A 50,291-nucleotide genomic window follows, 5' to 3' on the forward strand; every position below is an offset into this window, starting at 1 on the left:
AATACCAAGGAGTTATGACCAGTCAGGGTAGAGATTTCCTTTCCGGTCTGCAAATCCCACACTTTCAGGGTCTTGTCTAATGAACCAGAAACGGCTGTTTTTCCATCTGGGGCGATCGCTACTGCATTTACCGAGCGGTTATGACCAGTCAGGGTAGAGATTTCCTTTCCGGTCTGCAAATCCCACACTTTCAGGGTCTTGTCTAATGAACCAGAAACGGCTGTTTTTCCATCTGGGGCGATCGCTACTGCATTTACCAAGGAGTTATGACCAGTCAGGGTACGCAGTAGGTTTCCGCCTGGAGTGGTTAAGCTGGCTGTAATGGGGCGAAATCGAGGAATTTCACTTTTACTTTGTGCTGCATCTGACAATATTTTCTCAATTTCTGGCTGGGGAAAACTCTGCAACCTTCCCCATAATTGTCCTACTAATTGGGTTAGGTCTTTATTCAAAACATGGGCTGATAACTGTAGCGCATCTTGAATTAATTTCAGGATTTTGAGTTGTTCAGGGTCTAGTTTATTTTCTTCTTCTAAATTCTCCCATACCTCTGGATTACAAATCAAACTATAATCTCTAATTAGGGCTTCTACTCCAAATTGAGGATATTGAAGTTTTAAGGAAATAAAATCAAAGTCTGTGAGAGTTTGATAATACTTTTCCGAGTTTCCTGCTTTTAATTGTTGTTCAGGAAATTGACCTAGAAAAAATTTTTGAAATTCTGCTGATTTGCAGGCTATTTTACTGGCAATTTCCCCCATTTTATTCCATCTCCTTCAGCATATAATTAGCCATACTCTGATTAACTTCTTTAAACAGTTTTCGACCTTTACCTAGTTTATCTTGTCCTTTGAGAAATTCCAGAAAACTACGATGATAAATACTATAGTAAGTTTTTCGTTCTTCTTCATTTACTTTCGGTGTTACATACTCAATCCAATCATTTAACACCGATTTCACATCATATTCATCCTCATCCTCATCAAGAATTTCTGTAATCATATTTAGAGATATTGGCTCACCTCTTTCTACCAATATGTACAGTATTTTTACCTTCTTTTCATTAGATTCATTATCCATCCCTATCCGATTCCAATGAGTCGTATAATAGTCTTGAAGACCTTGTGGTAATCCCTTTAAAGTTAAATCATTGTATTTACCTTCAGAGATTCCGGGTAACAGATAGCGCAAATATATAAAATTATTTTCACTCTTGACAGCTATTTCCTGAGTAAAATTATCCTCAGAAATATTACGCTCATTAATCCAAATTCTTAGTTGATGATCGTTCTGCAAAAATAAGTAAATATACTCTTTGACATCTTCTCGATTCAAAACTGTATAATCACTTTTTGTCAAATCTAATTCATCTACAGGAGTATCTGGAGACAAAGTTAAACGTTTTGTTTGTTGATTATAAGGTCTTCTAGTCAGTAAAAAATAAACTCCATCGGGAAGATTTTGTGGTAAATCTAAAAGATTGCTATTTCCTTCTTGTTCTACTTCATCTAGTGCATCAACAACAATGACAAGTTTTTGTCCTTTTAGTTCTTCACTGGCTTTTTGCAATAAAGTCCTTAAATCGGCATTTTCAGCATTTTGGAGGGAATAACGCTTAATTAATTGTTGACGAATACTTGCTAAAAACTTTTCTGGTTTGTTGCGTCCTTCAGCGAAAACATTAAAATAACAAGGAACCTTAGTAGCTAAAACATATTTAGCAGCGATCGCACTTTTACCCATCCCTGCATCGCCAACCACAATAAAATAACCTTTGGGTTGAGTGGTGAAGAATTTTTGAATCGCCTTGAACACAAAATCACGACCGCAAAATAAGCGCGTTTTTTCAAAAATTAAGGCTTTAAATTCTTTGGGATAAACATCTAAATTCCAATCTGGGTAAGGCTGATATCGTGATGCTTTCGTTTGTTTAGCAACTACAATAAACACTTCCCCAAATTCTTCTAATTCACCCAAGAAATTGATTTTGGCATTAATTATCTGGGTTTTTAGTTCGCTATTTTGATTAAGAAATCTTTTTGTATTTTCTACAAACTTAGAAGGAGTATTATTACTATAAGCATCCCAAAAATAATCTTTAATTACTTTCTCTTTAAACAGGTTTAAAATTGCTTCAGGTTTAAATACACCATACCTTACCAGAGCGTAAACATAAACAGTATCAACATCATCAGGAATTTGGGTAGGATTGAGTTTTAATTCCTGTAAAACTTTGATGACAGCTTCGTTTTTTTGAGCTTGTTTAATGATTATTTGACTAGCTTGAGGAGCATATTTACTAATAACAGAAGTAATGGCGGCAAATTCTATCATCGTTGATTACCGAAGATTTATTTTTTTATGGGTAGCGTCAGAGCAAATTATACAGTAAATACTGTTGATTAGTAGTATAGATGTAATACTGCTTTATTCAAGCAACTGGGATTAGTGTTATTAGATGCGATCGCCTCCCAATACGGTTCGGTTAAGGCAAGAGACGCGATAAATCGCCGTCTCTACAAAGGACTGATTATTGTAAAGACGGCGATTTATCGCGTCTTTGCGATTAGCGGCGTGTCATCAAAAAACCTTATCCGAACCGTATTGGATCGCCTCCTTCCCCTCTACCCATACACGATTATCATTATTAAGGATATTTTAAGTATTTTAACTGATTGACAAAAGGGACTTTATCTTAACCTATCACCGATGGGCTACACCTACGCATTTGTTATTTCGGCGATGCCTACGGCTAGCTACGCCTACGCATTTGCTATTTCGGCGAACCCATTTGCTATTTCGGGGTACTCATTTGCTATTTCGGGGTACTCATTTGCTATTTCGGGGTACTCATTTGTTATTTCGGCGAACCCATTTGCTATTTCGGCGATCGCATTTGTTATTTCGGCGATCGCATTTGCTATTTCGGCGAACCCATTTGCTATTTCAGCGAACACATTTGCTATTTCAGCGAACGCATTTGCTATTTCGGCGAACCCATTTGCTATTTCAGCGAACGCATTTGCTATTTCGGCGAACTCATTTGTTATTTTGGCGTGTCAACAAGTCTGAAATAGCTGATTAACCAGGGTTTTACCCCACCCTAACCCTCCCCTTGTAAAGGGGAGGGAACTAGATTGATTTCCGGTTTCCCCCCTTTACAAGGGGGGATTAAGGGGGGTAATTACTCCTAACTTCTCAAATTGACGCCGAATTTTTCCACCAAGGCTTCGCGGACTTTATTGTGTACTGGTTCGACTTCAGCCTCAGTCAAAGTGCGATCGCTAGCCCGATAAACTAGACGGAATGCTAAACTCCTCTGTCCTTCGGGGACATTTTCGCCGCGATATTCATCAAATAATTCCACTGATTCGAGCAAATCTTTACTCGCTTTGGTAATTACTTTTTCAATTTCGGAAACTGAGATTTTCACGGGTGCGAAAAAGGCGATGTCGCGATCGCTAGCTGGATAGGTAGAATAGGGCTGGAATGTAGGAACGAGAACTTCATCTTCTCCCAGAGAATCTAAAAGCACATCTAGATCCAACTGGAAAACATAAACGGAATCTGGTAAACCTTTTTCTCTTCGCAGTTGGGGATGGAGTTGTCCAAAAATACCCAGCCTGTTACCTCGAATCCACAGGGAAGCGGTACGTCCTGGATGTAAGCGATCGTCGCGGCGATCGGGTTGAAATTCTACCTGCAAGGCAAGTTGGCGAAATACACTTTCTAAAATGCCTTTGGCTTCAAACCAGGTGATCGGTTGTTCGCGTCCACCTTTTGACCATTTGCCAACGGAAATATCCCCTCCCACAATCCCCGCAAGGGCTTCTGTTTCTTGCAAACCGTCTTCTTCTCGCCAGAAAATTTGCCCGATTTCAAAGCCGTTAAGGGCACCATTACCCTGCTCTAAATTGTATTGAAAGGCATCAATTAACCCAGATATCAAATCGGTTCGCAGCGCTGAATATTCGACAAATAACGGGTTTGACAATACTATATTTCTGTCTTCTCCTGGTTTGACTAAAGAATAGTGGATTAATTCTGTCAATCCTTCAGCCCGCAGGAAAGCTCGTAACTTGCGAATCAATTCTTCATCTAAAGGCAGATAGCCAGCTTCCGCTTTTTCTGGTAAGGTATCACAGAATTTATTGTAGCCATAGAGACGGGCGATTTCTTCAATTAAATCAATTTCTCGCTCTAAGTCGCGGTAACGATAAGGTGGCACAGAAACTGACCATGTGGGTTGATGGGTGCTATCTTCTCCTGAAGGAGTCAATTGACATCCCAATGCAGTTAGGATGCGCTCAACATCTTGTTCTTGGAGTTCACCTGTGTCTTCTTCCAAATCGATTGGCCCAAGTATCTGATTAACTCGGTCTAAACGCAGTGCGATGGAACGACTCCAAGTAGACGGATCGGGGCGGGTGTCGGCAATTTGCTGCTGGACAAGAATTCCACTAGCCAATTCGCTAATTAAGGATAAGGCGCGGCGATTAGCTATTTCCAACTCAGCGCGGTTAACTCCCCGTTCGTATCTACCAGAAGCCTCACTTCTTAAGCCTGCACTCCGGGAAGAACGGCGAATTGCCACGGAATCAAATAAAGCTGCTTCTAAAACTAGGCTTTGAGTCCCTTGATGGACTTCTGTTTCTTCACCACCCATGACTCCCGCCAGTGCAACGGGTCTGTCGTTAGCGGTAATTAACAAATTTTGGGATGCGAGAGTGCGAGTTTGTCCATCCAGGGTTTTGAGGAATTCTCCATTATTGGCGAAGCGAACACCGATGGTTAAATTTTCGCTACTTGCAACAGATTGTAGGCGATCGCGGTCAAAGGCGTGCAGTGGTTGTCCCCATTCCAACAAAACGTAGTTAGTAATATCCACAACATTACTTATGGGACGTACCCCAGCAGCCCGTAAACGCTGTTGCAACCATTCGGGAGATGGAGCAATTTTTACCTGTTCGATTACCGTACCAATGTATGCAGGACAAGCTTGGGTATCGGCAATTTTTAAAGCTAAATTTCCGGCACTTTTGGTAATCGAGACTTCACTAGGTTCAGGAATGCTCAACTTTCCACCAGTCAAAGCTGCTACTTCCCGTGCTACGCCTACCATACTCAGAGCATCAGCGCGATTAGCAGTTGCAGTAAGGTCTAAAATTACATCATCTAGACCCAACAACGGACGCACATCACTACCCAATGGTAAATTTTCCTGGGTAAAAATATGAATTCCGTCTACATCGGTGGGCAAACCGAGTTCCTTTAAAGAACAAATCATGCCCTGAGATGCGACACCACGCAGTTTTGCAGGTTTAATTTTTAAATCGATGTTGGGTAAGTAAGTACCTGTAGTTGCTACTGGCACATAGATATCTGCTTTCACATTAGCAGCGCCACAGACAATATTTAAAGTTTCACCTGCACCGATATCGACTTGGCAAACACTCAATTTATCGGCGTTGGGATGGGGTTGACGCTCAAGCACTTTCCCAACAACCACGCCATTTGCCCAAGTGCGGCGGTCTTCAATTTCTTCTACCTCAAACCCCGCCATTGTCAGGGTTTCGGCTAATTCTTCTGGACTAAGTTTTATCTCTACTAGTTCGCGCAGCCAATTTAGAGAAATACGCATGGAGTGTGCTTGTTTTAGGAATCGTCTTTTGTTCTCATTTTAGGGTGCCTAAGCTAATCGGCATTTAAGTTGCTGCCATCAGGGCGGGCTTTTCGGCCCACCCCACAAGATATTGAGAAAATTTTGATCTGCTTTCTTAGATGTGTTTTAGCTTACTAGCGATCGATGGCTACTCATCCCGCAAGGCGTACCCTTTCACTTGAACAATCGTACTACGTTAGACTGGCAGAACAATCTTTCTTCCTAATCTTTTCTTGCTGTCTTGGCTTCTGTCAATGTGGGAGATATGTTTGAGCCAACTAGATACACTAGCCCGCCACGGCGTAAATAGAGCAATCATTTAAAATTCCTAAAAAGCCCATTCCATAATACTTTTGAATGCGTGAATGCGTGATTGCGTGACTGACGCCTTGCGGTATTAGCCCGCTTATTCCCCACGAGTTTTTAAATCCTGGAAAGAAGTTAACACGATTAGCGATCGCAGAACTTGAATCTTTTAGGAGTTACGCAAAATATCTTTCAAACTCCTATTTCTCCGTGTCCTCTGCGCCTCTGTGGTTCGTTATTCCGTAACTCTTGCCTAAGTCCTATCTTTAAAACTCGATCAAACCTGATAACTAATATTTTGTCACTCAACAAACTACAAAAATCAGGCTTGACTCTTTTTGTAGTCTAGTTGGATTGAATTGTAGTACTCAAAAGAGGTAAATTTGCCCTGTTTGAGCCGAAAAATCACTGCTAAAACTGCCTCTAAAGCATTCACCATCAAGATTTTGGGCAATTTTCTTGAAATCTGCCTGAACAATATCAAAAGAATGGCCAATTGAATCTAAATTTTGTTCATTTGAAATGTAAATCTGATTTTGTATAGTTTTGGTAAGTGTGGTACTTGCTCTTTTTATTAGTATTTCTTTATTGAAAATGAAAGCCAAAAAATGCTTTCATTCATGTCGTTGATCTTCCTCTTGAGGGAGGAATTTCAGTTTGAATAATAGGACTTTAATTCTAATGGCAACTTCTGACAATAGCCATAAAACTGCTGGGTCACAAGGTACTAGCAACAATTCAACTGGTAATGGCAATTTTTCTTTCAGTGATGGCAAATGGCAGTTCACCGATGGCAGCAGTTTAGATGGTGGCGGTGGCTTCGCTGGTGCTGCTAGTAGTAGTAATACCTTCGCTTCCTTCAGTGGTGGTAGCGCATCTGGTGCTAACAACCCCTTTGCTGGCGGTAGCGCATCTGGTGCTAACAATGCCCTCCCCGGTAACTTACCATTTGGCAGCACTCCCCCCTCCAAGGAGAGTGGTAACAACCTACCTAAAACTGGCAACGGTCTACCTGTACCTTATAAGAGTGATAACTGGATATCTGATCTTAAAAACTTAGATGGTGCAAATGCCACCGGCAACAGTGGTCAAGGTAACGGTAACTGGTTATATGGTAGTAACAACAAAACCGACGGTAATGGTAACTGGAATTTTGGTGGTAGCAACACAACCAACGGTAACGGTAACTGGAACTACGGTGATGGCGGAAAAATCGAAGGTAATGGTAACTGGGGCTTTGGTAACGAGAACACAACCTCCGGTAATGGTAACTGGAACTTAGGCAATAACAACGACATCCTTGGTAATGCCAATACACAGACTAGTCATAACAATGACATACTTGGTAGTGGCAACATTGCCAATGTAAGTAACAGCAATCTCCTTGGAAATCGGATTGAAGCCAGTGGTGATGGCAAAACACTCATTGGTAATGAAGGCTGGAATTTCTCTGTTAGTGGCGAACTGATATCGCTAGGTAGCACTACGCCCAGCCAAACTATCGGCACAGATGTCAGCAGTTTACTCAGTAGTCCTGACCTTGTAACATCCGCCATATCAAATCCAGGCTACAACAACCCGAATTATAATTTCTCAGCCATAGCCATATCCTAAAATTTTGTAGCAGACAGAAGCGAGTTTTTGCATCGGTAAGCCTGTCTATTGTGGCAATCAGCCTTTTTGCCTTGAGTTGATTACATTTTGAATACAATACTTCTCTAGGACTTACGCATTGACAAGAAATACTAAATATCAATCAAGGTTAAAAACCATATCTTTCGTAAGGGCACAGCATTGCTGTGCCCCTACAGCATCGTCTATTTACGTAGTTTACCGCCGTAGGCATCGCAGGATAATTAACAAAAGCCTGAAAACTTCCTCAAGATCGTTAATTGGGATCACGATGCATTTGTACAGTGCGTAAGTCCTATTCTCGTCCTGTTCCAATCATACTCACGGGCGGTATAGCAAGGAATCAGGGAAAACAGGCGTTAACTTCGGTATTTATACGGTGATTATGTTCTGATCTCTGCGTCTATCTTAGCAATATCTAAGTTATATAAAAATGCAATAATGACAATCCTATCAAACGAAAAACCAATTGTTCTTGTTTGTGCTGCTGATGATAACTACTCTATGCCGATAGCATCGGCTACCCGCTCAGTTATTGCCAATTTCCAAAGTGAACACAAGTTGGTTCTATATATTATTGATGGGGGAATTAGTAAACTCAACAAACAGAGAATTATCAAAAACTTAAAATCTGAGGAAGTCAGTATCAATTGGCTTAAGCCCAGAAAACAGGGCTTCCAAAATCTACAAATTTCATCCACCATTACAATAGCTGCTTACTATCGGCTTTTAATTCCTCAACTTTTACCAAAGCAATTTAATAAGGCAATTTACATTGATAGCGATGTGATTGTACAAGGAAATATAGAAAGATTATGGAATATTGATATTGGAGAATATTATCTATTGGCAGCACAGGATATGGGAGCGCCTTATGTATCTTCGTCAAGAGGACTGATAAATTATCAAGAGCTTGGCATTCCTCCAGAATCTAAATACTTTAATTCTGGGGTTCTAGTAATGAATCTCAAAAAATGGCGGGAAGATAATATTTTTGAAAAACTAATTGAGTATTTGGCAATAAATAAACAGTATGTGCGGTGGCATGACCAAGATGCTTTGAATGCTATTCTTGCAGGAAAATGGGGAGAACTTGAACCCGGATGGAACCAAATGCCATATTTGTTTCAATATTCATCTTGGCAAGATAGTCCGTTTACAGAAGATGTATTCAATCAGCTAATTAATAATCCTGACATTATTCATTTTTCAACTAAGGATAAGCCTTGGCACAATAATTGTAACCATCCTGACAAAGATTTATTTTTTCAATACCTTGATAATTCAATTTGGTCTAATTGGAATCTTGAACAAGCTGAAAAAAAAGAAAGGCAAAGGCGGATGGCTTTTTTACACAATATTTATTATATGGTGAAGCAGCGAATTAAATCACTCATCAAAGATAATAAAAAACTAAATTTGTCTTTCAATCGAAAAAAGTAAGTAAACCCAAAGGCAGCAAGGCTATAGCGAGGACGCTGCTAAAAAATTTGTCTATGACAGCGAAGCCGACACTGAAGTATCAACAATGACTTTCATCCACTTTGGCGCTGTTGCTTGTAGTGATAATCATCGTCATATTCAATCGTGCCAAATATCTCCAGAATTTTCAGTTGCTTTTTCGACGTTGCACATATTCTGGTTATGCCTCTTCAACAACGGCATCCTTGGTTGGATGACCAGCAAGTTCAAGAGTTTCCTTAATTAAGTTTTCGTCAATTTCTAGATTAGTAGCCATGTGTAGATTCTTCTAATTACGAATTACGTTACTAGCTAAAAGCTGTTAGATTTTGTGGTTAGTTTAAGTCAAATGCATGAAGACTATTTTCAGTAATTCCGCGCGAGTAAACGGTTTAGTGAGATATCCAGATGCCCCCACCAGTTTCGCTTTTACTTTGTCTACAATTCCTTTACTCGCCGTCACAAAAATGATCGGAGTATTCTTAAAAATTAAATTATTTCGTATAATCCGACACAACTCATAACCATCGATTCCTACCATGTTTAAATCCAGCAAAATTAAGTCCGGTTTGTGCCTTATAATTGACAAAGCAGCTTTTATTGGATCGTTGATAGTGACTACAGAAAAATTTTCATTTTCTAAGAAATAGCTAATTTCTTTGAGAATTGTCGGGCTATCATCTACAGAAACGATTTTATGGACTTTTTCTGCCGTTATAGTAGCAGCCGTTACTCTTTGGAAAGTAGGATTTATGTTATTTGATAGTGTTGGTTCCTGAAAGTTTTCTCTTGGAGGAATAGAAATCTGTAGTAATCGCTGAACAGGAGCTATATTCTCTTGAGGAATACTTGGGTAATTGATGGTGATACTTAGCTTTTCTTTTGTGCGAACTAACTTTGCAATCAATTTTGAGAAAAGCGATCGCTGCTCAAATATCTTTGGTAATTTATCAAATGGTGGATCTGGTTCATGCAACATAATCGCACCCTTAACGATGTAAGGGTATAAATTGCCAGCCAGTTCGATTTCATCTTGATTCATAATTACAGCCAGATGAGACAGGCTAAAACCCTTCATCCAATTAGTTAAATGTGGCTGGAGGTTTGGTAAATCTTTTTCCTCAACTTTGCTGTTAATCAACAGATAGGGGCGTTGATATGGAGATGAAATTTGGGGAACAAAAGCCTGCCACTCCTGTAATCGCGCTTGGCAATGTTCTAAAATTTTGTCTACATCTAGCCGACAATTTTTTGGCGTTCTATTCAGTGCTTCTGTTAATTCATAAGTACCTTCTTTGATGAGCAAAAATGATTCAATCACCTCTTTAACTAATTCTTCAACCAGCACTGCTGCTTGTCTAGAAGGTAGATGTTGTTGACTAACAAGCCAGGATATAGCCTGATACTCAGGAGGGTAGCTTATGGAATTGCTGTCATGTTCGATTAACTGACTATGTGAATCAGGTTCAAACATCAGACGTAATTGAACACGAACCTCACTGGTAAGTAGTGGAATTTTGTGGCTGAGGCGGCGCAAATGACGTTCTAATCGATCAAAAGGTTCCACTGAATGGGTAGCGTAGGTTATTTTGCCCTGTTCTAAGTAAATAGACCAAGAAACTGAGTTACTCAATGCTTGTAAACAAGTACTGTCGGAGCTATTGGATAACTGTCTTAATAAACTTAGAGGACGTAGTTTGGTAAATGCACCTGAATTATTCATATTTTTCAAGTTTTTTGCGGAATCAACAACCGAACATTTGTAAATTAAAAATATCAGCTAGGAAATATTATCTTCTTTGTAATATTTCTCTATACACAAATTATTTTTTTTAAAATATGTATATATATTAAAAATTATAATTTTTAATATTTTTTTGTTGCATTTAGCACATTGTACTTAATTTATTTCAAAAAACAAGTAGGTGGGTATGAATAAAGGTAAACACTGATCATGGCTAGACTATCAATAGATGTTGGTTGCTTCTAAGCTCTACTGACTACCGACAACTCTTGGCTGAAGACCTTAATAATGACGTTTATTTATACCCACTCTCTTAAAGAGGCAAATTTGATTCCAAGTTCCCGCACTTACACTGGTATACTTCTAGAACCAATGATCTTAATTATGGTTAATCACTTTTCTCTAAAGGAACGATTCTCCTACATAAAATCTTTAAAAAGTTATCTTGGAAAGTTTACGTATTTATTGTACTGTAGGTTTAATGGATATAAATTTTTGGTAGATACATTACAACAGGTAATGGCCGATTTTGATAAACTAAGCTATGCTCAAGTTCATCTTAATAATATAGATAACTTTATGAAAATAATTTGTTTAATAAAGATTAGAACATCTACCAGTAGATACTATATTCTGTAGTGGCTTCGGCAACTGAAATTATATACTCTGAGTAAAGGGAAATAAAGCTTTGAACTTTAACATAACACAAAAAGTTATGCATGATACATTAAGACTTGATGAAGTAGTAGAATTTGCTGAGAACCCAGAACCACGTTGTCCTTGTGTACTGTTGCTAGACACATCTGGCTCGATGCAAGGAGACCCGATTGAGGCTTTAAATCAGGGTTTACTAAGTTTAAAGGATGAATTAGTCAAAAATTCCTTAGCTGCAAGACGGGTGGAAGTGGCGATCGTAACTTTTGATAGTAATATCAATGTAATACAAGACTTTGTGACTGCCGATCAATTCAATCCGCCTATTTTGACAGCACAGGGCTTGACTACGATGGGTGCAGGAATTCATAAAGCTTTAGACATAATTCAAGAGCGGAAATCTCAGTATCGTGCCAATGGGATTGCTTACTATCGTCCTTGGGTATTTATGATTACCGATGGAGAACCGCAAGGCGAGTTAGATCATGTGGTAGAGCAAGCATCGCAGCGCCTACAAGGAGACGAAGCAAGTAAGCGTGTAGCATTTTTTACAGTAGGTGTAGAAAATGCGAATATGACGCGTTTAAATCAAATAACTGTGCGTACCCCCTTAAAACTCAAAGGATTGAATTTTATCGAGATGTTTGTCTGGCTATCAACTAGTATGGCAGCTGTTTCTCATTCGCAGGTGGACGAGCAGGTAGCACTACCACCGATTGGTTGGGGGACTGTTTAATTAAAAATCGCAGCTTGATGTTTACACAGCTAGCTGCTGGAAAAAAATCTATGAACATATCAAACCAGATTGCTCAATGGCGGATTGTGGCTGCGTCTGTATGTGGTACAAGTCACTTAAAAAACAACCAGTTATGTCAGGATGCTCATCATTGGCAGATATTGTCAGATAATGTTTTAGTGGCGGCCGCAGCAGATGGCGCGGGTTCTGCTAGCCTTGGAAAAGTGGGAGCGATGGTTGCTGTGGAAACAGCAATAGAAAACATTTCCACCAAAGGATTGACCCAAAAAATCTTGAATGATGATGCATTGGTGCGATCGCTCTTAAATGATGCCATACTAGCTGCTAAAAAAGCTGTGGAGGCTGAGGCGGTTACTAGTGACAAACAGCCTCAAGATTTAGCAACTACCTTAATTATGATGATTGCCACACCAGAAGTTGTTGCTGTGGCACAGATAGGTGATGGTTTGGCAGTGGCAAAAGATAGCATGGGCAACCTCTTGGCACTGACTATACCTGATAGCGGCGAATACATCAACGAAACCACTTTTTTGACTTCGCCTAACGCTTTAGATACCTTACAGATGAGATTATGGCGCACAGATATAGTAAATGTTGGTATCATCACCGACGGATTACAAATGTTGGCTTTGAATATGGTTGTTGGCGAACCTCACAAACCCTTCTTTTTTCCCCTGTTTGAATTTGTAGCCAATACCAAGGATAAGACAGAAGCGAAAGAGCAGTTGGTAAAATTTTTACGCTCAGAGCGGATTACACAACGCACTGATGATGATTTGACACTGATTATAGCTGCATTCAAAGACTGATGAGCAATACATCTACAGGTTTGACATCTTACAATAACTCCCGTTAGCGGTAATTTCATTATGCAGGTACTACGTTGTTCCCCTAGAAAAGAAATCCTCAGCCTCAATGTCAGTTTGGGGCGTGGCGGTGAAGCTTGTGTTTATGCAGTGCCATCCGATAGCAACTTGGTGGCGAAGATTTACCACAAGCCAACAACTGCCCATGCTGATAAACTCCAGGCGATGCTTGCCAACCCGCCAGAAAACCCGACAGCTAGTTTGGGGCATATCTCTATCGCTTGGCCAGAGGATTTATTACGGGCAGCAGATGGCAAAAATAGCGTCCTTGGCTTTTTGATGCCACATATTCAGGGGATGCGTCCAATCATCGACTTTTACAACCCCAGAACCCGTCGTCAACACTGCCCCTTATTCAACTATCAGTACCTGCTCCGCACGGCTCGCAACCTGGCGGCGGCTTTTGCAGCTTTGCACGCGAGTGGATATTGCATTGGTGATGTAAACGAGTCAAATATCCTCGTCAGTGACACCGCACTGGTGACTTTGATAGACACAGACTCTTTCCAAGTACCCGACCGAAACAACAATGTTGTTTATCGTTGCCCAGTAGGTAAACCAGAGTTTACCCCACCAGAACTCCAGAATAAAACTTTTGCCCAGCACGATCGCGAAATCTCTCACGATTTATTTGGGTTAGCGGTGTTGGTATTTCAACTCTTAATGGAAGGCACCCACCCATTTTCGGGGATTTTTCAAGGTGCGATTGAGCCACCACCCTACGAAGCCCGCATTGCATCGGGTCATTTCACTTACAGCGAAAAGCGGCACGTACCCTACCTACCTACACCGATTGCACCCCCTTGGGAAATTCTCCATCCCGGCTTACAAGAACTATTTGTGCGTTGTTTTGAAGAGGGTCACAACAACCCACTGCTGCGCCCCACTGCCCAGGCTTGGCTCTCAGCAATAGCTGAAGCCGAAGATTCCCTGATTACCTGCACGACAAATCCCCAACATCGCTACAATAACCACATGCGTGGCTGTCCGTGGTGTGAACGTACCGTGCGATTAGGCGGACGCGACCCCTTCCCATCACATCGGGCTATAGAAGCTAAAGAACATCTACAACCGCGAATCAAAGCGAAAAAGCACTACACCCAGACACCGCGTTTTCCACAGCGAGCCATGCCATCGCACCTAGTTAATTATTGGCAGCCAGCAACTACCCCAAGCGGTTCACCTTATAAACCTTCCAAGAAGTCAAAATTGTACCCGATTATTTGTTGCTTGCTGGGTTTTGGTTTATTGGGATATGCGGATGTAATGATTAAATTTACGCAGCCGTTTATTTCCCAAAATGCTTACACCCAACAAACATTGAAGCCTCGCCAGATAAATAACAACCTCAGCTTCGTTGATTACTATCAGCAAGGTGACGCTGCTTACAAACAGCGAGATTATGACAAAGCAATTGTCAACTTTAGCGAAGCAATTCAACAAGAACCTAGACTGACCATAGCTATTGTAAATCGTGGTAATGCCCGTTATAACCTGAAAGACTACGAAGGAGCAGTTGCAGATTATAGCCAAGCTCTGCAAATCAAGCCCAATCAAACCAAAGCTCTTGTAAATCGGGGCAATGCCCGCTTTATGCTCGCGGAATATAGCAACGATCCTGATCAACAATATAACCTAGCGATCGCTGACTATAATCGGGCTATCGGTCTGGATAGTAATGAAATTGAAGCTTATATCAGACGGGGTATTGTCCGCACCCAAATGGCTAAATATAGCGGTGAATCTCAACAAGGTTACAAAAGAGCGATCGGAGATTTTACTCAGGCAATAAAACTTAATGTATCCAAAGCCGAAGCTTACTTTCAGAGGGGTGTTGTTTATTATCAAATTGCTCAATATAGCAGCAATTATGAGCAAGAATATAAGCTAGCGATCGCTGACTTTAACCAAGCATTAACTATTAGCCCCAAACTAGCAAAAGCATATCTAAAACGAGGTATGGTTCGCTATGAACTGGCACAATATGGCGGTAGTGAATCTACCAAAAACCAGACGAAAGCTATCGAAGATATACAGGCATCTGCCAAAATCTTTCTTGACCAAGATGATATGGATAATTATCAGCAAGCACTCAGTAACATGTGTGTAGTGATCGAAAACAAATGTGACCCTTTATTCCAAAACCCAACTAATCTGGAAAAAACTAACTAAGAGGATGTTTCTAAAGTCTAATTTATTATTACTCCCCAACGCTAGTAGGGAAAGGGCTGTTCTTGTTAGGTCTGTATTAAACTCAACACAGAAGCCAATTATATTCGCCCAATACTTTGAAAACATCCTCTAAAAACAAGTAAGTTTTGTTACTTGCATATTATTGGCTTTGATTGAAAAAATCAAGCCTAACTAGGGTTCGCACCAGCTAACCCTAGTTATTTTATGGGTAACATTTTTATTTAATTGAGTAATTTATTTTCAGGTTTAGAGATATTCATAGAGCTTTTATATAGAAAAGATTTTAATTTATATTTCCTTCATAATTTTGCCCAAAATTACAGTTAGATTGTTGACGGAGAAAAAGAAAATAGAAACAAATTTTTCTCTATCTAAGTGCATCCTCTTCATGTCGATAAAGCCAAAGAATTTTGGATTTCGGATTTACGATAGCGTCGGGTTAGCGAGTCCTCGAATCTCACGAACCTATGAGTAGATTTGTGCCGCCTACTTTCAAAGAGGGGTATGTACTAAAAAACTCTGTTAATCCCTTCTCCCAAGGGGAGACGCTGCGCGAACGGGTTCGGCAGTTGCTCATGGGGGAAACCCCCAAGACCGCACTGCCTCACCAAAATCTAAAATCTAAAATTGGCACGGTCAAATAATAATATCCCTACAAATCTCCGAGGTAATTGCATGAAAGCGGTGATTTTGGCTGGAGGACTTGGTACACGCCTCAGTGAAGAAACTAGTATCAGACCTAAGCCGATGGTTGAGATTGGTGGTAAGCCAATTCTCTGGCACATAATGAAAACTTACTCTGCCCACGGCATTAATGACTTCATCATTTGTTGTGGTTACAAAGGTTACATAATTAAAGAGTATTTTGCTAACTACTTCTTACATATGTCAGATGTTACCTTTGACATGCGATTTAACCAGATGAACGTGCATTCTGGTTATGCTGAACCCTGGCGTGTCACCTTAGTAAATACGGGTGATAATACAATGACAGGCGGGCGCTTAAAGCGAATCAGCGAACATCTTGGTAATGAAACTTTTTGCTTCACCTATGGTGATGGTGTAAGTGATATTAATATCACCGAGCTAGTTAACTTTCATAAACAACAAAATACATTAGGAACACTCACAGCCGTTCAACCAGCCGGACGTTTTGGAGCCATTTCCTTAGGATATGAGCAAACTAAAATTACCAGCTTTCGAGAAAAACCTGAAGGTGATGGAGCTTGGATTAATGGCGGTTATTTTGTGTTAGAACCAGAAGTAATCAATTTGATTGCTGATGACTCTACGGTGTGGGAGCAAGAGCCATTAGAAAAGCTAGCTGATATGGAACAGCTATCTGCTTTTAAACATCATAGTTTTTGGCAACCAATGGATACTTTACGTGATAAAAACTACCTAGAGGGGCTATGGAATAATAGTCAGGCTCCTTGGAAAGTTTGGTAGGGGGAGAGACGCGATTAATCGCGTCTGTACAGGAGTTATGAATTTTAACTCCCCACTCCCCAGTTCATAGATTTACTGTAATTTAAAGTAGAATAATACTAATGTATGATTTTGCAATTATCGGTGGGGGAATAGTTGGACTCTCTACAGCGTTAGCTTTAGGAAAACGCTATCCCAATGCGCGTATTTTAGTACTCGAAAAAGAGAGCCAATGGGCATTTCACCAAACAGGCAATAATAGCGGGGTGATTCATTCTGGTATTTACTACAAACCAGGGAGTTTCAAAGCTAAATTTTGTCGTGATGGTTCTCGCTCTATGGTAGAGTTTTGTCAAGAGCATGGAATTGAGCATGAAGTTTGTGGTAAAGTAATTGTTGCAACTGAAGAACAAGAGCTACCACGCTTAGAAAATCTCTACAAACGCGGCTTAGATAATGGTATAGAAGTCCAGAGAATCAGCCCCGAAGAAGTCAAGGAAATTGAACCTCACGTAAAATGTGTAGGTGGACTTCGGGTATTATCAACTGGTATTGTCAATTACAAGCAAGTTTGTTTGAAATACGCCCAGCTAATTCAACAGCAGGGTGGAGAGTTACACCTGAATACAAAAGTTCTGAAAATCTCCCCAAGTGGTAAAAATCAGGTACTGGAAACAAACAACGGTAGCTTTGAAACAGGCTTTGTAATTAATTGTACTGGGTTGCATAGCGATCGCACCGCCAAATTAGGTGGAGTTGAACCCCAAGCAAAAATTGTCCCATTCCGGGGAGAATATTACGAACTCACAAAAGAAAAACGCTATCTAGTCAAGACACTAATTTACCCAGTTCCCAATCCAGATTTTCCCTTCCTGGGTGTTCACTTTACCCGGATGATTGATGGTAGCGTCCATGCAGGGCCAAACGCGGTTCTGTCGCTCAAACGCGAAGGTTACAAAAAAACCGACTTTGACTTGCGCGATTTTCTTGAAGTCATCACCTATCCCGGTTTCTGGAAATTAGCAGCCAAACACGCTGATGAAGGCATCCAAGAAATCATTCGTTCCTTTAGTAAAGCAGCCTTTACCAGAAGTTTGCAAAAACTAATTCCCGAAGTCCAAGCAGAAGACTTAGTTCCCACCCATGCAGGAGTCCGCGCTCAAGCCTTAATGAACGATGGCAAGCTTGTAGACGACTTTTTGATTGTTTCCGGTCAAAACTCCATTCATGTTTGCAATGCTCCTTCTCCTGCTGCCACATCCTCTCTAGAAATTGGCAAAGCCCTAGTCACTCAAATTCCCCAACTCTCGCATCTAGATAGTGTAGTAACTGCATAGATAACATAGTTATTACTTCCGGGCTGCTGAATAAAAGGATGAATCTTGTATAGTGGGCATCTTTTCCAGCCTGGAAATACAAGGGACGGGTAAGATACCCATCCCACAAGAATAAAAGTGTAGTGCATCAATTAAGAACCGCTATAGAGTGCTGTTACCCAATGGGTAATATACACCCCCAACCCCTCCCCGCTTTTCGGGAGGGGAGACAAAGCACAGCTTTGGCTCTTTGGGGTTCTCCGGGTTTAATAAGTAATCAAGCGGACATAATATAAGTCGGCAAACTATGTAATGACTGTTAGCCGAGTTATATATAGCGCTTCTGGGTTGAGTCCAATGACCTAACCCCCAACCCCTTACGCCAGGTGCTTCAAGTCGGCGGAGCCGCCCAACGCACTGGCTCCCCTATAAGGGAAGGGGAGCAAGATTCAAAGCCTCTCTCCTAAGAGGAGAGAGGAATGGAAGTGAGGTCAAGTTATTGCATACAAACGAAAAAGCGCTTCCCTCTCGGATGCAACACATAGTAGGGCGAACATCTGTGCGCCCCTAATTTAACTCATCAATACAAAGGCATTAACCACAATGAAAATATTAGTAACTGGCACAGAAGGCTATCTTGGTTCATTATTACCTTCTCTATTAATTGAACGGGGACATGAAGTTATTGGTCTAGATACCGGTTTCTATAAAGTTGGTTGGCTGTACAACGCTAATGGGGTAACACCCAAAACCCTCAACAAAGATATCCGCAACATCACCCCTGATGATTTGGAAGGTATCGAAGCAATAGTTCACATGGCGGAACTCTCCAACGACCCCGCCGGACAATTGGCACCGAATATTACCTACGAAATTAATCATGTAGGTTCAGTTCGTCTGGCTAGTCTGGCTAAGGCTATGGGTGTGCGTCGCTTCGTATATATGTCTTCGTGCAGTGTCTACGGTGTTGCTACCGCAGGTGATGTTACAGAACAATCCCCAATTAATCCCCAAACAGCCTACGCAGAATGCAAAACTCTGGTAGAACAAGATGTCAGACCACTCGCTGACGATGACTTCTCTCCCACCTTTATGCGGAATGCCACTGCCTTTGGTGCTTCTCCCAGGATGCGCTTTGATATTGTTTTAAACAACTTAGCAGGGTTGGCATGGACTAGTAAACAAATCAAAATGACCAGTGACGGCACACCTTGGCGGCCATTAGTCCACGCACTGGATATTTGCAAAGCAATAGTTTGCACCTTAGAAGCACCACGGGACATTGTACATAACCAAATCTTCAACGTGGGAGATACAGCAAACAACTATCGTGTCAAAGAAATCGCTGAAATTATTGCTGATGTTTTCCCAGATTGTAAATTGTCCTTTGGTGACAACGGCTCAGATAACCGCAGCTATCGCGTATCTTTTGAGAAAATCAACACAATCTTACCCGGATTTAAATGCGATTGGGATGCCCGACTTGGTGCCCAGCAGCTATTTGATTTATTCAGCCAAATAGATATGGCTGAAGATACTTTCTTATTCAGGGGATTTACCCGATTAAAGCAGCTAGAGTATCTCATTCGTACCGAGCAAATTGACAAAGATTTCTTCTGGAATAAAAAGTAGCTATTGGGTATTAGTGTGTAAATAAATAAGTAGCTGGAGATAATTCGTAGTTTTTAAAGCAAAAATTACGAACTTATCAAATCAAAATTTGCACACTAATAGCAGTATGAAAACATCAAAGTTTCCGAAAACAATAATATTGTATTCGGACTTATTCCATCCATCAAATGATTTGTAATCAGTGAGTTGAATTTTATGCCGATAGCAAAATGTCGTTTCAGTGGTCAACCTCTGCGCCAAACCTTTATTGATCTAGGAATGTCACCTTTAGCGAATGCTTATCTGGCACCAGAACAGCTAAATAATGCCGAAAAATTTTATCCTCTCCATGCTTATGTCTCAGAAGACACTCTCTTAGTTCAATTAGAACAGTTTGAAACTCCAGATCACATTTTCAGCGACTATGCTTACTTTTCTTCCTACTCCGTAAGTTGGCTAAAACATGCTAAGGCTTACACCGATATGATCGTAGAAAAGTTTGGCTTTAATCATCATAATCAAGTTATTGAAATTGCCAGCAATGACGGCTACCTACTGCAATATTTTTTAGAAAAGGGAATCCCAGTTTTAGGAATAGAACCAGCCGCAAATATAGCCAAGGTTGCCCAAGGCAGAGGCATTCCTAGTATCAACAAGTTTTTTGGAGTTGAAACTGCCAAAGAACTAGTGATACAAGGAAAACTAGCAGACCTTTTGATAGGCAATAATGTTTTAGCTCATGTACCGGATTTAAACGATTTCATCGCTGGGATGAAACTCATCCTCAAACCCAATGGCATTTTGACGATGGAGTTTCCTCACATTTTACAACTCATTCAAGGAAATCAGTTTGATACGATTTATCATGAGCATTTTTCTTACTTCTCATTCCTGACTATCGAAAAAATTTTTGCAGCGCATAACTTACAACTTTTTGATGTAGAGGAATTACCAACTCATGGCGGTTCCCTAAGAATTTATGCCAAACATGATCACGCTGATAATCTTAGTATTAGCGACCGACTTAGGCATCTAAAAGCAAAAGAAATCGCTGCTGGGCTGCATAATATAGAGACTTACATTACATTTGCCGAGAAAGTCAAAGAAACAAAGCACAAGCTATTAAATTTTCTATTGACGGCTAAAGCAGAAGGTAAATCAATCGCCGGTTATGGCGCACCGGCTAAAGGCAATACATTGCTCAATTACTGTGGGATTGGTAAAGATTTTATCGATTACACAGTAGATTGTAGTCCCTACAAGCAAGGCTTATTTTTACCTGGAACTCATATTCCCATCTTTGAACCAGATAAAATCCGCGAAACTAAACCAGATTATCTCCTAATTTTACCTTGGAATCTCAAGGAGGAAATTATGGAACAAATGGCATTAATTGGCGAGTGGGGTGGACAGTTTGTAGTGCCAATACCTGAAGTAAAAATTTATCCATCTCCTGTTCCGGATAGGCTTTTAATAGCGTCGTAATTACTAAATAGAAGTAAAAAAAACGCCTTTTATTACTAGTTATTTAAGTCTTTGAATAATAGACAATATTTAAATAGTAATTAAAAGGCGTACTCTTATAAAGTTTTTGTCACCAAACACAAAAAATTAGACTAGAAAGCAGATCGTTAATTACTAAGCTGCTGTTTGTACTGATTCTTCTTGACTACAGATTTAAACTTAATATGAATAAATTACTTACCATCGCCATTCCTACATTCAATCGTGCCCAGCTTCTAGATAAACAACTTACTTGGTTAGCTAAAGCTATTAAAGGCTTTGAGTCTGACTGCGAAATCTTTATTTCTGATAATTGTTCTACAGATAATACCCAAGAAGTAATTAAAAAGTGGCAGATAATTCTCAGTAATGTAAAATTTACATCAAACAAGAATAGCGAAAATATCGGTGTAATGGCTAATATTGCTTGTTGTTTAAAAGCTCCAACTAGTAAATATGTTTGGACAATTGGTGATGATGATCCAATTCAAAACAGAACCCTAGATTATGTGTTAACAACACTCAAAAAACATTCAGATTTAGCGCTAATGTTTTTAAACTTCTCCGGTCGCCAAAAACGAACAGGTCAACTTGTTGTAGAACGTTGGTTAAATAGTGATAACGACGAGCTAAGAGTTGATGGTAAAGCTGTATTCCAAGGTTATCTGAAGGAAAATTTTGGTGGTGTACTTTTTATATCAGCAGCAATTTATCGGACAAATATAGTACAACAAGCTTTACAAAAGTGGCCATCTGCTACTACTAATTGGGCGTCTCAAGCATATTGGACTGGGTTTTGCGCTGCTCATGGAAGTGTCATTGTCACTAAAGACATTTATTTAGAATGTACTATGGGTGCTAGTTTTTTGGATCTTGACCCAACATGGAACTTTAGAATGCGATATGCTTACATACCTGAAGTTTATATAAAACTACTAAAAGTAGGATATCCTCATAAATTTTGTCAGGAAATGATTTGGCAGAATTTCCAACAAAAAACTGACTTAAAAATCTTATTAGGTGCTTTCAAACGTTGGCCTTTGTTGACAATCAAGATATTTATTCCTTACCTACGTCTGTTAAGTATATCAGCTTGGGCAATTCTCTTTCCACCCAAACAACTAGAGACTAGCCTGTAATTTAGTGTGTTAATTGCCAAATTACTATTAACACTACTTCTTGGCGATAACCACTCATATACCAATTTTATTAACTACTATTTCTTGCCATGCATAAATTACTGACCATTGCTATACCGACTTATAATCGTGCTGAGTTACTTGACAAACAGTTAGCATGGCTAGCTCAAGCTATTAAAGGTTTTGAAGATGATTGTGAAATTGTAGTTTCTGATAATTGTTCAACAGATAATACTCAGGAGGTGATCCAAAAATGGCAAATAATACTTAACAGCATCACATTTAAGTCAAATAAAAACTTTAAGAATTTAGGCGTAGTCAAAAATATTATGTATTGCCTAAATTCTACTACAACAAAATATGTTTGGACAATTGGTGATGATGACCCAATTCAAGATAGAGCCATTTCTTATGTGATTAACAAACTCAAGCAACATGAAAATTTATCATTATTGTTCCTCAACTTTTCTGGCCGTAACCAAATTACTGGTGAACCAGTTCATCCACCAACAATTGTTGGTAATCGCTGGTTTGATGTAGATAGTGAAGATGGTGATGGTGATGGTAAAGCTATATTTGAACGTTGTTTTTCAAAAAGTGTTGGCGCAGTCATTTTTCTGACTGCGACAATCTACCGCACTGATTTAGTAAAACGCGCTCTACAAAATTGGCAAGATGCTGAGAATAACTGGATATCTTTAGCATATTTAGCCGGGTATTGTGCTGCTAATGGCAGTGTAATTGTCACTAAAGAAACTTATTTGGAATGTGTTGTTGGTGTGAGTTATTGGCAGAAAGAACCAAAATCTGCACTGTTAATGCAATATAAACACATCCCCGAAGTGATTTTGAAACTGGAAGAGAATGGATATTCTAAGCAGTTTTGTAGGCGGATGCTTTTGCAGAACTGCAAAGAAGTCAACTTGAAAGTTTTCTTAGGTGCTTTAAGAAGATGGCCTATGTCCGCCATCAAAATAATAGTTCCCTTTTTGGCTTTAGTTAGTTTATGTGCTTTTGATGTGATGGTTTCTCAAGAGTTAAGATTAGCAGAATCAATTGAAATATCTACTCAAGAAGTACAGACCTATAAGCGATAAACTACTAAATTACTGATAAATATATATCCAAATTAGAAGGTATTTACACCATGTTTAACACGATTCAACGCAAAATTTCTACACTGTCTGCTGACTTTAAATATTACGTAGACCGTTGGCAGCATAGCAGAAATATGCCAGCATTAGAAAAAAGCGATCGCCACATTCTTAATGCTCTCAAAAAAGACGGTGTTTACGTCACAACACTGGCAGATTTAGGGTTAAACTCTAGCTCCGAACTCCTAAAAGCTGCTTACCATGAATTGTCTCAGATGGAAAATCCCAACAACGACCATCTAGATGAAAAGTTACCCCAAATTTCTACAGTTACAGGTTTACCAGAATTTTATGCCTGGGGGATAGAAAAAAGACTGGTCAACATCATCGAAAATTATATTGGTCTTCCCATTGCTTTTCATGGTGTACATTTACGCAAAGATTTAAAAAATAAACATCAGTTTGGGACGCTGCTATGGCATAGCGATGCAGAAGACCGTCGGATTATCAAAATCATTATTTACTTGAATGATGTAGAAGAAAAAACTGGGCCTTTTGAATACATTCCCCGCTCTTTAACTTCCTTATTTAGTTGGAATTATTTTCGACTTTACTACAAACTTTGGAAGTCAGGCTATACGGGTATCGACGATGAACAAGTAAAACCAGTCATCCCCAAATCAGCTTGGAAATCCTGCCCAGGCCCAGCAGGTACTGTCATTCTTGTAGATACGAAAAATACTTTGCATCACGGCACAGTCCGCACAGAAGACCGGTCAGCACTATTCTTGTGTTACACCACTAACCCTCCTGAAAGACCAGACCTCTGCACCCAATACTGGGATGATACTTATCCTAGAGCAGAGTTACGTTCTGCATTAGATGCAGTTAAAGTTTCAAGTTAAAAACGTTCTCGCCAGAAGAATATCTAATTTAATTAACCGCAGAGGCGCAGAGAACACAGAGCAAGAGAAAAAAAGGGTTGCACTCTATGAAATTTGTAAGTTTAGGACTGACACAAAATATCTCTCAAACTCTCATATCTCCGTGCCCTCTGCGGCTCTGTGGTTAGTTTAATTTCCGGCGCAAACACTAAGCAAACATTCATCTCAAAGCACTTAAATGATTTTCACCGAAACCGCACTCAAAGACGCATTTATTATTGATTTAGAAGAAAAACCAGACCACCGTGGTTTTTTTGCTCGGTCTTTCTGCGCTCAAGAATTTCAAGCACATGGCTTAAAGCCAATTGTTGCTCAATGTAACCTGTCTTTTAACTACAAAAAAGGCACTATCCGGGGAATGCACTATCAAATTCTGCCAGCAGCAGAAACGAAATTAATTCGCTGTACTAAAGGCGCTATCTATGACGTAATTATTGATATGCGTCCTGAATCTCCCAGCTTTTTATCACACATAGGTGTAGAACTAACTCCAGAAAACCACCGCGCCTTGTATGTTCCAGAAATGTTTGCTCATGGCTATCAAGCACTCACAGATGAGACTGAAGTTGTATATCAAGTGGGTGAATTTTATACGCCAGGGTATGAAAGAGGTTTACGCTATGACGACTCATTCTTTAATATTGATTGGCCTCTAGATGTGACTGAAATCTCTGAGAAAGATTTAAATTGGCCTTTGTTGAGAATGATGACTGTTGGCGGTACAGCTTCCAGATAAATATAGGCTCTTTCTCTGCGCGATGCCAGTTGCTAGAACGCTCTTAACCCGCGCAACACACTGGCTCCTCTATGTGAGAGTAAAATAATTAATTTAGGTAGGAAAAAATGCTAAATAGTATTCTATCTCGTGTCGGTAATACTATCTCTTTTGTCTCCAACAAAGTCCAAGCTCGGATCAATTACGCTAAGACCTTACAGGTCGTTTCCCTAAAGCCTAAACAGCCTTCCAAAGGAAATGTACTTCTTTCTTATCGGATTGAGCCATTCCTATTAAAACCAGGTCAACCAATGCCTAACGACCATACTTGGTACTGGGAAGTTTGGCAAATAGCCCAAACTTTTTTAAACTTAGGCTATAACGTTGATGTTATACAGTTCCACAATGATAAATTCCTTCCGCAAAAAGACTACGCATTTTTCATTGATATCCGTCATCGAATGGAAGCGCTTGCACCAAAACTCAATAAAGATTGCATCAAGGTTTTCCACGTTGACATTGCTAATATGGTGTTTCGCAATGCAGCAGAATGTAACAGGCTTCTAGAACTACAACAGCGCAAAGGTATAACCTTAAAGCCACAGCGATTTGAAGTTCCTAACTTGGGAATTGAATATGCCAATTGTGCGATTGTGTTGGGTAACGATTTCACAACTGATACATTCAAGTATGCCAACAAACCAATGTATCGTATCCCAATTTCTTCACCTATCGTTTATCCTTATCCTGATAAGAAAGATTTTGAAGCGGTCAGAAAGCGTTTTCTCTGGTTTGGTGGTAGTGCTTTAGTTCTTAAAGGATTAGATTTAGTTTTAGATGCTTTTGCCCAAATGCCGGAATACCATTTAACAGTTTGTGGCCCGGTAAGTAATGACAAAGAATTTGAGCAAGCTTTCTACAAAGAACTCTACGAAACACCTAATATTCACACTTATGGTTGGATTGATGTTAGTAGCCCTGAGTTTATAGAGATTACAAATAACTGTCTAGGGCTTGTTTATCCTTCCGTTTCTGAAGGACAGTCAGGAGCCGTAATTAGTTGCTTGCAAGCCGGATTAATTCCGATTTTAAGCTATGAATCTGGTGTGGATGTTCACGATTTTGGTGTGATTTTCGATAATCTTTCCCTTGAAGAAATTAAGGCGAAAGTTAGAAGTATTTCCAATTTGCCTGTTGAAGACCTAAAGCTGATGTCTCTTAAAGGATGGGAATACGCAAGAGCAAATCATACCAAAGAAAAATTTGCTCAAGCCTACAAAAATGCTGTGGAGCAAATTATCGAAAATCATAGCCAGAAAAAACAGACTGCTTCTATACCATCTAGCAAACAGCTAGTTAGTAGCGATCGCTAATCCCAATTCCCGATGAAAATGTACTTAATATTTAGCTGTAACAAATTATTAAGTGCAAAATTATAGAGAATTTGTATCACAATAAACAGTTCCAAAAAGGAGTTTAGTTCATGATTATTATCGATCGCGCCTTACAAGCCCGTGCAGCAGCAGGCAATCCCATCAAAGTGGGAATGATTGGTGCTGGTTTTATGGGTCGAGGAATTGCCAACCAAATTGTCAATTCAGTGCCAGGAATGGAGTTAGTTGCTATCTCCAATCGCAAGATTGAGGCAGCCAAGCAAGCTTATTCGGAAGCAGGAATTGAGAATATTCAAGTTGTTGCAACTGTTAGCGAATTAGAAGATGCGATCGCTAGCGGTGAGTATGCAGTCACAGAAGACGCTAAGTTACTGTGTCAGGCTGAGGGTATTGACGCCCTAATCGAAGTCACAGGTGCAGTGGAATTTGGCGCTGTGATCGTCATGGAAGCGATCGCCCATTGCAAACATGTGATCATGATGAATGCCGAACTCGACGGCACCATTGGCCCCATCTTGAAAGTGTATGCCGACAAAGCAGGCGTCATTCTCAGCGCTTGTGATGGCGATCAGCCAGGGGTACAAATGAACCTTTACCGCTTTGTGAAAAGCATTGGTTTAACTCCCTTATTGTGCGGTAACATTAAAGGACTCCAAGACCCCTATCGCAATCCCACCACCCAGGAAGGATTTGCTAAACGTTGGGGTCAAAAGCCCCACATGGTGGCTAGCTTCGCAGACGGAACCAAAATTTCCTTCGAGCAAGCGATCGTTGCCAATGCCACAGGCATGAAAGTCGCCAAACGCGGAATGTTGGGATATGACTTCAACGGTTATGTCGATGAAATGACCCAGTTATATGATGTTGAACAACTCAAGGAACTGGGCGGCATTGTCGATTATGTAGTTGGAGCAAAACCTGGCCCAGGCGTATATGTATTTGCCACTCACGACGACCCCAAGCAACAGCACTATCTCAACTTATACAAATTAGGCGAAGGCCCACTTTACAGCTTCTATACTCCTTATCACCTCTGTCATTTTGAAGTTCCCCTGTCCGTAGCGCGTGCTGTCCTGTTCGGTGATGCCGTTATGTCTCCACTAGCAGGCCCGCTAGTTGATGTTGTCACCACAGCCAAAATTGACCTGAAAGCAGGAGAAACCTTAGATGGCATCGGCTACTACATGACCTACGGACAGTGTGAAAATTCCGATATCGTCCAACAGGAAAATCTTCTACCAATTGGTTTAGCCGAAGGGTGTCGCCTCAAACGAGATATTACTAAGGATCAAGTCCTCACATACGAGGATGTAGAATTACCTGAAGGCAGACTCTGCGACCAACTACGATCTGAGCAAAACAGTTATTTCGCCTCAGAAAAAATCTTAGTAGCAGTTGGGTAATATCGGTTCCAAAAACATTTGCAACAAATGAATTGGCTGTAGGGGCGTAGAGTCAGGGCGAATAGAATTCGCGGCTACACAAACGAACGCGAACAGCGTCTCGCAGAGAAGTCCGCCTGCGCGGACTAAGGAAAAACTGAGGGTTTGAAACCCACCTCCGTGGGTTTTGCCTGTGTAGACGCGGTTTCTAACCGCCGATTTAACTAAAGCAGGGCGAATAGAATTCGCGGCTACACAAACGAACGCGAACAGCGTCTCGCAGAGAAGTCCGCCTGCGCGGACTAAGGAAAAATTGAGGGTTTGAAACCCACGTTCGCGTAGCGTTGCGCAAGGAAAGGTGGGTTTTGCCTGTGTAGACGCGGTTTCTAACCGCCGATTTAACTGCGGGACACTAAAGTTGTTGATAGGAACTTGCTGGGGAGGATTCAAACAAACCCGATCGAAACTTTAGGTCAAATTCATGAAAATTGCTCTAGTCCATGATTATTTAACCCAGCGAGGTGGGGCAGAGCGTGTGTTTGAACTGCTTTGTAAGCGCTATCCTGAAGCAGATATTTTCACATCTCTGTATGATCCACAAAAAACTATTGATCTAGGCGATCGCATAGTCAATACAACTTTCTTGCAAAAGATTCCTGGTGCAGCAAAACATTTCAGGTCGATGGCTCCTTTATATTTTCCTGCCTTTCGTTCCTTGGATCTGCAAGACTACGATTTAATTATCAGCAGTAGCACCAGCTTCGCCAAAGCAGTGCGAAAAAACCCCAATGCCCGCCATATTTGTTTTTGCCATAATGTCACCCGTTTCTTATGGGATACAGCAACTTATTTAAGAGAGTACGGAGACTATAGATATTTTGCTCCTTTAATCGAACAAGTCTTTCAAGTAATGAGAAAGGTAGACCTGAAATATGCACAGGAACCTGACCTTTATATTGCTAATTCTAGTGTTGTTGCCCGCCGGATTGAAAATATTTATGGCAAAAAGGCAATGATGGTAAACTATCCAATTGATACTAGTAAATTTCTTTTTTCAGATATAAAAGATGAATATTATCTGGCCTCAGCCCGGATGATCAGTTATAAGCGACTTGATATAATAGTCGAAGCTTTTAATTGGCTGGGGTGGCGGTTATTAATATCAGGTGACGGGCCAGAACAAGCACGGTTAAAATCTAAAGCATTACAAAATATTGAGTTCTTGGGACACGTAAGTGATAGAACCCGCAAAGACTTGTTTTCCAAAGCCAAGTCTATTATTGTCGCAGCCCTAGAAGACTACGGATTAGTTCCAGTAGAGGCTAATGCTAGTGGCACACCAGTCATCGCCTATGGAGCAGGTGGAGTATTAGATACTCAAATTCCAGGTGAAACAGGAGTCTTTTTCAAAAGGCAAACACCCGAATCTTTACAAGTTGCATTACTAGAAGCCAACGGCATTTCTTGGGATTACGATCGCATCCGTAATCATGCAGTAGCAAACTTTTCAGAGAATGCATTCTTTGGTAAAGTTGAGCAAATTATTAACCAGGCTTGTGGCGGCCATCAATTATTCATTTGATTTCTGAATCTCTTGCCATTATAAGATTACCTATTTATTTTCTCTCCTCTTGGCGGTTTGTTAAAAAAAATAGGTATTTTTCGGAGAATCTCTTAGCGTAAATCTCGAAGACAAGGATAATAAAAGTGGTTCAAACTAGTCTAAATCCTCAGATAACTCCAGCTTCTGAAAGTGAAGTAGGTTACGGACAATTGTTTGCCGTATTTGTGAGGAGATTTCCTTGGTTCTTAGCAGTATTAATTACTTCTATTGCTCTTGCAGGCTTGGTAACTTTTAAGACCAAACCTACTTATAAAAGTTCGATGCAACTGCTAGTAGAGCCTAACTATCAAGGTAAGACAGAAGGTGCTGGGTTAGACAACCAGTTTACTGACTCTAATGTAGTCATAGATACTGCTACCCAGCTTAACTTGATGCAGAGTTCGGGGCTTATCCAAAAAGCAGTTAATAAACTTCAGTCTGATTATCCAGATATAAGTTCAACTGAAATTAAAGCTTCTTTGGTCTTAACTCAATTAAGGAGCAAAGAAGATAATGTCGCTACTAAAATCTTTCAAGTTGAATACACTGCTGGAGATCCAGAAAAGACACAAAAAGTTTTGGGTGCAATTCGACAAGTTTATGTGGAATATAACAAACAACAACAGAATTCGCGTTTACAAAAAGGTCTGCAAATTATTAGGGAACAGTTAAGTAAAGCCAGTGAAGAAGTAAACGCATCTGAGACAAATTTACAAAGGTTCCGCAGAAATCAGAACTTAATTGATCCAGAGTCACAGGCCAAGGCGATTGAGACAGCTTTGAACACTATTGCCCAAGAACGACAGACAACTCGTTCTCAGTATGGGGAAGCTTTGGCACGTCAAAAATCTTTGGAAGAACAACTTAATCGTTCTCCCCAAAATGCTCTAGTTGCTTCTCGTCTGAGTCAGTCTACTCGCTATCAAGGCTTACTGAACGAGATCCAAAAAAGCGAACTAGCACTAGCACAGGAACGCTTACGCTTTACAGATCAGACTCCGAGTGTGCAAAAGCTCAAAGAACAGCTTCTGAGCCAGAAGGAATTATTGCAACAAGAAGTAGGAAGAACTTTAGGCGAAAAGTCTGCTGGTGGATTCACTTCTGGAGATTCTCTTCTCGAAAAAGGACAGCTCGGCCAAATTGATCTCAGCCTTGCTGGTCAGCTAGTAGAAACGCAGACCACTATTGTTGCTTTAACTGCTCGTGATCAAACTTTAGCCCAAAAAGAAAAGGAGCTGCGTTTGGAAATTAAACGCTTCCCGCCTCTGTTGGCTTATTACAATCGGATGCTACCGCAATTACAATTTAGTCGTGAAAGGTTAGAGCAACTTTTAAGAGCAGAACAGCAATTACGGCAAGAACTTTCCAAGGGTGGATTTAATTGGGAAGTTGTAGAAGAACCCCAAAAAGGCGCACAATTAGGCCCCAATCTCCAGCAGAACTTGCTGTTAGGTGCTGTCGTTGGATTCATGTTAGGAGGTATTGCTGCCTTTATTCGGGAATCGGCTGATGATGCAGTTCACACCACTGCTGAGTTAGAGAAGCAAATGGCCATGCCGTTGTTGGGAACAACTCCCAAATTACCGCCAGCTAAACCCAGAGAATCAATGATCAAGTTGCCTTTTGGTAAGCCAGAAGTTCTCGCCCCTTGGACAATTCAGGTATTGCAATCTCCACCGCGTTGGGAATCGCTGGATCTGATTTACAAAAACATTGAGCTTTTAAATACTGTTACTAACTTGAAATCTTTGATGATCACCTCAGCTTTACCCGATGAGGGTAAATCAGCTTTGGCGTTGGGTTTGGCAATGAGTGCTGCCCGTTTACACAAAAGGGTGTTATTGATTGATGCCAACTTACGTGATCCCAGTCTGCACCAACAACTGAATCTTCCTAATGAACAGGGGCTTTCAACTCTACTGGCGAGTGATGCAACTCTACCCAACCAAATTAGTCTTCAATACTCAGGTTCCGCCTACATCGATATTTTGACTGCTGGCCCCAAACCTGCTGATCCAGCTAATCTATTGAGTTCTCCTCGGATGATGCAATTAATGGCAGCATTTGAGGAAAACTATGATTTGGTACTCATAGATGCTCCCCCAGTTCTCGGCTTGGTGGATGCCATGCTTACCGCATCATCTTGTCGTAGCGTGATCATGGTGGCAAGCATTGGTATTGTGACGCGAAGTCAGCTGACTCAAGCGACAGCTATGCTCAGTAAGTTAAACCTAATTGGGGTTGTAGCTAACGGGGTATCAAATAGCAGTAGTAATTACGTACCCAATATCAAACAACAGCAGTTAGCTCTACGTCAAGCTGTGGAAAAGTAGTTAGTACCGCTATATGAAAGATCCCCGACTTCTCTAAGAAGTCGGGGATCTTTCTCGTTTCTAGCCTCTGGCTGGAAATGCTGTTCATTGCGGTGCCGCGAGTCAGGGAGGCGGAGCCTCAAAATAGACATTCCCAGTCGGAGACTGGGAACGAGGTAATGATATTGCGATCAGGAAAAATTCAGTATATTTATGCTATCTTTATGACATTTCAGAGAAATCACTGGCTCTTTAAAGAGTAAATAAAGAATTTATTTGAGCGATCGCTATTTCTACATAGTCTTATATTCTAGAGATTAAAGCACCTTCAAAAGGGCTAGAAGACAACAGGGGACTGGTTTTGTTAAATATATCGATACAATAAACACCTCAGTACAATTAAACGTCGATATAGATTCATGGGTAATTTACCTCTACACTTTTCTACTGTCAGTAGTTACCGGAAAATACTGATTGCTCATGAATATTGATAGTAACGTTGATTTGTACACCTCTACACCAGCAGAATTCTGCACGATGTGTGCTTGGCTGAGTGGCAAATAGCAATAACATATTTTTGCCCTCAATTATCTCCAACTTTTTGGACTGACAACAAGATTCGGATTTGGGTCTTTGGCATTGATAGCCTTTGATAACGCCTCAGCAATTCACTTTTGTATAATCCCAAATACATATGACAACTTCAATAATTCCAAGTGTAGAGAATTTATATGATGTAACCCAGCAACACCAAAATAATCGTGGGTACTGCACACTGTATTGGCGACGGGGTAAGCTGTTGGTGAAGCCGCTTGGACGAGTTAAACAACCATATCTGCCTTCATTAGATAGTAAGCGATCGCTAGTCGAATGCTTACAACATTCTCCTGTAAGTTTGGTAAGTATAGATCCAAAACTGGGTGAGGCTTTACTCAGGTTTTGGGCAGATGCATGTGAAGAAGCTCAAAAACCAATATTCTTAAGCATACCTGCTGGCAATAAACAACCTTGGAGACAATTGCAGCGATTAATTGATTGGATTGCTGCTTTAGTGTTGCTGCTATTAGTAAGTCCAGTCATGTTGGGATTGATTGTATTAATGCAGGTTTACTCGCCAGGTTCACTTTTTTGTCGTGAGTGGCGTGTTGGAGAACGCGGTAAACTCTTTCGGGCGGTGAGCTTTTGCACAACTACAAAACACAATATCACACCACTAGGGCGTTGGATGCGTAAATACGGTCTTGATAATTTGCCGCAGTTATTGAATGTGCTGCGGGGTGACATGAGTTTGACCGGATCTTGTTGTTGGACTTTAGAAGATGCAGTACAGCTAAATAAACTACCAGAAATTACGGCTTCATGGGAAGTAGAGGCGCAGTCTCACCGGTTACATCTGGATAGCCAGACACTTTGAGAATCCAAAATTCCAAATTCTGACTCCTAACTCCTGAATTCTTATACCAATTCTTTGTGAAACTGCACAAAATCAGACTTAGTGAGACAAGGGGCTTAAGCTCCTTGTTCTATGCAACCTCACAAGTAATCGGTATTACATGCCAAATTATTGTTAGAAAAATCAATGCATTTAAAACTTCCTCAACCACTCGGCAATCTGCTCAAAGCTAGCAGCTTTTGGCAGGACAACTATTTGATATTGCGAGAATTTAAACACTTTCGGAAAATTGCCATTTTAGCTCTGATATTCTCGATTTTGGCGGCAACATTTGAAGGTGTGAGTATTGGCTTTTTACTTTCATTTTTGCAAAGTTTAACTAGTCCCAATGCTCAACCAGTCCACACAGGAATAGGCTGGTTTGATATTTGGATTTTGGGAGCTAAAACATCGGCAATTAATCGTCTATACCGCGTATCTCTATTAATTTTATTGAGTACTTGGTTACGTGCAACCTTTAACTACTTTTCTCAAGTCTATACTGAATTATCTCAACTACATCTTGCCGATCGCTTACGAAAGCAAATTTTTGAACAGTTACAATCTTTATCGTTAAGTTACTTTGCCAAAACTCGTTCTGGTGAACTAATTAACACAATTACCACAGAAATCGAAAGAATCAGACAGGGTTTCAGTGGCGCAGCCTTTTTAGTAACTAGAGGACTCACAACCTTTGTCTACTTAATATCAATGTTTTTGATATCATGGCAACTAACGCTGATTTCAGCATTACTATTTACACTTTTAGGTGTGGGGTTGTCAAATCTGAACGCTAGAGTCAGAGAATCAAGTTTTGGCATGACAGCTGCTAATGCTAATTTTACATCAACAGCCATAGAATTTATTAATGGCATTCGGACTGTTCACACCTGTGGTACCCAAGAATTTGAGCGTCAGCGTTACTACAAAGCTAGCGACAAGGTAATAAGTACTACAACAAAAGTTGTGTTCACTTGGACACTTGTTAAGCCAATTGCCGAAGGGGTAGCAACTACGGTATTGATCGGAATGATTATTTTGGCGTTCACTAGCCTTGTTACTAATGGAACACTACAAGTTGCTTCTTTGCTAACCTTTTTCTTTGTGCTATTTCGCTTCATACCATTTGTTCAAGATATTAACGGTACGAGAGCATATCTCAGCACTTTACATGGTTCAGCAGACAACATTAAAAATTTGTTGACAAGTGATGAAAAATATTACTTTCAAAATGGCAATGTTGAGTTTAAAGGTTTAAAAAGGTCAATAGATTTAGTCTCTGTAGATTTTGGCTATGATGAAGAAAATCTAGTGCTTCATAATATTACCCTGACTATTGAAAAGGGAAAAATGACGGCATTAGTCGGAGCATCTGGTGCTGGTAAAACAACCATTGCTGATTTAATTCCCCGATTTTATAATGCTACAGATGGATATCTTTTCATGGATGAAATTGATGTACGGCAGTTTGAAATTAACTCCCTACGTCGCAAAATAGCTGTTGTTAGCCAGGATACTTTTATCTTCAATACTAATGTTTGGCAGAATATTTCTTACGGTACGCCAGAAGCGACTAATGAAGAAATTCAAGAAGCTGCTAAACTAGCGAATGCACTGGAATTTATTTTGGAAATGCCCGAAGGTTTTGATACCCAATTAGGAGATCGGGGTGTCAGGTTATCTGGAGGACAAAGGCAGCGAATTGCTATTGCGCGTGCTTTACTGCGGAACCCAGAAATTTTGATTTTGGATGAAGCAACTAGCGCCTTAGATTCTGTATCTGAGCGCTTAATTCAAGATTCATTAGAAAAGCTATCTGTTGGAAAAACAGTAATTGCGATCGCTCACCGTCTTTCTACTATTTCTAAAGCAGATAAAGTTGTGGTATTAGAACAGGGAAGGATAGTAGAACAAGGTAACTATAAAGAATTACTTGACCTCAAAGGTAAGCTTTGGAAATATCATCAGATGCAGTATGAAGTCAGGCAATCAGATTAGAAACAATATCCAAAATCTCGTTAAAAATAAATCAATTTCCAAAAATATTTGCAACAGATGGATCGGCTACAGGGGCATAAATTTGTACGCCTTTACCTATGTATCTATATCATGTATTTGGTGAAATGGTATCGCTGAACAAGAACGGAAAACATGTACCAAAAAATATTTGATCAAGACCTGATTTACCAATGCTCCAATTTCGAGGTAGGTGAAGGCGGAGGTGTTGAAACTTATTTAGCTTCTCTGTTTGAACATCAACCACCTAATGTTAGCGATCGCGTGATAAAATCGCTCAAGAATGTTGATCAAAGTCAGTTCAAATTGCTGCACATTCACAGCCCAGATTTACTATTGCAACTTACAGGCGAGTGTCCTACTGTCTTTAGCGTTCATAATCACTCATTTTACTGTCCTAGTGGCACAAAATATTTAGCAGAGCAGAAGACAGTCTGCGATCGCAACTTCTCTTACTTAGGATGTACCTGGGGTAAATTAGTAGATAAATGTGGTAGCCGTAGACCATTAAGAAGTCTTAAAGAACTTCAAACTACTCATCAGTTTTTAGATGTCTTAAAAAAGGGGAAAATTACTTTTGTTGCTAATAGCGAATACGTGCGACAAGAGTTGATTAAAAACGGTGTATCGCCTGAGCAAACTGTAACGCTACACTGTGGTATCTCGGTACCAAAAACAGCAATTTCACCCCTAAGTTTAGAAGTCCACCAAAATCATAGAATTTTGTTTGCGGGACGGATTGTTTCTGATAAAGGTTTAGAATGGTTACTCAAAACCTTAATACATACAGACCCGCAAATTCAACTTGATATTGCAGGTGAAGGCTGGGAACGATCCCGCTTAGAAAAGTTAGCAAATACCCTGAGATTGAGTAACCGGATCACTTGGCATGGTTGGTGCGATCGCGATAAATTAAATAAACTTTATCAACAGTGTTTTGCAGTAATCTTTCCCAGTGTTTGGCCTGAACCTGCCGGTCTTGTAACTCTGGAAGCCTATGCTCGTTATCGGCCTGTAATTGGTAGTGCAGTCGGAGGGATTCCAGAACATTTACGAGATGGAGAAACAGGTATTCTTGTTCCAGGTAATAATATCAAAAAGCTAGCTGATGCGATTAATGAGTTGTATTTAGATCATCAAAAAAGCCGATACATGGGTGAACAAGGTCATGCTTTATTGATGAAGGAATTTACAATGAATACTCATGTAAATAATCTCCAAAGAATTTATGCAAAAGCAATAGCCGAATTTCCTTCTATTAAAAAATTATATAGCATCCCTCAACCTAAATAAGCTTAGTTCCATCAAAACATCAAATGCTGCATCTTTTACCTATGAAATATAAAGGGAAAAAATATGTTATTACATCAAGAATACCAACAACCTTTAGTTAGCGTTATTATCCCCACCTATAATCGACCAGAGTATCTCAAGCAAGCGATCGCTAGTGCTATCAAACAAACTTATCAAAATATTGAAATTATTGTTTCTGATAATTGTAGTTCTGAAAGTCCCCAAGCACTTGTCGCATCTTTTGGCGATTTACGCATCAGATTTTGGCGACATCAGCAAAATGTGGGTATGATTGCTAATCAGCAGCATGGCTTCAAGATGGCACGAGGTAAATATGTTGCTAGTCTCCATGATGATGATATGTGGAATGAAGACTTTTTAGCAAAGCTTGTACCACCACTAGAAGCAAATTCTGAGTTAATTATCGCTTTTTGTGACCAATATATTATAGATGCTAATGGCATAATTAATCATGTTGGAACTGAAGAAAATACACGCGGTTATAAGCGAGATAAACTAGCACAAGGAATTCATCAACCTTTCTATAAAATTGGGTTAATAGATAAAAGTATACCCACTGCTGCATCTTGTGTGATTCGCAATAATTCTGTGGATTGGGATAGTATTCCCCCAGAAGTTGGCGGCATGTGGGATTTATATTTAACTTACCTCTGCTGTATATCTGGTTATGGTGCTTACTACTATCCAGAAAGGCTGACGCGATATCGTGCCCATGAGCAAACTGATACTATGCTCAGTGGTAGTCGAGATGTGCAGGCAAAAATCCGCAAAGCTAAAAGCGAAATGTTTTGTTATCAAGTCTTTATGGAAGACGCTCGTCTACAGGAGTTTAGGACGTACTTTGAACAGAAATGGTTAGAAGCTAATACAACTTTGGGAATTGGTTTGCTACGAAGTGAACAGATAGCAGCAGCGCGTCCTTATTTTTGGCAGGTGCTGAGGAAACAAAAATTTAATGCGCGAACTATAACGGCATTAAGTCTTAGTTTTGCTCCGCGATTTTTAGCAAGTAAGTTAATTAAAATATCGAAATAGTATAAGAGTATTGTCTGAGTTTTGAAAGGTATTTTTTTTGACGAACCGCAGAGACGCAGAGGACACAGAGAGAAGAAAAATAAGAATATCTTTAATTCTTTTTTTTACGCCTTTGCTTGAGTTTATATTACTAAGAAAGTTGGTGTATGAAACTTTGTATTGTTACTCATAAAATCAAAAAAGGTGATGGTCAGGGACGGGTAAACTATGAGGTTGCTAATGAAGCAATTCGTCGTGGTCATCACTTGACATTATTGGCTAGTGAAGTCGCATCAGAATTAGAAAATAATAGCCAAGTTAATTGGGTTTCAATTCCAGTCAAAGGCTATCCTACAGAATTTGTTCGTAATTTTATATTTGCCCAAAAAAGTGCAGATTGGTTGCGTAAACATCGCTCTGGTATTGATTTAGTTAAAATCAATGGAGCAATTAATATGGCTGCGGCTGATGTGAATGCTGTACATTTTGTCCACAGTTCATGGTTGCGATCGCCTGTTCATATTTCCCGCAACCGCCGAGATTTGTATGGTTTCTATCAATGGCTGTTTACGGCTTTTAATGCCCGTTGGGAAAAACAGGCTTTCCAAAAAGCGCAGGTTGTTGTAGCTGTATCCGAAAAGGTAGCCCAGGAATTAGTCAACATTGGTGTGCCGCGTTCTCGTATTCGCGTAATTGTCAATGGCGTAGACCTAGAAGAGTTTGCCCCTGGACTAAGCGTAGGCGTAGCCCACCTTCGCGATCGCCAAAAATTAGGTTTACCGGAAAACGTTACCCTAGCACTGTTCGCTGGAGACATCCGCACACCCAGAAAGAACTTAGATACAGTACTGCACGCCTTAGCGAAAGTTCCCAATTTACATCTGGCGGTGGTGGGTCATATCGAAGGTAGCCCCTTCCCAGAATTAGCCGCCTCTTTGGGGTTAAGTGAACGCGTGCATTTTGTCGGATATCGCCGTGATATCCCCGAAATTATGCGGTCAGTAGATTTATTTATTTTTCCTTCCCGATATGAAGCTTGTAGCCTCGTATTGTTAGAAGCACTTTCTTCAGGACTGCCAGTAATTACTGCCGCAGCTACCGGAGGTGCAGAGTTAGTGACACCAGAATGCGGCATCGTCTTACCCGATTCAGATGACGTTGATGCTTTAGCTGTGGCGTTGATGTCCTTGGTCAGTGTAGATGCGCTAATGCAACAGATGGGTCAAGCAGCTCGTTCTGTGGCAGAACAACATAGCTGGACTAGTATGGCACAAACTTATGTGGATCTATTCGAGGAGTTAAGCAAGAATGCGGAACACTGTTCTGATACCGACTTATCGCCGTCCACAAGACCTCTCACGCTGCCTTTTGGCGCTACAGGCGCAAATTAAACCAGTTGATCAGGTGATAGTGGTTGTCCGCGATACAGATGCAGAAACTTGGCAATTTCTTGCTCAATACAAAGCGCACAACTTGCCACTGCATACCGTGAAAGTGACACAACCGGGGGTAGTAGCAGCCCTTAACGCCGGACTAGCAGCAGTGGAGGGCGATATTGTTTCCATTACTGATGATGACGCCGCACCCCACCCGGATTGGTTAGAGCGCATCGCTGCTTACTTTACCTGTGATAGTCGCCTCGGCGGTCTTGGCGGGCGTGATTGGATATACCACGGCAGCAAATTAGAAGACGAATCCCGCCCAATAGTAGGACAGTTGCAGTGGTTTGGGCGAGTGATTGGCAACCATCATTTGGGAGTGGGAGAACCCCGCGAAGTTGATATTCTCAAGGGCGTAAACATGAGTTTTCGTACCCAAGCGTTGGCGAACCCAGTCGAAGGCATCGGACAACTGCGCTTTGATGAACGGATGCGCGGTACAGGAGCGCAAGTACATTTTGAAATGGCATTTACTCTGACATTAAAACGGGCTGGTTGGAAGATAATTTATGATCCTAACGTTGCTGTAGATCACTATCCGGCACAACGTTTTGATGAAGATCAGCGAAACAACTTTAATGAAATTGCCTTTATTAATTTAGTCCATAATGAAACTTTAATTTTACTAGAGCATCTGTCATTTGTACGCCGGATTGTATTTTTATTCTGGGCAGTATTTGTGGGTACGTGCGATAGTTTGGGTTTAGTACAATGGCTGAGATTTTTACCTAGCCAAGGGCAGTTGGCGGGGAAAAAATTGCTTGCATCCTGGAGAGGGCGTTGGCAGGGATATAAAGAATTCGTAATTCATAATTCATAATTCATAATGAATTCAATTTCTTCTTAGCTGTAGTCGTCTGTCAAGGTGAAATTAATGGGTAATAAAAGTTCGTAGTAAGGACTTTAGTCCTTATTTTTTAAGCACTAAAGTCCTTACTGCAAACCTGAAAAATTAGCTTAGACATTGTACTAGTTAGCATTGGTAAATCCAAAATCTAAAATTGAATGAATTCTAAGCAGATACTTTTCAATAGTTTTTTACAAGAAAGCTATTCTCCTGAGGAGCGATCGCTACAGGGATGGATGGCGATCGCAGGCTTTATATTACTGACTGTAGCTTGCTATTTTGCTGGTGCTACTGCCGCATTGCGCCTAATTTACCCGGTGACAGCTTTAGTAGTAGCCGTGTTTTTATACTTGCGGCATCCCATTCTCTATATCAGCTTTACCTGGTGGATCTGGTTTCTCACACCCTTAGCTACTCGCTTAGTTGACTATCGGGTAGGTTGGGACCCTAGCCGTCAAATGCTCATAGCACCCTACTTAGTGGTGTTTGTAACCATAGCAACTTTCTTGCGACACTTTCCCCGCGCCTCTCGCCAAGGGGGTTTACCGTTTGTTTTGGCTTTTATCGGAGTGTTCTATGGCTTTCTAATCGGTCTGATTTACAATCCACCAATTCCTGTAGCACGGGGATTGATGGATTGGCTCAGTCCGATCATCTTCGCTTTTCACTTATTTATAAACTGGCGAGATTATCCCAGCTATCGCCAGAACTTTCAGCGAACATTTCTCTGGTGTGTGTTGATTTTAGGAACTTATGGTGTATATCAATTCGTGGTGGCTCCTGAGTGGGATCGGTACTGGCTCATCCAATCAAAACTATTCATGAGTTCTGGAAACCCCGTACCTTTCGGAATGCGCGTCTGGAGTACATTGCACTCAGTCGGCCCCTTTGGTTCCGTTATGCAAGCTGGTTTGCTGTTGTTATTTACCAGTTCGGGAAATTTAATCTTTCCTGCTTCAGCTGTTGGTTACTTGTCCTTCCTGTTGACGCAAGCACGTACTAATTGGGGAGGCTGGTTATTTGGAATAATTATGATTATGGGTTCAGTCAAAGCGCGGATTCAAATGCGCTTAATTATCATAATCATAGTGATGGCAATTTGTGTTGTGCCATTGACAACTATCGAGCCAATTGCTGGGGTTTTAGCAACCCGTATGGAAACTTTTTCTAATCTTGAAGAAGATAACAGCTTTAAAGATAGATCGGGAAGTTACGACAAAAACCTTGGTTTAGCCCTTTCTAATGGTCTAGGTAACGGCTTAGGAAATATTTGGAAGGTCAATGAAAAAACTGGTCAAATTGAAGTCGTGGTGATTGATAGTGGCATTTTAGATATGTTTTTCACCCTTGGTTGGTTTGGAGCCATCTTTTATATGGGTGGATTAATCTTGTTGATTATTAGTGTTAGCAGCTATGGTGAAGGTCGTTTCGATAGTTTTATTAGTGCTGCCCGCGCCATTGGTATCAGTTCTTCTGCACAGCTAGTTATTGGTAGCGGCATGTTGAGCGTGGCAGGGATGATTCTTTGGGGATTTTTAGCTATGGCTATGGCAGGACATAAGTACTATAGCAATCCTCAGATTACCTACAAGATCCCCGACTTCTCTAAGAAGTCGGAGTTTCGATAAATCTTACAACTTAAATAGGATTGTTATAGATTATGAAAGTAATTATTGTAATGCCATTAGCCGAGCAACGAGGCGGCGGTGAAATGATGCTTTGGGATTTGGTGCAACAGGGACGTAATGCCGGTGTTGAATGGCTGGTGATATTTTTAGAAGACGGCCCGATGGTAGAACAAGTAAAGTCCCTCGGTATTGATACGCGAGTTGTGAAAAGTGGACGTTTACGCCAAATTCACCGTTTTATTGGCGCTGTTTTTCGGATAGCTGCGATCGCCCGCCGTGAACGTGCAGATATAATTGTCAATTGGATGTGGATCACGCATATATCTGGAGGTTTGGCGGCGATGCTGGCAGGATTACCTGCTGTGTGGTATCAGCTAGAAGTACCTAGTGACAAAACTTGGTTGGTGCGAATCGCAACTTTAATCCCAGCCCAGGCAATTATCACCCTTTCGCAAGATGGCAAGCAAGCACAAGCAGAAATTTGGCCTCACAGACCAACACCTTTAGTTTATCCTGGTGTCGCATTAGACCGATTTGAGCCGAATGCTTTACCAACTCCAGAAGAAGCACGGCGGAAACTGGGCTTACCTTTACACGGGCCATTGATTGGAATTGTTGGGCGATTGCAACGATGGAAGGGAATGCATGTATTGGTGCAAGCAATGCCCAAAATTTTACAAAAGTATCCTGATGCTCATTGTGTAGTGGTTGGCGGTAAACACGATTTAGAACCAGATTATCAGGACTTCTTAAAAACCGAAATCGCCGCTTTAGGCTTGAAAGAGCAAGTAATTATGGCTGGGCTACAGCGTAATATCCCGGAGTGGGTGCAGGCGATGGATGTATTCGTTCATGCATCGGATAAAGAGCCGTTTGGGATTGTAATTATTGAGGCGATGGCGCTGGGTAAACCTGTGATTGCTGGTGATGCAGGCGGCCCGACAGAGATTATTACTGATGGCATGAATGGATTATTAACACCTTATGGTGATGCAGAGAAATTAGCGATCGCAATTCTCCGCTATCTTGACGAGCAAGAATTTGCCCGAAGTGCGGGAATAGCTGCCAGGCAACGCGCCCTCGATTTCTCAACGCACAATTATGCCCAAAATTTTATTAATGCAATTCGTTCTGCGATGCCGAGTGTTTCATAGGCTAATGAAACAGTAAACTTCTTGCAAAAGTCAATTTCATAAAAATAAAACCACAGATTTACATCAATTAATTATCTATGTGCATCTGTGGTTAAAAATAATAAATCAGATTGAAAGGAATTAAATTAATGTTGATTGATAGTCAGAAATTGCCAATAGATGAAGTTATCAATACCGAAGTTTGTATAGTTGGTGCTGGCCCAGCAGGAATTACACTTGCGCGAGAACTAATTGGGCAAGACTTTCGAGTTTGCTTACTCGAAAGTGGTGACTTGGAATTTAATCAAGAGACTGCATCTCTTGGTAAAGGTGAAACGGTTGGAGATCCTTTTCCACCACTGCAAGATATGCGTCATCGTCAATTTGGTGGACTGGCTAATGTCTGGAATATTGAAATCAATAAAAATCAACTTGGTCTGAGACATGTGCCGTTAGACGAAATAGATTTTGAAAAACGAGATTGGGTGCCATACAGTGGCTGGCCTTTTAGTAAATCTCACCTGAATCCATTTTATGAACGTGCTCAAGCAGTCTGTAAACTCGGTTCTTTTGCTTATGAAGCTGAGGCTTGGGAAACTGCTCAATCTCCTCGGACACACTTCACAAGTGACCGAGTTACTACCAGTATGTTTCAGTTTGGCCCAGGCGATATTTTCACCAATGAATATCGCCACCAAATTAATCAATCTCCTAATATCACGATATTCCTCAACGCCAACGTGGTAGAAGTTGAGGCAGACGAAGCAGCGCAGACGGTGAAACGTGTGCAAGTAGCTTGTTTATCTGGTAATAAATTTTCAGTTGTTGCAAAAGTATTTATATTAGCCGCAGGTGGTATCGAAAACGCACGTTTATTGTTGCTATCAAACCGAATTAAAAAAAATCAATTAGGCAATCAACATGATTTAGTGGGTAGGTTCTTTATGGATCATCCTTTTATCCGTTGTGGTATGCTTATTCCGCAAAATCGCAAAATCTTCAATTCGATGGCTTTGTATGACTTACGCCGCGTGAATAATGTCACAGTTATGGGAAAATTCGCCCTAACCGAAAAAGTTATGCGCCGCGATAAATTACTAAATATGACCGCGTTGTTATATCCCAGAGATGAAAGGTTTAGATCGCCAGCAAATGCTTCTGCAAAAATTTTGTTATCTTCAGTTAGACAAGGGCAGTTACCCAAGAATGTTTTTCAACATTTACAAAATGTAATTACGAATATTGATGATTTAGTAGCTGATTGGTATAAATATAATGTCAAAAAAGAATATTTGTTCCCTGATTTGAGTCATGGAGGATGGTCTGATCATGAAGGTAATGAACAGAAATATACAAAGTTTGAAGTTCTCAGCCAAACTGAACAAACTCCAAATCCAGATAATCGGGTGACACTCAGTAATCAGCTAGATAAGCTTGGTTGTCCTCAAGCAAAATTAACTAATCATTGGAGCGAAATCGATATTTGCAGTGTGAAGCGATCGCAGTTAGTATTTGCACAAGAGTTTGCTAGTGCAGGGCTGGGCCAGTTGCAGATTGAATTGGATGGAGATCGTCCAGTCGCTTCGCTGAGTACCCATCACAATATGGGAACAACGCGTATGCATCATGACCCAAAACAAGGAGTAGTAGATGCAAATTGTCAAGTTCACGGCATCTCTAATTTATTCATCGCAGGTAGCTCTGTTTTCCCTACAGGAGGCTATGCTAATCCTACGCTCACCATTGTTGCCTTGGCAATTCGACTCGCAGACCATGTGAAAGCTGAATTGTGTCACTAAGTACAACTTTGCATAAAATAGTCACGGTTTTAAACGTAGCGATCGCCTGAATCAATAGTTATCTATTTTTCTGCCCTAAACTATTAGTAACCATCTCAAAACCTCATCACTACGTTGCCAAAAAGTATGCAATGATTTCTCTCAACCCCTTGTAAAAACTCGACTGCAAATTTTCGGATAGTTCTATTTATCCTTCCTTTTTCAATACTTGAGCTGCTAGCAACGCTAATGCTGCTGTACCAGCGATCGCACCCCACTGGAGAAGCGGATTTTTTTCTAGCCAGTCGGAAACACTAGGTATAACTAAGTGACCATAATCACCGTTAACTCTGTCGTCTTCAGCAACAGGTTGATAAAAATTATTTGATGCATCTTCAGATTTCGGCTCGGAACTATGCTGGAAATTGAAGCCGACCAGGAGTAACAGTGAATCTACTAATGGCGGTGAGATACGCTGTACCAAATCTAATATTTTAGCTACATCCCCAACCAAGAAGTCACGAGTTGGATGTTCGGCTACATAGAGGATAGCATCAGCTACAAGTTTAGGTTCGTAGTAAGGTGGTATCCCGGAAGGCTTTACGCCTAATTTCGTCAGCCCATTATTCCAGAAGGGAGTGTTGATAACTGCTGGCTTCACACTTGTGACACTGATAGGCCATTTTTCATGTTGCAACTCAACGCGCATCGCTTCGATAAAGCCCTCGACTCCATGCTTGGCTGCCGAGTAAGCACTTTGGTAGGGGAGCGATCGCCTACCTTCCATTGAAGACACATGGATCAATGCCCCCCGTCCTTCACGCTTCAGATGGGGTAGAGCCGCCATTGCACCATACACCTGTCCCATGAGATCGACATCAATGACATGCTTAAACTCTTCTGGTGTTGTATTGTCGAAAGTGGCAAAGATGCCGATAGCCGGGACATGTACCCATGTATCTAGTCGCCCGTAGACTTCCACAGTTTTATCTGCGATCGCTTTAACTTGGTCAAATACTTCCACATCAGCTACGCAATAAGTTGCCTCGCCGCCAAAGCTGCGAATCTCCTCGACTAAAGACTTTAGCTTCGACTCACCGCGAGCCGAGACTACCACTTTTGCCCCGCGTCTAGCAAACTCAAGAGCTGTAATCCGTCCGATGCCACTGGAGGCTCCAACAACGGAAACAACCTGCTGATTGATTGGCTTTAATTGCATAAGTGTTACTCCTTAAAAGAAAATAGAGATTCGAGATTAAAAACATATTTGCGGGATGATTTAGCAACTTTCAAAATTCCCCCCCTGCTTGCCCCGGTAATGACTGTCCATGTCCGGCGCTAAGTACATTACCAAAAATATACAAGTCTAAAGCTTCTCCTGATACTCCCGCTCGTTCTAAGGCTGCACGCATGGCGATCGCACCTAAGTCTACTGGAGACAAATCTGCTAAGATACCTCCCAACCTACCAAGCGGTGTGCGTACTGCTGAGACAATATAAGCTTCTTCCATACTTCTCATTACTTTAGGAAATTCAAAATTGGAAATAATGAAACAACTTTGAATTTTAAATCAATTACTATTTCTAACTTCTCTACAAAATTGCTTTTGCTCGAATGATTTATTTTGCAAAAATAAACATATTAAAAATCTTAATATTAATTTACATTAATTTTCAGAGCAATAAATCATTCTTTAGAGGTAAATGAAGTTTGGTATAAAAATATAACTATTAATATCACGACTTACGCAAAAAGGCAGTGAGAGCCTTAATTTACCGTAGGGGCAATTCATGAATTGCCCCTACAGCGTTTACTTTTGCGTAAGAGGTTGTTTGAAAAGTATTGGGCGAATAGAATTCGCTACTACACAAACGAACGCGAACAGCGTCTCGCAGAGAAGTCCACCTCCGTGGAAAGCATGAAAAATCAAGGTTTTTAACCCACGGAGGTGGGTTTTGTCTCGTGTAGCCAAGCCAGTGCGTTGGGCGGGCAATGCCCGACTTGTTCGCGCAGCGTCTCCCCTTGGGAGAAGCACCTGGCGCGCGACTTCTAGTCGCCTGGCTAGTAATAAATTAGACTTGTTCATTCATCCTCTAAGTCCTAAATATAAATAGACAGCGTAAACACCATTCAATAGGAGTAAATATAATAAATTTTTCAATACTTTGGAGCCGTTTTTCAGACCGTTTAAGGAAGCCTAAAGGATACTTTTCAATCAGGGCTATTTCATTCTCATCTAGTCGGCCTCAGAATGAATTCACCTCTCTTATAACGAAAGCCATCTAAAGATGACTGACAAAAGGTTCTAGTCCGTTAAAACGGACTTTAGCTATTAGCCTAGAACTTTAGTTCTAGGCGGTTTATGTATAGAATGAAATAGCCCTACTTTTCAATAACTGGGAATCTACAATTAATCTCCCGCCTTCAGCCAATCGGCACTTGTTGGCGGTAGGTCGCGGATGATATCTACACAGTTATTGATATACCCGTTGATGTATTTATCAATAGTGAGCCAGCGATCGTCTTGGTTAGGATATCCCCAGTCAGACAATTTTGGATTTTAGATTTTAGATTTTAGATTGACCCCAGCAATCAAGTGACTTGCTCTGTCATTTAATTTTAGATTTTGGATTTTAGATTTCTTCTCGCGTTTAAATTCGGGGGCTTGAGACCTTTTTAAATTTTGGATTTTGAATCTTCTCTTCTTAGGCTTCGCCAACAATCCAAAATCCAAAATTTAAAATCTAAAATTCGGTCAATCAAGTAAATATCTAAGCCCAAGTTGAGTAAATTGGCAAGAAGCGATCGCCCCTCCTGTAAATCTACAATGTAGGGACGGTTAACTAACGCATAAACAATTACGATCGGAATATTAAACAAGTTTTCCGCCTGTGATTGGAAGTGGTACAGTACTACCTTGTCTTCCCGATAGACCTCTTGCTTAGGTGTCACCCCAATCTCAATCTCTTGTTTACGTAGGCGGTTGAAGGTATCTATGCCATTAACTAGCTTTTCGATTAGCTCGATAGACTCGTGCATCGTTTTTTGATAACATTTTGGATAAGAAAAAGGAAAGTTCAAGCCTTAGAAAAATATGGCAGTGCTTTTACCCAAATAAGGGTTTTTGATAAACCAAAAGCACTACCATACATTTTGCTGAGGATCATATTATATCTGAAATTTTTCCATGTCATCAAAAAACAAAAATGTCCTGCTTCAATAAATAGGATTAGAACCGAATAAGTCCATAATAAGCACTTGCAGCAGCTATAAGTATTGTTATTACTCCCAAAGCTATGCTAAGTAGAAATTGCTCAGAGGTCTTTTTATTGAGAGCTTCTTTACTTCCACCTTCAAGTGTCGTGCGTTCAGTATTGTTAGAATTGGTTACGTTGTCACTTTTCATGGTTCTTATCTTGTTTGATTATTTATTATTACAATTTCGCCTTTAATCCTAAAAATTACATCTAGCTTTAGGATTAAGGAAAAAGGTAGAAATAAGTACTAATACACTACCCCAAGTACTTGCTGCCAGTGTCTCTCTTACGGCTTTGCTTGTATTGGCATCTTGATCACCGATGCGATCGCCGAAGGCGGGGCGTAGCTCATCGCTTATCTGCGCCTCACCTACGCGATCGCCCTCCTCTACATCTTTAGCAATCACAGAAACTTTTTCCAGAGGAAAGTTTGCAGCTTTTAATTCATTAACTGCCTGCTCTTTACAACGTCATACGATTCCATGACTGCAATGTGGGAACTAAAGTATATTCCCTGATATTAGAAAGTGCTGAAAATATCTAAATCTTTCGTGGATTATAGAATATTTATTGTTAAATAGCTAGCAGTAGTATTTTTATCGCCCAGAAGTAAATTTCTTTTTAAGTCACTTTTGGGACTATCTATATATAGTATTGTGCCCAAATGAGAAAGGCTATAAATAAATCCACATTTTAGATTATGTGCACTTTGTATCACTTTTTACCTGCGTTCTCATAGCCATTTTTTCCAGTTCTTTCAGGTGTTGTGCATTCACTAGCCATTCCTCTTCTAAGGTAATTTTATCTGCACCATATTGACTTTTTTGCTCTTTTAGTGTTGCAATCTCATGATCAACTATTGCTAATGCTTTACCTTGAGTAATTGCTTTTTTTAGCAGATCAAACCGTGATGTTTCGTCAACCTGACGCAACAGCCGTAATATAAAACGACTGATGATAACTTCATCTCTAAAATCAAGAATGCCATTAGATTCATCATCTTGACACAATGAGAGTTGCTCGCTTACATCAAACAAAGCTTCCACAACTGAGGGAATATAATTTACAGGAATTTCCTGTTCAGTGGAATTTTCTAACTCTTCTATAAATACCCTAACTTGTGTTGTACCCCCTGGAAGTTTTTGTTTAGCAAGTTCTATCAAATGGTTTCTAAATTTTTCTGTATCTCCAACCAAACCAAGGATAATTTTTCTCTGGATATGAGATAATTCACCTGCTGATAACGACAGACGAAAGTAAATAGGAAATATTTCTAAACTACACACACGTAGTTGTTCGCGCCATTCAAACTCTTGTTTTTCATCTAAAGAAGTATTAGCCAAAATGGATTTTAACTTCGGAAAAAGTTGCATAAGCAGATTTTTAACGGGCTGCTTGTCTTCATCTGCCAGTTGAGCAATCCAGGTATTCAGAAGAATGTTAAGTTCGTCTATTGAAGGGTCTACCTCTCCGACAAAAATATGAGGATTTTGATGAATTACGCTATATATCTTTGGACTAAAGACTCGCAAACACTCAATAGCAATGTAATCAACTGGGTTTACTTCATCTTTTACTGCTGGATACGTCACTGTTAAAGTGTTAATAAAACGAACAATATCGCGGATGTTAGTAATAAAGTGATCTATTCCTTGAAAGTAAATATCACCCCAGCGAGTTTGGTTAATTTGTTGTTTTGGAGTTTCAGCAAATATATTTTCTAGCTTCGCAAAAAGCAGTCTGCGAAGTGAGGCTTTATCAGGAAGAGGTAACTCAAAACTCGCTTGAATAGTTTTTTCTAAGTATACTTCTCCTGATATCTCTTTGGTATCAGCAATTGTTTTCCCGACAATTTCTTTATCAAAAACTAGAAGATAGACAACGTTAGTAAAATTCCGCATTGCTTTGAATATACGAAATAGTTGCTTGATATCTTCAGCAGCCAACCGATCAATATCGTCAATTGTTACGACTATTCGCCGTTGCTGCTGTACTAACGTGTCTTCTACTTCTTCTTTTAATTCGGCAGCGTCCTTGTTCTTCTCGTCCAATAATGCTGCTAATGCCTTGCCAGTTTGAGCATAAGGTAGAGGAATGTCTGAAATAATCGCGGCAAAATCAGCTAGTCTCTCCTTCAAACCTTTCGGCACGGATGACTCTCGGCTTAAAACGTTTTGTAATTGCTCAAAAAAGCGCCTTGTGATATTTTCGTGTCCAGAGAATAACCAGGGATTAAAAGGAACGATGATTGGTTTCTCTTCCTCTGGCTTTTGCTGAAGATAGTGAACTACAAAATTTAATAATGTAGATTTGCCAGAGTTCCAAGAACCGTAAACTGCAATAACGAAACCTTCAGGAAAGGTCATTTTGCAAATACTGTCCGCTAGATACTTGGCAAAATTCGCATGTCCTAGTAAATCTTTTTCTGGATCAACTAAGGAGCTATCTGCCGATATATCGTTAATTTCCGTCTGTGCCATAATAAATTTTATTACTCATACTGCGATCGCCTGCGGGGGGGCATAGCCCATCGTGGCACATTCAGTAGGATGAGCAATCATACCTTACGATAGAAATTTTCAGTGAAATAATTTTCTCAAGGCTTATGCAATTGGTTCCAAATTAATTATTAGGACGATCGCATTGACAAGAAATACCAAATATGAATCAAGGTTAAAAACCATATCTTTCGTAAGGGCACAGCATTGCTGTGCCC

General features: G+C 40.4%; 41 protein-coding genes. 26 read left to right on the top strand and 15 right to left on the bottom strand.

What is annotated here, in order from left to right; translation table 11 throughout:
• From HWQ23_RS28180 to HWQ23_RS28200, 5 genes are all read right to left on the bottom strand, one after another.
• Positions 1 to 761, bottom strand: a 761-nt coding sequence (locus HWQ23_RS28180) for a WD40 repeat domain-containing protein (RefSeq protein WP_472850515.1), incomplete at its 3' end; no start/stop codon positions are given.
• A 1-nt stretch (position 762) separates the two neighbouring features.
• Positions 763 to 2,334 carry an AAA family ATPase gene (locus HWQ23_RS28185; protein WP_292836102.1) on the bottom strand — a complete coding sequence of 524 codons (1,572 nt, stop codon included), beginning with the start codon at positions 2,332 to 2,334 and terminating at the stop codon, positions 763 to 765.
• A gap of 428 nt (positions 2,335 to 2,762) precedes the next feature.
• The gene (locus tag HWQ23_RS28190) at positions 2,763 to 2,957 is read right to left on the bottom strand and encodes a hypothetical protein (protein WP_292836105.1); all 195 of its coding nucleotides are present in this window, start codon (positions 2,955 to 2,957) and stop codon (positions 2,763 to 2,765) included.
• Between the two features lie 233 nt (positions 2,958 to 3,190).
• On the bottom strand, positions 3,191 to 5,641 hold the full coding sequence (gene pheT / locus HWQ23_RS28195) for a phenylalanine--tRNA ligase subunit beta (protein ID WP_292836108.1): 2,451 nt from the start codon (positions 5,639 to 5,641) through the stop codon (positions 3,191 to 3,193).
• 695 nt (positions 5,642 to 6,336) lie between these two features.
• Positions 6,337 to 6,573, bottom strand: a complete 237-nt coding sequence (locus HWQ23_RS28200) for a hypothetical protein (RefSeq protein ID WP_292836111.1) — start codon at positions 6,571 to 6,573, stop codon at positions 6,337 to 6,339.
• Between the two features lie 76 nt (positions 6,574 to 6,649).
• Here HWQ23_RS28200 and HWQ23_RS28205 point away from each other — a divergent pair, with 76 nt between their 5' ends.
• A complete protein-coding gene (locus HWQ23_RS28205) occupies positions 6,650 to 7,582 on the top strand; it encodes a hypothetical protein (RefSeq protein ID WP_292836114.1) in 933 nt (310 codons plus the stop codon).
• A gap of 459 nt (positions 7,583 to 8,041) precedes the next feature.
• Complete coding sequence (locus tag HWQ23_RS28210; RefSeq protein WP_292836117.1) at positions 8,042 to 9,043, top strand: glycosyltransferase family 8 protein; 1,002 nt, start codon at positions 8,042 to 8,044, stop codon at positions 9,041 to 9,043.
• Between the two features lie 199 nt (positions 9,044 to 9,242).
• Here HWQ23_RS28210 and HWQ23_RS33510 read toward each other — a convergent pair whose 3' ends face one another.
• Positions 9,243 to 9,338, bottom strand: a complete 96-nt coding sequence (locus tag HWQ23_RS33510) for a type II toxin-antitoxin system VapB family antitoxin (protein WP_365742978.1) — start codon at positions 9,336 to 9,338, stop codon at positions 9,243 to 9,245.
• Between the two features lie 63 nt (positions 9,339 to 9,401).
• Positions 9,402 to 10,784 (bottom strand): response regulator, encoded by a 1,383-nt coding sequence (locus HWQ23_RS28220; protein ID WP_292836120.1) that lies wholly within the window; start codon positions 10,782 to 10,784, stop codon positions 9,402 to 9,404.
• A gap of 736 nt (positions 10,785 to 11,520) precedes the next feature.
• On the opposite strand from HWQ23_RS28220, the gene HWQ23_RS28225 reads away from it, so the two are divergent.
• The 13 genes from HWQ23_RS28225 (at position 11,521) to HWQ23_RS28285 (ending at position 27,822) form a co-directional block, all read left to right on the top strand.
• On the top strand, positions 11,521 to 12,195 hold the full coding sequence (locus HWQ23_RS28225; protein WP_292836123.1) for a vWA domain-containing protein: 675 nt from the start codon (positions 11,521 to 11,523) through the stop codon (positions 12,193 to 12,195).
• 50 nt (positions 12,196 to 12,245) lie between these two features.
• Positions 12,246 to 13,025, top strand: a complete 780-nt coding sequence (locus tag HWQ23_RS28230; protein WP_292836126.1) for a PP2C family serine/threonine-protein phosphatase — start codon at positions 12,246 to 12,248, stop codon at positions 13,023 to 13,025.
• A 60-nt stretch (positions 13,026 to 13,085) separates the two neighbouring features.
• Entirely contained in the window at positions 13,086 to 15,254 is a 2,169-nt protein-coding gene (locus HWQ23_RS28235; RefSeq protein WP_292836129.1) for a tetratricopeptide repeat protein, read from the top strand.
• A 696-nt stretch (positions 15,255 to 15,950) separates the two neighbouring features.
• The gene (rfbF, locus tag HWQ23_RS28240; protein WP_292836132.1) at positions 15,951 to 16,724 is read left to right on the top strand and encodes a glucose-1-phosphate cytidylyltransferase; all 774 of its coding nucleotides are present in this window, start codon (positions 15,951 to 15,953) and stop codon (positions 16,722 to 16,724) included.
• 101 nt (positions 16,725 to 16,825) lie between these two features.
• The gene (lhgO, locus tag HWQ23_RS28245; RefSeq protein WP_292836135.1) at positions 16,826 to 18,040 is read left to right on the top strand and encodes an L-2-hydroxyglutarate oxidase; all 1,215 of its coding nucleotides are present in this window, start codon (positions 16,826 to 16,828) and stop codon (positions 18,038 to 18,040) included.
• Between the two features lie 582 nt (positions 18,041 to 18,622).
• Complete coding sequence (locus tag HWQ23_RS28250) at positions 18,623 to 19,651, top strand: NAD-dependent epimerase/dehydratase family protein (protein WP_292836138.1); 1,029 nt, start codon at positions 18,623 to 18,625, stop codon at positions 19,649 to 19,651.
• A 195-nt stretch (positions 19,652 to 19,846) separates the two neighbouring features.
• A complete protein-coding gene (locus HWQ23_RS28255) occupies positions 19,847 to 21,115 on the top strand; it encodes a class I SAM-dependent methyltransferase (RefSeq protein ID WP_292836141.1) in 1,269 nt (422 codons plus the stop codon).
• Between the two features lie 203 nt (positions 21,116 to 21,318).
• Positions 21,319 to 22,272, top strand: coding sequence for a glycosyltransferase family 2 protein (locus HWQ23_RS28260; protein WP_292836143.1), 954 nt, complete (start codon positions 21,319 to 21,321; stop codon positions 22,270 to 22,272).
• 89 nt (positions 22,273 to 22,361) lie between these two features.
• Positions 22,362 to 23,369: a glycosyltransferase family 2 protein gene (locus HWQ23_RS28265; RefSeq protein ID WP_292836145.1), complete on the top strand. Its 1,008-nt coding sequence runs from the start codon at positions 22,362 to 22,364 to the stop codon at positions 23,367 to 23,369.
• Positions 23,370 to 23,419: 50 nt separating this feature from the next.
• The gene (locus HWQ23_RS28270) at positions 23,420 to 24,271 is read left to right on the top strand and encodes a phytanoyl-CoA dioxygenase family protein (RefSeq protein ID WP_292836148.1); all 852 of its coding nucleotides are present in this window, start codon (positions 23,420 to 23,422) and stop codon (positions 24,269 to 24,271) included.
• A gap of 217 nt (positions 24,272 to 24,488) precedes the next feature.
• Complete coding sequence (gene rfbC / locus HWQ23_RS28275; protein ID WP_292836151.1) at positions 24,489 to 25,046, top strand: dTDP-4-dehydrorhamnose 3,5-epimerase; 558 nt, start codon at positions 24,489 to 24,491, stop codon at positions 25,044 to 25,046.
• Between the two features lie 107 nt (positions 25,047 to 25,153).
• Positions 25,154 to 26,398: a glycosyltransferase gene (locus tag HWQ23_RS28280; protein WP_292836153.1), complete on the top strand. Its 1,245-nt coding sequence runs from the start codon at positions 25,154 to 25,156 to the stop codon at positions 26,396 to 26,398.
• A gap of 110 nt (positions 26,399 to 26,508) precedes the next feature.
• Positions 26,509 to 27,822 (top strand): NAD(P)H-dependent oxidoreductase, encoded by a 1,314-nt coding sequence (locus tag HWQ23_RS28285; protein ID WP_292836155.1) that lies wholly within the window; start codon positions 26,509 to 26,511, stop codon positions 27,820 to 27,822.
• Here the strand turns inward: HWQ23_RS28285 and HWQ23_RS28290 are convergent.
• The gene (locus tag HWQ23_RS28290; RefSeq protein WP_292836157.1) at positions 27,805 to 28,251 is read right to left on the bottom strand and encodes a hypothetical protein; all 447 of its coding nucleotides are present in this window, start codon (positions 28,249 to 28,251) and stop codon (positions 27,805 to 27,807) included. The two genes, HWQ23_RS28285 and HWQ23_RS28290, sit on opposite strands and share 18 nt — an antisense overlap.
• Positions 28,252 to 28,282: 31 nt before the next feature.
• Between HWQ23_RS28290 and HWQ23_RS28295 the strand changes: the two genes are divergently transcribed.
• The 11 genes from HWQ23_RS28295 to HWQ23_RS28345 all read left to right on the top strand — a co-directional run bounded on the left by HWQ23_RS28295 (position 28,283) and on the right by HWQ23_RS28345 (position 44,338).
• Positions 28,283 to 29,383, top strand: a complete 1,101-nt coding sequence (locus tag HWQ23_RS28295) for a glycosyltransferase (protein WP_292836160.1) — start codon at positions 28,283 to 28,285, stop codon at positions 29,381 to 29,383.
• Between the two features lie 125 nt (positions 29,384 to 29,508).
• Entirely contained in the window at positions 29,509 to 31,737 is a 2,229-nt protein-coding gene (locus tag HWQ23_RS28300; RefSeq protein ID WP_292836163.1) for a GumC family protein, read from the top strand.
• 673 nt (positions 31,738 to 32,410) lie between these two features.
• Positions 32,411 to 33,130 (top strand): heterocyst development glycosyltransferase HepC, encoded by a 720-nt coding sequence (gene hepC, locus HWQ23_RS28305; protein ID WP_292836166.1) that lies wholly within the window; start codon positions 32,411 to 32,413, stop codon positions 33,128 to 33,130.
• A 165-nt stretch (positions 33,131 to 33,295) separates the two neighbouring features.
• Entirely contained in the window at positions 33,296 to 35,146 is a 1,851-nt protein-coding gene (gene hepA, locus HWQ23_RS28310; protein WP_292836169.1) for a heterocyst formation ABC transporter subunit HepA, read from the top strand.
• A 153-nt stretch (positions 35,147 to 35,299) separates the two neighbouring features.
• A complete protein-coding gene (locus HWQ23_RS28315) occupies positions 35,300 to 36,457 on the top strand; it encodes a glycosyltransferase family 4 protein (RefSeq protein ID WP_292836172.1) in 1,158 nt (385 codons plus the stop codon).
• Between the two features lie 63 nt (positions 36,458 to 36,520).
• Positions 36,521 to 37,513 carry a glycosyltransferase family 2 protein gene (locus HWQ23_RS28320; protein ID WP_292836175.1) on the top strand — a complete coding sequence of 331 codons (993 nt, stop codon included), beginning with the start codon at positions 36,521 to 36,523 and terminating at the stop codon, positions 37,511 to 37,513.
• 146 nt (positions 37,514 to 37,659) lie between these two features.
• Positions 37,660 to 38,883: a glycosyltransferase family 4 protein gene (locus HWQ23_RS28325; RefSeq protein ID WP_292836178.1), complete on the top strand. Its 1,224-nt coding sequence runs from the start codon at positions 37,660 to 37,662 to the stop codon at positions 38,881 to 38,883.
• Entirely contained in the window at positions 38,801 to 39,751 is a 951-nt protein-coding gene (locus tag HWQ23_RS28330; protein ID WP_292836181.1) for a glycosyltransferase family 2 protein, read from the top strand. Before HWQ23_RS28325 ends, HWQ23_RS28330 begins: the two co-directional genes overlap by 83 nt.
• A 185-nt stretch (positions 39,752 to 39,936) precedes the next feature.
• A complete protein-coding gene (locus HWQ23_RS28335) occupies positions 39,937 to 41,406 on the top strand; it encodes an O-antigen ligase domain-containing protein (RefSeq protein ID WP_292836184.1) in 1,470 nt (489 codons plus the stop codon).
• 32 nt (positions 41,407 to 41,438) lie between these two features.
• The gene (locus tag HWQ23_RS28340) at positions 41,439 to 42,560 is read left to right on the top strand and encodes a glycosyltransferase family 4 protein (RefSeq protein WP_292836187.1); all 1,122 of its coding nucleotides are present in this window, start codon (positions 41,439 to 41,441) and stop codon (positions 42,558 to 42,560) included.
• Between the two features lie 128 nt (positions 42,561 to 42,688).
• On the top strand, positions 42,689 to 44,338 hold the full coding sequence (locus HWQ23_RS28345; RefSeq protein ID WP_292836190.1) for a GMC oxidoreductase: 1,650 nt from the start codon (positions 42,689 to 42,691) through the stop codon (positions 44,336 to 44,338).
• Positions 44,339 to 44,525: 187 nt separating this feature from the next.
• Here HWQ23_RS28345 and HWQ23_RS28350 read toward each other — a convergent pair whose 3' ends face one another.
• From HWQ23_RS28350 to HWQ23_RS28380, 7 genes are all read right to left on the bottom strand, one after another.
• Positions 44,526 to 45,536: an SDR family oxidoreductase gene (locus tag HWQ23_RS28350; RefSeq protein ID WP_292836193.1), complete on the bottom strand. Its 1,011-nt coding sequence runs from the start codon at positions 45,534 to 45,536 to the stop codon at positions 44,526 to 44,528.
• Positions 45,537 to 45,606: 70 nt separating this feature from the next.
• A complete protein-coding gene (locus HWQ23_RS28355; RefSeq protein WP_292836195.1) occupies positions 45,607 to 45,828 on the bottom strand; it encodes a thiolase family protein in 222 nt (73 codons plus the stop codon).
• 900 nt (positions 45,829 to 46,728) lie between these two features.
• Positions 46,729 to 46,869 (bottom strand): hypothetical protein, encoded by a 141-nt coding sequence (locus HWQ23_RS28360; RefSeq protein ID WP_292836198.1) that lies wholly within the window; start codon positions 46,867 to 46,869, stop codon positions 46,729 to 46,731.
• Between the two features lie 125 nt (positions 46,870 to 46,994).
• On the bottom strand, positions 46,995 to 47,357 hold the full coding sequence (locus HWQ23_RS28365) for a hypothetical protein (protein WP_292836202.1): 363 nt from the start codon (positions 47,355 to 47,357) through the stop codon (positions 46,995 to 46,997).
• A gap of 190 nt (positions 47,358 to 47,547) precedes the next feature.
• Complete coding sequence (locus HWQ23_RS28370; RefSeq protein WP_292836204.1) at positions 47,548 to 47,724, bottom strand: hypothetical protein; 177 nt, start codon at positions 47,722 to 47,724, stop codon at positions 47,548 to 47,550.
• 48 nt (positions 47,725 to 47,772) lie between these two features.
• Positions 47,773 to 47,982: a hypothetical protein gene (locus HWQ23_RS28375; RefSeq protein WP_292836206.1), complete on the bottom strand. Its 210-nt coding sequence runs from the start codon at positions 47,980 to 47,982 to the stop codon at positions 47,773 to 47,775.
• 291 nt (positions 47,983 to 48,273) lie between these two features.
• Complete coding sequence (locus tag HWQ23_RS28380; RefSeq protein ID WP_292836209.1) at positions 48,274 to 50,055, bottom strand: KAP family NTPase; 1,782 nt, start codon at positions 50,053 to 50,055, stop codon at positions 48,274 to 48,276.
• Positions 50,056 to 50,291: the final 236 nt, after the last annotated feature.

It is taken from the genome of Nostoc sp. JL33, assembly GCF_017114985.1.
Classification (GTDB): Bacteria; Cyanobacteriota; Cyanobacteriia; order Cyanobacteriales; family Nostocaceae; genus Nostoc.

Coding starts and splice junctions, on each gene's coding strand:
- HWQ23_RS28185 (WP_292836102.1), bottom strand. CDS start 2,334: ATGATAGAATTTGCCGCCATTACTTCTGTTATTAGTAAATATGCTCCT.
- HWQ23_RS28250 (WP_292836138.1), top strand. CDS start 18,623: ATGAAAATATTAGTAACTGGCACAGAAGGCTATCTTGGTTCATTATTA.
- HWQ23_RS28355 (WP_292836195.1), bottom strand. CDS start 45,828: ATGGAAGAAGCTTATATTGTCTCAGCAGTACGCACACCGCTTGGTAGG.
- HWQ23_RS28315 (WP_292836172.1), top strand. CDS start 35,300: ATGTACCAAAAAATATTTGATCAAGACCTGATTTACCAATGCTCCAAT.
- HWQ23_RS28260 (WP_292836143.1), top strand. CDS start 21,319: ATGAATAAATTACTTACCATCGCCATTCCTACATTCAATCGTGCCCAG.
- HWQ23_RS28235 (WP_292836129.1), top strand. CDS start 13,086: ATGCAGGTACTACGTTGTTCCCCTAGAAAAGAAATCCTCAGCCTCAAT.
- HWQ23_RS28295 (WP_292836160.1), top strand. CDS start 28,283: ATGAAAATTGCTCTAGTCCATGATTATTTAACCCAGCGAGGTGGGGCA.
- HWQ23_RS28330 (WP_292836181.1), top strand. CDS start 38,801: ATGCGGAACACTGTTCTGATACCGACTTATCGCCGTCCACAAGACCTC.
- HWQ23_RS28280 (WP_292836153.1), top strand. CDS start 25,154: ATGCTAAATAGTATTCTATCTCGTGTCGGTAATACTATCTCTTTTGTC.
- HWQ23_RS28370 (WP_292836204.1), bottom strand. CDS start 47,724: ATGAAAAGTGACAACGTAACCAATTCTAACAATACTGAACGCACGACA.
- HWQ23_RS28335 (WP_292836184.1), top strand. CDS start 39,937: ATGAATTCTAAGCAGATACTTTTCAATAGTTTTTTACAAGAAAGCTAT.
- HWQ23_RS33510 (WP_365742978.1), bottom strand. CDS start 9,338: ATGGCTACTAATCTAGAAATTGACGAAAACTTAATTAAGGAAACTCTT.
- pheT (WP_292836108.1), bottom strand. CDS start 5,641: ATGCGTATTTCTCTAAATTGGCTGCGCGAACTAGTAGAGATAAAACTT.
- HWQ23_RS28365 (WP_292836202.1), bottom strand. CDS start 47,357: ATGCACGAGTCTATCGAGCTAATCGAAAAGCTAGTTAATGGCATAGAT.
- HWQ23_RS28230 (WP_292836126.1), top strand. CDS start 12,246: ATGAACATATCAAACCAGATTGCTCAATGGCGGATTGTGGCTGCGTCT.
- HWQ23_RS28255 (WP_292836141.1), top strand. CDS start 19,847: ATGCCGATAGCAAAATGTCGTTTCAGTGGTCAACCTCTGCGCCAAACC.
- rfbC (WP_292836151.1), top strand. CDS start 24,489: ATGATTTTCACCGAAACCGCACTCAAAGACGCATTTATTATTGATTTA.
- HWQ23_RS28320 (WP_292836175.1), top strand. CDS start 36,521: ATGTTATTACATCAAGAATACCAACAACCTTTAGTTAGCGTTATTATC.
- HWQ23_RS28265 (WP_292836145.1), top strand. CDS start 22,362: ATGCATAAATTACTGACCATTGCTATACCGACTTATAATCGTGCTGAG.
- HWQ23_RS28350 (WP_292836193.1), bottom strand. CDS start 45,536: ATGCAATTAAAGCCAATCAATCAGCAGGTTGTTTCCGTTGTTGGAGCC.
- HWQ23_RS28220 (WP_292836120.1), bottom strand. CDS start 10,784: ATGAATAATTCAGGTGCATTTACCAAACTACGTCCTCTAAGTTTATTA.
- HWQ23_RS28340 (WP_292836187.1), top strand. CDS start 41,439: ATGAAAGTAATTATTGTAATGCCATTAGCCGAGCAACGAGGCGGCGGT.
- HWQ23_RS28285 (WP_292836155.1), top strand. CDS start 26,509: ATGATTATTATCGATCGCGCCTTACAAGCCCGTGCAGCAGCAGGCAAT.
- HWQ23_RS28225 (WP_292836123.1), top strand. CDS start 11,521: ATGCATGATACATTAAGACTTGATGAAGTAGTAGAATTTGCTGAGAAC.
- lhgO (WP_292836135.1), top strand. CDS start 16,826: ATGTATGATTTTGCAATTATCGGTGGGGGAATAGTTGGACTCTCTACA.
- HWQ23_RS28210 (WP_292836117.1), top strand. CDS start 8,042: ATGACAATCCTATCAAACGAAAAACCAATTGTTCTTGTTTGTGCTGCT.
- hepA (WP_292836169.1), top strand. CDS start 33,296: ATGCATTTAAAACTTCCTCAACCACTCGGCAATCTGCTCAAAGCTAGC.
- HWQ23_RS28325 (WP_292836178.1), top strand. CDS start 37,660: ATGAAACTTTGTATTGTTACTCATAAAATCAAAAAAGGTGATGGTCAG.
- rfbF (WP_292836132.1), top strand. CDS start 15,951: ATGAAAGCGGTGATTTTGGCTGGAGGACTTGGTACACGCCTCAGTGAA.
- HWQ23_RS28380 (WP_292836209.1), bottom strand. CDS start 50,055: ATGGCACAGACGGAAATTAACGATATATCGGCAGATAGCTCCTTAGTT.
- HWQ23_RS28345 (WP_292836190.1), top strand. CDS start 42,689: ATGTTGATTGATAGTCAGAAATTGCCAATAGATGAAGTTATCAATACC.
- hepC (WP_292836166.1), top strand. CDS start 32,411: ATGACAACTTCAATAATTCCAAGTGTAGAGAATTTATATGATGTAACC.
- HWQ23_RS28270 (WP_292836148.1), top strand. CDS start 23,420: ATGTTTAACACGATTCAACGCAAAATTTCTACACTGTCTGCTGACTTT.
- HWQ23_RS28205 (WP_292836114.1), top strand. CDS start 6,650: ATGGCAACTTCTGACAATAGCCATAAAACTGCTGGGTCACAAGGTACT.